The organism is Pseudarthrobacter enclensis, from assembly GCF_001457025.1.
Lineage (GTDB): Bacteria > Actinomycetota > Actinomycetes > Actinomycetales > Micrococcaceae > Arthrobacter > Arthrobacter enclensis.
The window spans coordinates 632330-688370 of record NZ_KQ758600.1; the positions used below are offsets into that span (position 1 = coordinate 632330).

55 protein-coding genes, 2 tRNA genes and 1 riboswitch (2 of these 58 cut by a window edge) are annotated in these 56041 nt (G+C 67.9%); of the genes, 19 read left to right on the plus strand and 38 right to left on the minus strand.

Annotation, left to right across the window (positions count from 1 at the left end):
• Positions 1-660 carry the 5' portion of a DUF5129 domain-containing protein gene (locus AS031_RS07495; RefSeq protein ID WP_058267488.1) on the minus strand. The gene continues 825 nt to the left of window position 1, outside the view, so 660 of the gene's 1485 nt are visible here — the first part of the coding sequence; the start codon lies at positions 658-660; its stop codon lies beyond the left edge, outside the window.
• A 228-nt stretch (positions 661-888) separates the two neighbouring features.
• Between AS031_RS07495 and AS031_RS07500 the strand changes: the two genes are divergently transcribed.
• From AS031_RS07500 to AS031_RS07510, 3 genes are read left to right on the plus strand one after another with little or no spacing between them, the layout of a single operon-like run.
• Positions 889-1818 carry a CPBP family intramembrane glutamic endopeptidase gene (locus AS031_RS07500; protein ID WP_158505823.1) on the plus strand — a complete coding sequence of 310 codons (930 nt, stop codon included), beginning with the start codon at positions 889-891 and terminating at the stop codon, positions 1816-1818.
• 11 nt (positions 1819-1829) lie between these two features.
• On the plus strand, positions 1830-2885 hold the full coding sequence (locus tag AS031_RS07505) for a zinc-dependent alcohol dehydrogenase family protein (RefSeq protein WP_058267490.1): 1056 nt from the start codon (positions 1830-1832) through the stop codon (positions 2883-2885).
• A gap of 60 nt (positions 2886-2945) precedes the next feature.
• Complete coding sequence (locus AS031_RS07510) at positions 2946-3461, plus strand: DUF2087 domain-containing protein (RefSeq protein WP_058267491.1); 516 nt, start codon at positions 2946-2948, stop codon at positions 3459-3461.
• 13 nt (positions 3462-3474) lie between these two features.
• Here the strand turns inward: AS031_RS07510 and AS031_RS07515 are convergent, their stop codons facing one another.
• Entirely contained in the window at positions 3475-4287 is an 813-nt protein-coding gene (locus AS031_RS07515) for an IclR family transcriptional regulator (protein ID WP_058267492.1), read from the minus strand.
• A gap of 40 nt (positions 4288-4327) precedes the next feature.
• A complete protein-coding gene (locus AS031_RS07520; protein WP_074446932.1) occupies positions 4328-5161 on the minus strand; it encodes an NAD-dependent epimerase/dehydratase family protein in 834 nt (277 codons plus the stop codon).
• 99 nt (positions 5162-5260) lie between these two features.
• Here AS031_RS07520 and AS031_RS07525 point away from each other — a divergent pair, with 99 nt between their 5' ends.
• From AS031_RS07525 to AS031_RS07555, 7 genes are all read left to right on the plus strand, one after another.
• Entirely contained in the window at positions 5261-6586 is a 1326-nt protein-coding gene (locus AS031_RS07525) for an extracellular solute-binding protein (RefSeq protein ID WP_058267493.1), read from the plus strand.
• Positions 6583-7542 (plus strand): carbohydrate ABC transporter permease, encoded by a 960-nt coding sequence (locus AS031_RS07530; protein ID WP_058267494.1) that lies wholly within the window; start codon positions 6583-6585, stop codon positions 7540-7542. Before AS031_RS07525 ends, AS031_RS07530 begins: the two co-directional genes overlap by 4 nt.
• A complete protein-coding gene (locus tag AS031_RS07535; RefSeq protein WP_058267495.1) occupies positions 7539-8444 on the plus strand; it encodes a carbohydrate ABC transporter permease in 906 nt (301 codons plus the stop codon). Before AS031_RS07530 ends, AS031_RS07535 begins: the two co-directional genes overlap by 4 nt.
• 39 nt (positions 8445-8483) lie before the next feature.
• Complete coding sequence (locus AS031_RS07540; RefSeq protein WP_058267496.1) at positions 8484-9773, plus strand: glucarate dehydratase family protein; 1290 nt, start codon at positions 8484-8486, stop codon at positions 9771-9773.
• Entirely contained in the window at positions 9767-10960 is a 1194-nt protein-coding gene (locus tag AS031_RS07545; protein WP_058267497.1) for a hypothetical protein, read from the plus strand. The genes AS031_RS07540 and AS031_RS07545 overlap by 7 nt, the downstream gene beginning before the upstream one ends.
• A 107-nt stretch (positions 10961-11067) precedes the next feature.
• Positions 11068-12099, plus strand: a complete 1032-nt coding sequence (locus AS031_RS07550; protein ID WP_058267631.1) for an NADPH:quinone reductase — start codon at positions 11068-11070, stop codon at positions 12097-12099.
• A 146-nt stretch (positions 12100-12245) separates the two neighbouring features.
• Positions 12246-13952, plus strand: coding sequence for a peptidoglycan D,D-transpeptidase FtsI family protein (locus tag AS031_RS07555; protein WP_082641970.1), 1707 nt, complete (start codon positions 12246-12248; stop codon positions 13950-13952).
• 7 nt (positions 13953-13959) lie between these two features.
• Here AS031_RS07555 and AS031_RS07560 read toward each other — a convergent pair whose 3' ends face one another.
• The gene (locus AS031_RS07560; RefSeq protein WP_058267499.1) at positions 13960-14820 is read right to left on the minus strand and encodes a hypothetical protein; all 861 of its coding nucleotides are present in this window, start codon (positions 14818-14820) and stop codon (positions 13960-13962) included.
• Entirely contained in the window at positions 14820-16562 is a 1743-nt protein-coding gene (locus AS031_RS07565; RefSeq protein WP_058267500.1) for an NAD(P)/FAD-dependent oxidoreductase, read from the minus strand. Before AS031_RS07565 ends, AS031_RS07560 begins: the two co-directional genes overlap by 1 nt.
• Before the next feature lie 109 nt (positions 16563-16671).
• Between AS031_RS07565 and AS031_RS07570 the strand changes: the two genes are divergently transcribed.
• From AS031_RS07570 to AS031_RS19460, 5 genes are all read left to right on the plus strand, one after another.
• Positions 16672-17364, plus strand: coding sequence for an MSMEG_4193 family putative phosphomutase (locus tag AS031_RS07570; protein WP_058267501.1), 693 nt, complete (start codon positions 16672-16674; stop codon positions 17362-17364).
• 23 nt (positions 17365-17387) lie between these two features.
• On the plus strand, positions 17388-17945 hold the full coding sequence (locus AS031_RS07575; protein ID WP_058267502.1) for a DUF3090 domain-containing protein: 558 nt from the start codon (positions 17388-17390) through the stop codon (positions 17943-17945).
• Positions 17945-18709, plus strand: a complete 765-nt coding sequence (locus tag AS031_RS07580) for an SCO1664 family protein (RefSeq protein WP_058267503.1) — start codon at positions 17945-17947, stop codon at positions 18707-18709. Before AS031_RS07575 ends, AS031_RS07580 begins: the two co-directional genes overlap by 1 nt.
• 123 nt (positions 18710-18832) lie before the next feature.
• Entirely contained in the window at positions 18833-19003 is a 171-nt protein-coding gene (locus AS031_RS20010; protein ID WP_169793868.1) for a hypothetical protein, read from the plus strand.
• Positions 18993-19559 carry a DUF1990 family protein gene (locus tag AS031_RS19460; RefSeq protein ID WP_074446933.1) on the plus strand — a complete coding sequence of 189 codons (567 nt, stop codon included), beginning with the start codon at positions 18993-18995 and terminating at the stop codon, positions 19557-19559. Before AS031_RS20010 ends, AS031_RS19460 begins: the two co-directional genes overlap by 11 nt.
• 79 nt (positions 19560-19638) lie before the next feature.
• Here AS031_RS19460 and nrdF read toward each other — a convergent pair whose 3' ends face one another.
• From nrdF to AS031_RS07620, 8 genes are all read right to left on the minus strand, one after another.
• Complete coding sequence (gene nrdF, locus AS031_RS07585) at positions 19639-20613, minus strand: class 1b ribonucleoside-diphosphate reductase subunit beta (protein ID WP_058267504.1); 975 nt, start codon at positions 20611-20613, stop codon at positions 19639-19641.
• Between the two features lie 96 nt (positions 20614-20709).
• Positions 20710-22830, minus strand: coding sequence for a class 1b ribonucleoside-diphosphate reductase subunit alpha (nrdE, locus tag AS031_RS07590; protein ID WP_058267632.1), 2121 nt, complete (start codon positions 22828-22830; stop codon positions 20710-20712).
• 20 nt (positions 22831-22850) lie between these two features.
• Positions 22851-23321, minus strand: coding sequence for a class Ib ribonucleoside-diphosphate reductase assembly flavoprotein NrdI (gene nrdI / locus AS031_RS07595; protein WP_058267633.1), 471 nt, complete (start codon positions 23319-23321; stop codon positions 22851-22853).
• A gap of 105 nt (positions 23322-23426) precedes the next feature.
• The gene (gene nrdH, locus AS031_RS07600) at positions 23427-23672 is read right to left on the minus strand and encodes a glutaredoxin-like protein NrdH (protein WP_058267505.1); all 246 of its coding nucleotides are present in this window, start codon (positions 23670-23672) and stop codon (positions 23427-23429) included.
• Positions 23673-24038: 366 nt separating this feature from the next.
• Positions 24039-24593 (minus strand): TspO/MBR family protein, encoded by a 555-nt coding sequence (locus AS031_RS07605; RefSeq protein ID WP_058267506.1) that lies wholly within the window; start codon positions 24591-24593, stop codon positions 24039-24041.
• A 62-nt stretch (positions 24594-24655) separates the two neighbouring features.
• The gene (locus AS031_RS07610; RefSeq protein WP_082641965.1) at positions 24656-26026 is read right to left on the minus strand and encodes a class I SAM-dependent methyltransferase; all 1371 of its coding nucleotides are present in this window, start codon (positions 26024-26026) and stop codon (positions 24656-24658) included.
• Positions 26023-26787: a DUF1365 domain-containing protein gene (locus tag AS031_RS07615; protein ID WP_058267635.1), complete on the minus strand. Its 765-nt coding sequence runs from the start codon at positions 26785-26787 to the stop codon at positions 26023-26025. Before AS031_RS07615 ends, AS031_RS07610 begins: the two co-directional genes overlap by 4 nt.
• Positions 26788-26801: 14 nt before the next feature.
• Positions 26802-28202, minus strand: a complete 1401-nt coding sequence (locus tag AS031_RS07620; protein WP_058267507.1) for an NAD(P)/FAD-dependent oxidoreductase — start codon at positions 28200-28202, stop codon at positions 26802-26804.
• A 135-nt stretch (positions 28203-28337) separates the two neighbouring features.
• On the opposite strand from AS031_RS07620, the gene AS031_RS07625 reads away from it, so the two are divergent.
• A complete protein-coding gene (locus AS031_RS07625) occupies positions 28338-29255 on the plus strand; it encodes a LysR family transcriptional regulator (RefSeq protein ID WP_058267508.1) in 918 nt (305 codons plus the stop codon).
• Positions 29256-29300: 45 nt separating this feature from the next.
• Complete coding sequence (locus AS031_RS07630) at positions 29301-29807, plus strand: DUF2004 domain-containing protein (protein WP_058267509.1); 507 nt, start codon at positions 29301-29303, stop codon at positions 29805-29807.
• 82 nt (positions 29808-29889) lie between these two features.
• On the opposite strand, the gene AS031_RS07635 is transcribed toward AS031_RS07630, so the two are convergent.
• From AS031_RS07635 to AS031_RS07665, 7 genes are all read right to left on the minus strand, one after another.
• Positions 29890-30849, minus strand: coding sequence for a methylenetetrahydrofolate reductase (locus AS031_RS07635; RefSeq protein WP_058267510.1), 960 nt, complete (start codon positions 30847-30849; stop codon positions 29890-29892).
• A gap of 222 nt (positions 30850-31071) precedes the next feature.
• Positions 31072-31941: a hypothetical protein gene (locus AS031_RS07640; RefSeq protein ID WP_228379584.1), complete on the minus strand. Its 870-nt coding sequence runs from the start codon at positions 31939-31941 to the stop codon at positions 31072-31074.
• Entirely contained in the window at positions 31938-32831 is an 894-nt protein-coding gene (locus AS031_RS07645) for a vWA domain-containing protein (protein ID WP_141688775.1), read from the minus strand. The genes AS031_RS07640 and AS031_RS07645 overlap by 4 nt, the downstream gene beginning before the upstream one ends.
• Before the next feature lie 62 nt (positions 32832-32893).
• Complete coding sequence (locus AS031_RS07650; protein ID WP_058267512.1) at positions 32894-33895, minus strand: vWA domain-containing protein; 1002 nt, start codon at positions 33893-33895, stop codon at positions 32894-32896.
• Positions 33886-34356 (minus strand): hypothetical protein, encoded by a 471-nt coding sequence (locus tag AS031_RS07655; protein WP_058267513.1) that lies wholly within the window; start codon positions 34354-34356, stop codon positions 33886-33888. The genes AS031_RS07650 and AS031_RS07655 overlap by 10 nt, the downstream gene beginning before the upstream one ends.
• On the minus strand, positions 34346-35236 hold the full coding sequence (locus AS031_RS07660) for a DUF58 domain-containing protein (RefSeq protein WP_058267514.1): 891 nt from the start codon (positions 35234-35236) through the stop codon (positions 34346-34348). The genes AS031_RS07655 and AS031_RS07660 overlap by 11 nt, the downstream gene beginning before the upstream one ends.
• A gap of 7 nt (positions 35237-35243) precedes the next feature.
• Entirely contained in the window at positions 35244-36251 is a 1008-nt protein-coding gene (locus AS031_RS07665; RefSeq protein WP_058267515.1) for an AAA family ATPase, read from the minus strand.
• A 151-nt stretch (positions 36252-36402) separates the two neighbouring features.
• Between AS031_RS07665 and AS031_RS07670 the strand changes: the two genes are divergently transcribed.
• Complete coding sequence (locus tag AS031_RS07670; protein WP_058267516.1) at positions 36403-36606, plus strand: hypothetical protein; 204 nt, start codon at positions 36403-36405, stop codon at positions 36604-36606.
• A 53-nt stretch (positions 36607-36659) separates the two neighbouring features.
• Here AS031_RS07670 and AS031_RS07675 read toward each other — a convergent pair whose 3' ends face one another.
• The 16 genes from AS031_RS07675 to AS031_RS07750 form a co-directional block, all read right to left on the minus strand.
• Positions 36660-37862: an ROK family transcriptional regulator gene (locus AS031_RS07675; protein ID WP_058267517.1), complete on the minus strand. Its 1203-nt coding sequence runs from the start codon at positions 37860-37862 to the stop codon at positions 36660-36662.
• 167 nt (positions 37863-38029) lie between these two features.
• Complete coding sequence (locus AS031_RS07680; RefSeq protein ID WP_058267518.1) at positions 38030-39199, minus strand: class I SAM-dependent methyltransferase; 1170 nt, start codon at positions 39197-39199, stop codon at positions 38030-38032.
• Between the two features lie 82 nt (positions 39200-39281).
• On the minus strand, positions 39282-40364 hold the full coding sequence (locus AS031_RS07685; protein ID WP_058267519.1) for an FAD-dependent oxidoreductase: 1083 nt from the start codon (positions 40362-40364) through the stop codon (positions 39282-39284).
• Between the two features lie 123 nt (positions 40365-40487).
• A tRNA-Ala gene (locus AS031_RS07690) sits at positions 40488-40560 on the minus strand.
• Positions 40561-40747: 187 nt separating this feature from the next.
• Positions 40748-40820: transfer RNA gene (locus AS031_RS07695), tRNA-Ala, on the minus strand.
• A 115-nt stretch (positions 40821-40935) separates the two neighbouring features.
• A complete protein-coding gene (rsfS, locus tag AS031_RS07700; RefSeq protein ID WP_058267520.1) occupies positions 40936-41337 on the minus strand; it encodes a ribosome silencing factor in 402 nt (133 codons plus the stop codon).
• Between the two features lie 37 nt (positions 41338-41374).
• On the minus strand, positions 41375-42835 hold the full coding sequence (locus AS031_RS07705) for a hypothetical protein (protein ID WP_058267521.1): 1461 nt from the start codon (positions 42833-42835) through the stop codon (positions 41375-41377).
• A 7-nt stretch (positions 42836-42842) separates the two neighbouring features.
• The gene (gene nadD, locus AS031_RS07710; RefSeq protein WP_228379585.1) at positions 42843-43499 is read right to left on the minus strand and encodes a nicotinate-nucleotide adenylyltransferase; all 657 of its coding nucleotides are present in this window, start codon (positions 43497-43499) and stop codon (positions 42843-42845) included.
• 13 nt (positions 43500-43512) lie between these two features.
• Entirely contained in the window at positions 43513-43752 is a 240-nt protein-coding gene (locus tag AS031_RS07715) for a hypothetical protein (RefSeq protein ID WP_058267523.1), read from the minus strand.
• 78 nt (positions 43753-43830) lie between these two features.
• Positions 43831-45180: a glutamate-5-semialdehyde dehydrogenase gene (locus AS031_RS07720; RefSeq protein ID WP_058267524.1), complete on the minus strand. Its 1350-nt coding sequence runs from the start codon at positions 45178-45180 to the stop codon at positions 43831-43833.
• Between the two features lie 27 nt (positions 45181-45207).
• Positions 45208-46359 carry a glutamate 5-kinase gene (gene proB / locus AS031_RS07725; RefSeq protein WP_058267525.1) on the minus strand — a complete coding sequence of 384 codons (1152 nt, stop codon included), beginning with the start codon at positions 46357-46359 and terminating at the stop codon, positions 45208-45210.
• A complete protein-coding gene (gene obgE / locus AS031_RS07730; RefSeq protein ID WP_058267526.1) occupies positions 46349-47938 on the minus strand; it encodes a GTPase ObgE in 1590 nt (529 codons plus the stop codon). Before obgE ends, proB begins: the two co-directional genes overlap by 11 nt.
• Positions 47939-48051: 113 nt before the next feature.
• On the minus strand, positions 48052-48315 hold the full coding sequence (gene rpmA, locus AS031_RS07735; RefSeq protein ID WP_009372867.1) for a 50S ribosomal protein L27: 264 nt from the start codon (positions 48313-48315) through the stop codon (positions 48052-48054).
• Positions 48316-48378: 63 nt separating this feature from the next.
• Entirely contained in the window at positions 48379-48687 is a 309-nt protein-coding gene (gene rplU / locus AS031_RS07740) for a 50S ribosomal protein L21 (RefSeq protein WP_058267527.1), read from the minus strand.
• Positions 48688-48950: 263 nt separating this feature from the next.
• On the minus strand, positions 48951-50507 hold the full coding sequence (thiD, locus tag AS031_RS07745) for a bifunctional hydroxymethylpyrimidine kinase/phosphomethylpyrimidine kinase (protein WP_148639925.1): 1557 nt from the start codon (positions 50505-50507) through the stop codon (positions 48951-48953).
• Positions 50490-50587: riboswitch (TPP riboswitch) on the minus strand. (Overlaps the previous gene by 18 nt.)
• A gap of 119 nt (positions 50588-50706) precedes the next feature.
• On the minus strand, positions 50707-54087 hold the full coding sequence (locus AS031_RS07750) for an Rne/Rng family ribonuclease (RefSeq protein ID WP_058267528.1): 3381 nt from the start codon (positions 54085-54087) through the stop codon (positions 50707-50709).
• Positions 54088-54526: 439 nt separating this feature from the next.
• Here AS031_RS07750 and AS031_RS07755 point away from each other — a divergent pair, with 439 nt between their 5' ends.
• Positions 54527-55198: a vitamin K epoxide reductase family protein gene (locus AS031_RS07755; RefSeq protein ID WP_058267529.1), complete on the plus strand. Its 672-nt coding sequence runs from the start codon at positions 54527-54529 to the stop codon at positions 55196-55198.
• 90 nt (positions 55199-55288) lie between these two features.
• Here AS031_RS07755 and ndk read toward each other — a convergent pair whose 3' ends face one another.
• Positions 55289-55708, minus strand: a complete 420-nt coding sequence (gene ndk / locus AS031_RS07760) for a nucleoside-diphosphate kinase (protein ID WP_058267530.1) — start codon at positions 55706-55708, stop codon at positions 55289-55291.
• 50 nt (positions 55709-55758) lie between these two features.
• A protein-coding gene (locus AS031_RS07765) for a DUF4233 domain-containing protein (RefSeq protein ID WP_058267531.1) crosses the window boundary here: on the minus strand, positions 55759-56041 show its 3' portion. The gene runs 173 nt beyond the window's last position; the window shows 283 of its 456 coding nt (coding positions 174-456); its start codon lies beyond the right edge, outside the window; its stop codon occupies positions 55759-55761.

Below are 56041 nucleotides of genomic sequence, written 5' to 3' on the forward strand. Positions count from 1 at the left end.
GTAGCTGCGGTCACCGCGGCCGATTTCCTTCCGGCTGGCGGACCTCGTCACACCCCGCACCACCAGCCAGGCGCCGGCACCCAGCACGGCGAGCCCGCCGGATACCCAGGCCGCCACCAGGAACCCGGCAGACTGGTACCAGGGCTGGTTCATCAGGGCCGCGGCCCGGCGGACACCAACGATGGTCCCGTCCGTCCACTGCGCGTCCCGCAGCAGATCCTTGGCGGCGTCCTGGATGTCCGTTCGCTGTTCCAGCGTCACTTTGCGGTCCTCGCCCATGTAGGTACCCACGTGGCGGCCCACCGGGTCGAGGGCGAAGATGAAGAGCCCGTCGGCCCATTTCTGCCCGTCGGCGCTGATCCAGTCGGGGTGCACCGACCGGGCGAATCGAAGCACTTCCTCGTTGAGGTTGTCCTCCGACCGCCCGTTGTAGGTGTAGATCGCCACCCTGGTGGGCTCATGGAAGTCGATTGCCTCAACCGCCGGGACCAGGGTGCTCCGGTCAAGCACGCCGGCGGTGTCCTCCACCACCACCGCGGACGGGGGGACTGCCAGGGCTGCGCCTGCGCCGCCGAGGACCACTGCAACGGGCACCAGAAGGAGGCTGCCCAGCAGGAGCAGCCTGCGTACCGCGGCGGCGGGCCGCCGGCCTACTGGCATGTTCCCTCCAGCACGGTTCCAGCCTCTCACGCTGCCGGTGCCCTGCGGGAAGGGCCTTTGGGCCTGCGGAGCCGCGCGCAGGGACCTAAGACCCTTATCCGTTCTTCGCAGCTGCGGGCATGCTTAAGGCCCATCAAACGTCCTGCGCCGCATGCGATGGAGGGTGCGGCGCAGGCCGGCACGGACCCGCCGGCCACCGGCACATGCCTGAGTTACAGGATCCGGCGTTTGGAGGACATTATGGGTGCCGTCAGTTCATCGGTGCGGAAGCACCCCTTGTGGTGGTACTTCCCCCTGACTTTCGTGCTGTCCTGGGGAGCCATTGTCCTGGCGGTGTGGATCTCCACGGGAGGCCTGTCCCCTACCCCGGACCAGTTCCGCCGCACCGTTCCGGTCACCGTGCCTGCCATGCTGCTGGGCCCGGCGGTGGCAGGCATGGCCCTGACGGGGATGGCGTGGGGAACAGCCGGTTACCGCAGCCTGTGGTCCCGGCTGCTGGCGTGGCGGGTCGGGCTGCGCTGGTACCTCTTTGCCCTGCTGGTCGCGCCCGTGACGATGGCCGTCGTCGTCCTCGTGTTGCGGCTGTCGTCGCCGGACTACAGCCCTGGCCTGTCAGCTGCCGCTGACAAAGCGGCCACCGTTGCCCTCGCTGCGGTCCTGGGAGCCGTGACCGGGCTCTTCGAGGAAATCGGCTGGACCGGGTTCGCCACGCCGGCGGCGCGGCGGCGCTTCAGCGTGCTGAGGACAGGAATCCTGGTGGGCGTGCTGTGGGGGGCCTGGCACTTCTTCGTCAGCCTGTGGGGCGGTGGCGGCACCAACGGAGGAATCTCCGCCGGGACATTAATGTCGCTGTGGGTCCTGGGCGTTTTCGCGGGGCAACTGACCGCTTTCCGGGTACTGATGGCCTGGCTGTATGAGCGGACCGGAAGCCTGCTGCTGGCGGCCCTGATGCACGCGAGCCTGACGGCCTTCCAATTCATCCTCAACCCGACGGCGCCGGGTGTCCCGCAGCAGGTCTATCCGTGGGGTTACGCCGCCGCGGCCTGGCTGGTGGTCGGGGCCGTGGCGCTCGCAGGCAGCGCCGGCCTGACCCGCCGGAGCGTCTGGCACCAGTCCCGCGGGGTCGGCAACCGCTATGCAACACCCACCCATCCCTGAACAGGAGAAGCATGAAAGCGCTCGTTTACGGCGGCCCCGGCAGGAAATCCTGGACGGACGTGCCGGACCCGGCCATCCGCAACCCCGGGGATGCAATCGTCCGGGTGGACACCACCACCATCTGCGGAACGGATCTGCACATCCTGAAGGGAGACGTCCCTGCCGTCCAGGAAGGAAGGGTGCTGGGCCATGAGGGAGTCGGCACCATCACGGACGTGGGTGCCTCCGTGACCACGCTTAAACCCGGAGACCGGGTCATCATTTCCTGCATCAAGTCCTGCGGGCACTGCGCCAACTGCAGGACCGGGCTGTACTCCCATTGCCTTGGCGATGAGGGGGCGTCCGGGATCGGCTGGGTGTTCGGCCATCTCATCGACGGCACGCAGGCGGAGTACGTCCGGGTTCCGTACGCGGAGAACTCGCTGCACCTGCTCCCGGACGGTGTCAGTGACGAGCAGGCCGTCATGCTGTCCGATATCTTTCCCACGGGGTTCGAAATCGGCGTCCAGTACGGCCGGGTCAAGCCCGGGGACACGGTGGCGGTGGTCGGCGCCGGCCCCGTGGGCCTGGCTGCCATGGCCACTGCCGGACTGTACGGCGCAGCCCGGATCATCGCCGTCGACCTCGACGGGAACCGGCTGGAGCAATCCCGTGGCTTCGGGGCCACCGGGACGGTGCTCTCCTCCGATCCTGGCTGGAAGGACCAGGTACTGGCGCAGACCGATGGCCAGGGAGTGGACGTAGCCATCGAGGCCGTAGGCATCCCGGCCACCTTCGCCATGTGCACGGATATCGTCCGGCCGGGCGGCAACGTGGCCAACGTTGGCGTACACGGCAAGCCCGTGGAGCTGCCACTGGAGCGGCTGTGGATCCGGAACATCAACATCAGCATGGGGCTGGTGAACGCCAACACCACGCCCATGCTGCTGAGGCTGGTGGCGCAGAAGAAGCTGCCCGCGGAAAAGTTCGCCACCCACCATTTCAGCTTCGGTGAGTTCCTGGACGCGTACGACACCTTCGGCCGGGCGGCGGAGACCCATGCGCTGAAGGTGGTCATCACGGGATAAGCGGCGGTCGCCGCCCACCGGCCCTCGCCGTCGGCGGATCCCGGGGGGCATAGTGATGCCATGGCTCCTTCGGATCCGGGCGGCCTCCACTGGCGGCGTGTCCTGGCCACGCTGGGCAACAGCCATGCCAGGACGGCATACGCGCAGATCCTCCTGGGTGCCGGCCTGCCGGAGCTGCTGCCCGGGGTCAAGGAGCAGCAACGCTCCAGGGCGCTCGCGGCCCTGCTGGCGTCAGGCCTGGTGGAGCAGCGGACCCCGGGCGGGCTGGTGGCGTCGGAAACCGTCTTCAGGGAATTGCTGGCCCAACAACCCAGGCAACCGCAGACCGGGCCGGACCGCTTCCTGCGCCTCGGACGGATTGTCAATTATCCGGCAAACAGGGCCGAACGGCGCCGGCTCCTGGAACGGATCGCCGGGGAGATTGCGGCGCCCGGCGAACAGCTCACAGAGCAGCAGGTCAACGAACGGCTCCTGGACTATGCCGACGACGTCGTGCTGCTGCGGCGCTACCTGGTGGACTTTGGACTGCTGCAGCGCACGCGGTCGGGATCGTCGTACTGCCTGCCGCCGGATTAGGGGGCCGCAGCCCCTACCGGATCCCGGCGGCCCGCAGGGTGCGTGCCAGTTCGGCGGCCGCCGACTGGAGGGCGGCCACCGTCTCCGCGAGGGTTTCTTCGGTGGCCAGTTCAACCGGCATGGAGCAGCTCATCGCATCGGTTCCCGGGATCCTGTACGGAACCACCACGCTGACGCAGCAGAGCCCCACCGTATTCTGCTCCCATTCCACGGCGTATCCGGTCCTGCGGAATTCAGCGAGTTCGGCCTGCAGCGCGTCGAAGTCCGCCACGGTATTGGGGGTCAGTTGGGCGTAGGGGCCCGGTCCCAGGCGCTGGCGCACCTCGTTGTCCGTGTACTCGGACAGGATGGCCTTGCCCAGTGCCGTCACCTGCGCCGGCAGCTTCCGCCCCACCCGGGATGAGAGGCGCCTGCGGTCCACGGCCTGGCGTGTGGCGAGGTAGATGACGTCGGACCGGTCCAGCCGGGCGAAATGCGTGGTGAAGGTGGTGGCGTTGCGGACTTTTTCCAGTATTCCGGATACATGCTCCATGACGGGGTCCCGGTCCAGGTAGGCGGTGCCGCACAGCAGGGCATGCGTGCCGATCCGGTAGGCACCCTCCGGGGTCTGTTCCACCCAGTTCAGTTCGAGCAGCGTCAGCAACAGCCAGTGCAGGCTTGAGCGCGGATACCCGGTGAGCTTGAAGATCTCCGCCGCAGTCAGGGGCTGCGGCGCACCGGCCACGAGCTCCAGGATGGCGATGGTCCGCTCGGCGGACTTGACCAGCTTCACCTCACCGCCGGCCGCTTCCGCGCGGGAATCGGCCTGCACCTCTGTCGATGCCATTACTGCTCCCCCTGTCGCCACTGCCCCACCCCGCTGCATGTCACTTCCCGGCCAGGCGCGGATAGTTGTCGATTCCCACCTTATGGCCTGGCGCTGTCCAGGCACCGCCCAGGAGGGCAGAGTGCCCGTCCCCCAGGCTACTGTCCACTCCCGCCGCATACTCTTCCGCATCGTCCTGCGGCTCGAACCCGATGGACCGCCCCGCCTCCAGGTTGGCCCACCCGCGCGTGTTTGCCGAGACAGCCCACACCACGTGGTGCCCGGGAGCCCCGGCGTCGCTGAGGGTTGCCTGGACCAGGCGGAACGAGTCGGCCGGGGACAACCATGAGCCCAGGGTCCTGGCGTTGCCCGGCCGTTCGCCGCCGGTTCCTATCCGGGCGCTGACGACTTTCATGCCGAATTTGTCCGCGTAGAGGCTTCCCAGCGCTTCCATTGCCGCCTTGCTCACTCCGTAATAGGTGTCCGGGCGGGGCGGCAGCACACCGGCGGACCCGGCGGCGGCGGTCGGGTGGAAGCCCACGGCATGCGTCGAACTGGCCAGCAGGACGCGTTCGACGCCGTTGCGCCGGGCTGCCTCCAGCGTCACCTGGGTGCCGGTGATGTTGGTGGACACCAGTTCCTCCCAAGGCTTTTCCCGGTGAAGTCCGCCCAGGTGGATCACCGCATCCACCCCGGCAAGCGCCCGGTCCATGAACGCGCTGTCCGTGACGGAGCCGAGGTGCACGGACTCCCGGCAGCCCGGATCGTCCGGGGCCACCAGGTCCAACAGCCGGACGGTATGGCCCGCCTCCGCCAGGAAGGGCCGCAGCAGCGAGGCCATCATGCCGGCGGCTCCGGTGAGGGCAACAGTGGCGGGTGGGGGCGCTGCGGACAAGTTTCCTCCTGTTGTTGACAGCCTGTGATGGCGATCATACTCTCATGAAGTACGTTTCACATAGTAACAGTGTTTTACATATGTAAAAGGAGAATCAGAGTGGATTCGAAGATCAAGCTGCGTTCCCGCACCGCCGCCGCCCTGACCCTGGCTGCCGGTGCCCTGTTGACCGGCTGTGCCGGAGGTTCGCAGGCTCCGGCAGCCAAGGATGACGGGCAGCCCATCGAAGTGTGGGCACGCGCCGGCACGGACGCCGCCACCACGTACGCGGCCATGTTCAAGGAGTTCACTGCGGCGACCGGTGTACAGGTCAACTTCCAGGGTGTCCCCGACCTGGACCAGCAGCTGCAGACCCGGGCGGCCTCCAAGAAGCTGCCGGACATTGTCATCAATGACTCGGCGGCCCTGGGCAACTACACCTCGCAGGGCTACCTCCAGACAATCGACAAGTCAGCCGTGGCAGGCGGCGGCACCATTGCGGAGTCGCTGTGGAAGGAAACCCAGGGGCTGGACGGCGCAACCTACGGCGTACCCTTCTCCCGCCAGACCATGGTGACCATGATCCGCAAGGACTGGCGCGAAAAGCTTGGCCTGCCCGTGCCCACCACGCAGGAGGAACTGGCAAAGCTCGCCACCGCGTTCGCCACCCAGGACCCGGACGGCAACGGCCAGGCAGACACCTACGGCATGGCCGTCCCCGGCTCCACGGAACGCGGCTACCTCGGTTGGTGGGCTTCTTCCTACCTGTGGCAGGACGGCGGCGCCTACCTCAAGGACGAGGGCGACGGAAAATACTCCGCGTCCGCATCCGGGGCGCAGCAGGGCGTCACCTGGATCAAGCAGCAGTTCTGCACTCCCGGCAACACCCAGCCGGGCGCACTGACGGCCGCCACCAGCGTCGCCTCACCCTTCTTCCAGACCGGAAAGACCGGCATCATCCTGACCGGCCCCTACAACTTCTCCTCGTTCGACGCCTCCCTGGGCAAGGACAAGTACGAAGTCATCAAAACCCCCAAGGGCACCGAGGACAACACCGTCCTGGCGGAGGGCGAGAACATCTACGTCACGGCCACCAACGGCAAGCAGGACCAGACCCGGCAGGTCATCGACTTTCTGGTCTCCGCCGAAGGGCAGAAAGCAGGCATGACCGCGGGCAAGCAGCCGGTGGTGCGGGTACCCGTCAACTCCGACGTGGACGCGGCCGCCGTCTACAACGATCCCCGCTGGGCCGTGGTCCAGGACGCGCTCAAGAACTCCTCCAGGTCGTTCCCCTCCGCCATCAACTTCGTCCCCATCAAACAGGCTGCCGCCGAAGCGCTGAACAAAATCGTCTCGGACTGCGGAGCTGACAACGTCGCCTCCGGACTCAAGGACCTCGACGCCGCCATCGACAACGAACTGGCCGGCCAGAACGCAAAGTCATGACCTCGACGCCAACAAAACCCACGCAACCGGTGAGCGCCCAGGCGCCGCCCCGCCCCCATGGCCCCGTCCCCCGGCGCAGGGTGCGCGGCAACCGCAGCCAACTCCTGGCCATCTGGCTGTTCCTGGTCCCGGCGGCCCTCCTGGGGCTGTACTTCAAGTCCATTCCCATGGCCGAGGGAATCCGGCTGAGCTTCTTCAAGGTGCAGCCGTTCCTGGGCGATGTCTTCGTAGGCGTGGACAACTACCTGGCCGTCCTCACCGACGCCCGGTTCATGGAAGCGCTGGGCCACACCGTGATCCTCGGCGCCACCCAGACGCTCGGCGCCCTGGTGGTGGGCTTCCTGCTGGCCCTGCTCCTCGAAGGACAGGCGCGGTCACTGTGGATCCTGCGGACCACCATCTTCCTTCCCGTCGTCACGGCCCTCGCCGTCGTCGGCGAGATCTGGCGGATCCTCTACTTCCCCACCGCGGACGGGCCGCTGAACAGCATCCTCGGGTGGCTTGGCCTGGGCCCGCTGCAGTTCCTTAACGGAACGGACACCGCGCTCTGGTCCATCGCGGTCGTAGGAATCTGGTCCGGAGCACCGTACAACATGGTGATCATCCTCGCCGGCCTCACCGGCGTGGACCGGTCCCTGTACGAATCGGCCGGTGTGGACGGTGCCACCATCTGGCAAAGGCTGCGCTACATCACGCTCCCGGCCCTGCGGCCGTCGCTGGTGATCGTCCTGACGCTCGCCGCCATCCGCAGCCTGCGCAGCTTCACCGAGGTCTACGTCCTGACCGGCGGCGGCCCCGCAGGATCAACCGAAGTCTGGATGACCCGCATGTACTCCCTGGGTTTCCAGCGCAACGACATAGGCGTAGCCTCCGCGGCCGCCGTCCTCCTCCTGGTGGTCACGTTGCTGCTGACAGTCGGCACCCAGGTCCTGGCCAAGAGGAAGGCAGCACGATGAGCCCCACCCGCACCCGCCCCTATCCTCCCAGCGGCTCTGCAGGCGCCCGCTTCGACACTGCCCTGGGCTGGTCACCCCGGCTCGGGCCCAACATGGTCCTTCGGGCCGTGCTCTGCGTGCTCGTGTTCTGCATCTTCGCGCTGCCGTTCGCGGCCATCATCTCCGGTGCATTCGACAGGAACTCCAGCCCCACGGACATCTCCCTGCTCCCCAAGACCTTCACGCTGCAGAACTTCGAGGCCGCCGCGCAGCAGGGCCTCTGGGGGTATCTGCTGAACTCCCTGGTGGTGGCCGGCGGCGGCCTGCTGCTGCAGATGACGGTCTCGGTGTTCGCCGCCTACAGCCTGAGCCGCCGGAAGTTCCGCGGCCAGGCACTGGTCCTCCTGCTGGTGCTGATGACCATGATGCTCCCGGAAGAGATCATCGGCATCCCGCTTTCACTGGTCCTCGGCGACCTTCCCCTGCTGGGCATCAGCCTGCGCGGCACCGTCCTCGCCGTGATCCTGCCGGTAGGCATCTGGGGCTTCTCCATCTTCATCATGAGTGAGTTCATGAAGGAGATCCCCGCCGAAATCGAAGAAGCGGCCCGGCTCGACGGGGTAGGCGAGTTCAGGATGCTGTTCACCATCATCCTTCCCCTCTGCAAACCGGCGCTCGGCGTGATCGGGATCTTTGGCTTCATGATGGTCTGGGACCAATACCTCCTCCCCCTCATCGCCGCCAACGACCCCGGCGACTACACCCTGACCGTGGCGCTCTCCGTCCTGCGGAACGACACCACCGTAGGACCGGGCGTGCTGCTCGCCGGCGCCCTCATGGCCATGGTTCCCAGCCTCCTGGTCTATCTGTTCCTGCAGCGGTCCATGATCCGCGGCATCACGTCGGGCGCCACCAAAGGCTAGGCGTCAGCCCCCACCTGCACACTCCACGAAAGAAGCACCATGAAGACCGGCACCACTCCCGCACCTGCCCCGCTGCACACCAGTGCGGACCTCACCATCACCGACATCACCATCACACCCATCGCCTTCTCCGATCCGCCCCTGCTCAACGCGGTGGGAGTCCACGAACCCCTGGTGCACAGGGTGGTCATCGAGGTGCGCACCGCCAACGGACTCCTTGGCCTGGGGGAATGCTCCGGGGGCCGCAGCCGGCTCGAAAACCTTGCCCTGGGGGCGAACGCCATCAAGGGCGTCAGCGTCTTCGACACCACCCGCATGGAGCAGCTCATCAACCATGCCCTGGACCCCGGCCTCTCGGCGTTCGAACGGGCGGCGGTGTTCTCCGCCTTCGAGGTGGCGTGCCTGGACATCCAGGGGCATGCCACCGGGCGGACGGTCAGCGAACTGCTGGGCGGCACCGTCCGGGACGCCGTACCGTTCAGCGCCTACCTTTTCTACAAGTGGGCCGAACACCCTGCGCTGGATGGCAGGCCGGCCATTGCCGACGAGTGGGGCGAAGCGTTGGATCCGGCGGGCATTGTGCGGCAGGCGCGGAAGATGATCTCCGACTACGGGTTCAAGTCGATCAAGCTCAAGGGCGGGGTGTTTCCGCCGGCGGAAGAGATTGAGGCCATCCGGGCGCTGCGGGAAGCGTTTCCCGCCCTGCCGCTGCGGCTGGACCCCAATACGGCCTGGACAGTGGAGACGTCGCAGTGGGTGGCCGGGAAAACGGACGGCCTGCTTGAGTACCTGGAGGACCCCACGCCCGGGCTGGAAGGGATGGGGGCCGTGGCTTCCACCGCCCCCATGCCGCTGGCCACGAACATGTGCGTGGTGGCGTTCGAACACATCCGGCAAAGCATCGAACTCGGCTCCGTCCAGGTCATCCTGGGCGACCACCATTACTGGGGCGGCCTGCGCCACACCCGCGAACTGGGAACCATCTGCGAAACCTTCGGCCTGGGATTGTCCATGCATTCAAACTCGCACCTGGGCATCAGCCTGGCCGCCATGGTCCATGTAGCGGCGGCCACCCCGGCCCTGACCTACGCCTGCGACACCCACTACCCATGGAACGGGCACAACGACGTGGTCAAACCCGGGGCCCTGCGCTTCGTTGACGGCAGCGTCCGGGTTCCCACCGGCACCGGACTCGGCGTGGAACTGGACCGGGAAAAACTTGCCGAACTGCACCAGCAGTACCTCGACGCCCGGATGACGGCACGGGATGACACCGGCTACATGCAACGCTTCGATCCGGACTACTCGGCGGACCTCCCCCGGTGGTAGACACCGCCACCTGCCAGGTCACCGGCTACCTCTACCCCTGGGACATCCTGGGCGATCCCGGGGCCGCCGGGCGGATCAGGGCCACGGGGGTGGACCGGGTGGCGCTGGCCGCCGCCTACCATTCCGTCAGGGCCGCAACGCCCCGGCATCCTGCCCGCAGGATTGTCGATGCGCACTCCGCGGCGCTCTACGTGCCGCCCGGCACGGCGTTCGACGGCCAGCCGCTGGCGCCGGCCGGCGCGGAACCCTGGACCGGCACGGACAATGCCTTTGCCGCAGCAGCATCGGAACTCCGGAATGCGGGAATCCCGGTGGACGCCTGGACCGTCCTGACCCACTCGAGCGCCGCAGGGGGGAGCAACCGGGACCTTTGCGTCCTTAACGCCTTCGGTGAGGTCTACAGCTACGCCCTGTGCCCGTCGCAGCCCGCTGTCAGGACCTATGCGGCCACGGTGGTGGCCAGGATTCTGCAGGTGGGCCGGCCGGACGGGCTGGTCCTGGAGGCCGCGGGTCCTTTGGGCTTCAGCCACCAGAACCGGCACGAGAAGACCGAGGGAGCGGAGTATTCGCCGTGGGTGCAGGCCCTGCTGTCCCTGTGCTTCTGTGCTGCCTGCACCGCCGGGTACCGGGAACGGGGATTGCCGGCGGAGGAGTACCGCCAGCGGGTCCGTGAGCTGGTCCTGGCCGCACAGGATCCGGATGCTGCTCCCGGAGACGCTGCCGGGGCCCACGGGCTGCTGCCCCTGCTGGAAGCCCGATGGGATGCCGCGGCCGCCCTGCTGGACCGGTGCGTGCAGGCCGCCGCGGACAGTGGAGCGGAGGTCCGGTTGTCACTTCATGCGACGCCGGACCCGTGGTCCACCGGCCCCTTCCTCCCCCTGGATGCGCTGCGCAGGAGCCTGCTGTGGCCCGCGCGCGGCGACGCTGCCGCCGTCGTGCCCTGCTGGGGCGGATCCGCGCAGAGCGGTGACCTGGTGCGGGACATGGCGGGTACGGGGACGCGTACCGGCGCATACGTGCTGGCCCTGCCGCCAAAGACGCACGACGCCGGCGGACTGGCTGCGGAGTGGCGGCACCTGGTGGACGCGGGAGCCTCGGAGCTGCACGTCTACCACCTTGGCCTCGCCTCGACCCGAAGGCTTGAGGCCGTGCGGGAGGCCGTGCGCATGGTCCGGGGCCGGGCCTGACCGGCGCGGACCGGGCGTGATCCGGCGGTCACGCCCAACCAGCGGCGGTTCGGTAGGTTGGTCTCGTGGAACCGGCCAGTCAGGAAATGGAAAGCATGGGAGTTGGCATGAAGGCAGTCGTGTACGAAGAGACCGGCGGGTCGGATGTACTGCAGGTCCGGGACAAGCAGCCGGCCGAACCCGGGCCCGGTGAGGTCCGCGTCAGGCTGGCCGTCTCAGGCGTGAACCCCACCGACTGGAAGTCCCGTGCGGGCAGCGGGCAGGGCAGCACCCGGCTGAAGGCACCGAAAGTACCCAACCAGGACGGCGCCGGCGTGGTCGACGCCGTGGGCCCCGGCGTCCTCGATCTCCACATCGGGGACCGCGTCTGGTTGTGGGACGTGGCCTGGGGCAGCGATGAGGGAACGGCGCAGGAATACGCCGTCCTCCCAGCGGCCAAGGCCGTCCCGCTGCCGGACAGCGAGACGTTCGAGACCGGCGCTTCGCTGGGCATTCCCGCCCTCACCGCGCACCGGGCCCTGACCGCGAACGAGAACGGACCCGCCAGGCTCTCCCCCGGGTCGTTGTCCGGTCACGCCGTGCTGGTCACCGGCGGCGCAGGGGCAGTCGGGCATGCGGCGATCCAGCTTGCCCGCTGGGCAGGAGCGACGGTCGTCACCACTGTCAGCGACGAGCGGAAAGCCGGGCTGGCCCGCCGGGCCGGGGCACACCACGTCATCAACTACCGCACCCAAGATGTTGTGGAGGCTGTGCGTGAGGCGGTCCCGGAGGGAGTGGATTCGGTCGTGGACGTCAACGCCCCTGCGAACCTGGGCTCCGATGTGGAGGTCCTGAAGCCGGGCGGAACCATCGCCATCTACGCCGCCAACCCGGGCGAATCTGTCACCGTTCCCATCCGGGAGAGCATGGCCGGGAACATCCGGTACCAGTTCATCCTCACCTACACCGTCACGGAAGGGCAGAAGCGGGACGCGGTGGCGGCCGTGTCCGAGGCCCTCGCCGCAGGCGCGCTGCGGGTCGGCGACGAGCACGGGCTGCCGTTGACGCGCTTCGGACTGGAGGAAACCGCGGCGGCGCATGACGCCGTCGAACATGGCACCGTTGGCAAGGTCCTCATCGACGTGGCAGCCCTGTCCTGACGCGCAGAGTGGACAATCTCACATTCACGGCCACGCCGGACGCACGGAAGTTCCGCCGGGGAGGTCGCGGCTAGCGTAGTCGGGTGCGAATCCATGACGTGTCCAGCCCCCGGTCCACGGCCCGCGTCCGCGTGGGATTCTGCTTCATGGTGGCGCTGCTCCTGGTGGTGGGCTGCCGCGTCGTCGTGATCCAGGGCTTCGACCCCGAAAGCTACGCGTCGAAGGCTGCCGACCGGAGGACCCAGGTGTCCGCCCTTGCCTCCGAGCGCGGTGCCATCGTGGACAGGAACGGGACCGTCCTGGCGCAAAGCACCGTCCGGTACGACATCGTGGGCACGCCGAAGGTGAACAGCACCACCGAAACCTTCCGGCGGGTGGACGGTTCCGGGTCAGTCAGGACCGTCACCCGGGACCAGGGACTGCAGGACCTGGCCGGCCTGCTGGACCTGCCCGAGTCGGACGTCCGCGGGCTCCTGACCGGCGACGGCCTCTTCACCTACCTGGCCAAGGCTGTGGACCCGGGCCTGGAACGGGCCGTCATGGAGCTCGGCATCCCCGGCGTCGAGTCGAGGCCCGTGAAGAAGCGCGCCTACCCCCAGGGGCCGGTGGCGGGCAGCATCGTCGGTTTCACCAATGACGAGGGCGGCGCGGCCGGGCTCGAGCTGACCCTGGATGACCGGCTGAAGGGCCGTGACGGGGAGCGGACGTACCAGACCGGTGCCGACGGAATTATCATCCCCACGGCGCCGCTGGAGGTGGTCCCGGCCACCAATGGCCAGTCGGTCAAGCTCACTATCGACACGGACCTGCAGTACGCGGCGCAGCAGGCGCTCGAAACTCAGGCCGGCAAGCTCAGCGCAGACTGGGCCAACGTGATCGTGGTCGAGGCCAAAACCGGAAAAATCCGGGCAATGGCGGAGACCAACTCCGTGGACCCGAACGACCCCGGGGCCACCGCACCGGAGGACCGAGGGGCGCGGTCCGTGCAGGCCGCCATCGAGCCCGGGTCAACGGAGAAGGCGATCACCGCCGCGGCCGCCATCGAGGAAGGGATCGTCAGCCCGGACTCACAACTGGTGATCCCGCCCGGCTACACGGTGAACGGCCAGTACTTCAAGGACTCCTTCGACCACGGGACTGAGAAGCGCACCTTTGCCGGCGTCATCGGGTCCTCCATGAACACCGGCACCGTGATGGTGGGCCAGGACCTGAGCCGGCAGCAGCGCTACGACTACCTCCGCAGGTTCGGAATCGGCAGCCGGACCGGGGTTCCCCTGCCCGGTGAGTCCTCGGGGCTGCTGGCGGCCCCGGACCAGTGGGACGGCCGGCAGGAGTTCGCCGTGCTCTTCGGCCAGGGCGTGGCGCAGACCCCGCTGCAGACCACCATGGCGTTCCAGGCAATCGCCAATGGCGGCGTGCTCCTCAAGCCCCGCCTCATCGAAGCGTACGTTGACCCGGACGGCACGGAGCATCCGGTGGAGCAGGAACCGGGGACCCGGGCCGTCAGCGAGGACACCGCACGGCAGACACGCGACATCCTTGAAAGCGTTGTCACCGCCGGCGGGGCCAAGGACATCAAGGTCCCCGGGTACCGGGTGGGCGGCAAGACCGGCACCGCGGAGGCGATCGCCGAGTCGGGCCGGGGCCTGGACGGCTACACGGCGTCCTTCGTGGGAATGGCCCCGATGGATGATCCGCAATACGTGGTGATGGTCAATGTCCAGCGCCCGGCGGGCAACATCTACGGCATCTCCACCGCACCGGTGTTCAACAACATCATGGCCAGGGTGCTCAGCACGTTCGGCGTGGCCCCTTCCAGGACGGCGTCCGTCAGCCTGGCGCAGAAGTTCTGACGCGGCCTCAGGCGCCGGACGCCGGGCGCTGCGCCCGGGACACGGCAAACGCCCATCCACCCGCCACGCCAATGGCAGCGAGGACAACGGTGAACCCGATGGCCGGCGCATCCTGCCACCGCAGGGCCTCGCCGTAGCGCAGGAGCGCGATGGCCTGCAGGACCACGAAGGCCAGGGATGTCAGCGCCACGGGACGCACTGACCGCAGGTCCCGGCTGGACTGGCCCTGCGCCGCCGCCCACCCCAGTCCCACCAGCCAGGCACCTACGGCCCTGCCCGTGAGCTCGGTCAACGGCCAGGGCCACCAGGCGGCGGCAGGGACGGGTGCTGCCAGCAGCGCAGCCCCATAGAGCAGCAGGATCCCGGCGATCCCGCCCAGCAGCATCCTCAGGGCGGGCGGCAGCACGGGCGGCCCGGACGCTGCCCGCCCCGCCACCTGCACCCCCCGGAGCTGCCTCCGGGTGATGATGAGCATGGCCACGGGCACCGCGGCGTAGATGGCCAGCCACGCCCAGGTGGCTGCCTGGGCAAGGAACCCTGCAGCCGGTGACAGGTGGAAGCGGTCCAGGTGGACCAGCGTCACGGCCAGGGTCAGCGTGGTGAAGACGAAGACCGGCCACACCGCCAGCCGCGCTGACTCCCAGCCGGCCGAGCGGGCGCCGATGATCTCCAGGCCCGCACTGGACCAGTAGGCGGCGCCGAGGAAGACCGCGGTCATGGGTGGATTGACGGTCCAGGCGAACCATTCCGCCGTCCGGAGCGGGAATACAAACAGGACCAGGCCGGCCAGGAACACCAGGAAGGCAGCGATGTAGAGCAGCCAGCGCATGGGCCTGATCAGGGGGACCGGTCCGGGACGCGCAGGCATTAGGAGCCGGTTCCCGGGGAGGCACCTTCCTGAGAAATGGAGGGTGCAGCGGTCTTCCCGGCCAGGTAGCTGTGCAGCATGGAAACCACGGTGGCCCCGTCCCCCACCGCGGTTGCCACCCGCTTGATGGACCCTGACCTCACGTCGCCAATGGCAAAGACACCGGGCAGGCTGGTCTCCAGCGCCAGCGGCGGCCCGTCGCTGCGGGCGGCTTCATCCCCACCCGGGTCCCAGGCCGCGCCGGTGCGCAGGAACCCCGCCTTGTCCCGCTGCACCGTGTCAGGAAGCCACGACGTCCGGGGCGAGGACCCAATCAGCACAAACAGTCCGGCGGCTTCGATTTCTTCGCCTGCGGAGCCGCTGGGTTCCCCGGAGCCTGCCACCTTGAGGGCGGCAAGGAACCCGTCCTGGTCACGGGCCCCGACGATGGTGGTGCCGGGGCGGACCGACACGTTGCGGGAGGCTGCCAGCTGCGCGATGAGGTATTCGGACATGCTGGCGGACAGGCTGGGACCGCGCACCAGCAAAGTCACCTTCTTCGCGTACCTTGCCAAGTGGAGCACCGCCTGTCCCGCCGAGTTGCCTCCACCCACCACGCAGACCTGCTTGCCCGCCATGGAGGGCGCCTCGGAGACGGTGGATCCGTAGAAGACTCCCCTGCCCACCAGGTCCTCCAGCTGGGGCAGGCCGATCCGGCGGTAGTCAGCACCGGTGGCCACCACCACGGACCGGCACCGCACGACGCTGCCGCCGGACACGGAGACTGCGTAATGGGTTCCGTCCTCCCGCAGGCTTTCCACTGTCCGAAGGAACAGGAAGTCCGCGCCCAGGGTCCAGGCCTGGTGGAAGGTGCGGTATGCCAGGTGGGCGCCGCTCACGCCCCGGGAAAAGCCTGGATAATTCCGGATCAGGGAGCTGGTGCCCGCCTGGCCGCCCACGGCTTCAGCTTCCACCACCATGGTGGACAGGCCCTCGGAGGCGGCGTACACCGCAGCCGCAAGGCCCGACGGCCCGGCTCCCACCACCACGACGTCGAAGACCTTGTCCGGTGACGGGGGCCTGGTCACGCCCATCGCCTCCGCGATCTCCAGGTCGGTAGGGTTCTCAAGGACCACCGGTGGTGCCGTGAACTCCAGGACCAGCACCGGCAGCGCGGGGTTCTGGAGGCCCAGTCCCTCCAGCGTCCGCTGCGCCGACGCGGAACCGGCAGGGTGGAACCCCACGGGGATGTGGTTGCGGCTCATCGAGTCCCGCAGCATGTGGGTCCTGCTGACGCCGACCTCCCCGATCAGGCGCACGGCTTCGAACCCCACCCCCTGCGCCAGGTGCCAGTCGTCGAGGGCATCCGTCACGGCGCCATGGAACTCTTCGTCCCGCGGACGCTCAGGGCGGATCACCAGGAACTCCGCGTAGCCCTGCGAGAGAGCGCGGAAGACCGTCGGGGCGCTGGCAAAGTCACCCCAGGTGACCACGACGCCCCTTTTGGCGGCCGGGTGGTAACCGTAGGCCCGGCGCAGGAAGTCGAGCCCGCCGTGGTCACCCGGCCCGTAGCAGCCAAGGATGAGGGCCACGGCACGCTTCCACCGCCGGAGGCCTTCCAGCACGGCCCGGCCGTGGGCGTAGTCGACACAGACCACCACTTCGTAGTCGGCGCCGTAGCGGCGGCGCAACTCGTCTTCGAGAGTCCGCCGCGACGCCGTATCCGTGGAGGCAATCAGCAGGATGGGAACCGGGTCATCCATGGCCGCCGTCTTCCGCTTCAGGGGGTTCGGTGCCGCCTAGGATACGCGCGACGGGACGGCGGGAACAAGGGCTTCCCGGACGTCCCGGGAAGCCGGTTAGGCTGGGTTGATGGGAACAGTCATCCTCGTCCGGCACGGCCGAACCACAGCCAACGCGGCAGGGCTGCTGGCCGGCCGCGCAGCCGGTGTCAGCCTGGACGAGACGGGGCAGGAGCAGGCGGCGCAGGCCGGAGAGCGCCTTGCGGCGGTGCCGCTGGCGGGTGTGGTCTCAAGCCCGCTGGAGCGGTGCCGGGAAACTGCCAGGTTCATCCTGGAACGCCAGGGAGGAACTCCCGCGGCTCCTGTCGAAGCGGACCTCACGGAATGCGACTACGGCAGGTGGCAGGGGCGGAACCTCAGCGACCTGGCCCGGGAAGAACTGTGGGCCGCCGTGCAGTCCCAGCCGTCCGCCGTCGTTTTCCCGGACGGTGAATCCATGGCCGCGATGCAGGCGCGGGCGGTGGCAGCAGTCCGGCGCCACGATGCGGCTTTCGAGGCCCAGTACGGACCGGGCGCCGTGTGGGCGGCCGTCAGCCACGGGGACATCATCAAATCAATCCTCGCCGACGCTCTGGGCATGCACCTGGACCTGTTCCAGCGGATCACCGTGGGGCCGGCGTCCCTGTCGATTGTCCATTACGGGGCGGGGCGGCCGGCCGTCCACGCGACAAACACCGACGCCGGAGACCTGGCGTGGCTCGCCAAGGGCATCACTTCCGGTGATGCCCCCGTGGGCGGCGGCGCGGGGCACTCCGCCCGGTAGCCCGGTGTGCCTAGAATACGGACATGCCCACACGTGTTTACGAGTTCGCCTGGCCCGATCGGGTTGTCATCGGCACCATCGGCGCTCCGGGGGCGCGCACGTTCTACCTGCAGGTCCGGACAGGCAAAGACATAGTCAGCATCGCACTGGAGAAGCAGCAGTCGGCGCAGCTGGCCGAGAAGATCGATGAGATCCTCGATCAGCTGGGCACCATCGACGGCAACCCCTTCAGCGTTCCGGCGGGAACGCCCATCGAGCTGGTGGACAATGACCAGCTGGAGGCGGTTGAGGAGCAGTTCAGGACAGGCACCATGAGCCTGGGCTGGGACCCGAGCACCGCGCAGATCGTCATCGAGGCGTACCCGCTCACCGAAATGGACGACGAGGACGCTGACGGGGACCTTCCCGGCGAGGACGAAGCCGACGCTGCCGAAATGCTGCTGGTGCGCATGCCGGTGGGCACCGCACGCGCTTTTGCCAAGCGCACGCGCGAGGTCGTGGGCGCCGGGCGGCCGGCGTGCCCGCGGTGCGGCTATCCCATTGACCCAGAGGGGCACGTCTGCACCCTGCCCGGGACCTGATGCCCGCGGACCTTTCCACGTCCGGACTGACCCTCACCGGACGGATCACGACGGCGTCGAATGCCACCTTCACCGGGACCATCGCCGGGACCGCCGTTGTCTACAAGCCGATGGCCGGGGAAAAACCACTGTGGGATTTCCCCGATGGCTCCCTGGCACATCGGGAGGTGGCCGCCTACCTGGTGTCCGAAGCGCTCGGCTGGAACATCGTGCCGCGGACCTGGCTGCGCGACGGTCCGCTCGGCGAAGGGATGGTGCAACTCTGGCAGGAGACCGACCCCGGCCAGACGGCGGTGGATATCTTCGCCACCGATGACCTGCCGGAGAAGGGGTGGCGGTACGTCCTTGAAGGCCAGGATGAGACGGGGCAGACGGTCGCGCTCCTGCACGAGGACTCCGGGCCGCTGAGGCGCATGGCCGTGTTCGACGTCGTCGTGAACAACGCCGACCGCAAGGGCGGCCATATCCTTCCCATGGCCGGCGGGCACCGGCACGGCGTGGACCACGGGCTCACCTTTCACCAGGACCACAAGCTGCGCACTGTGCTGTGGGGGTGGCTCGGCGATGCCTTGACTGACCAGGAGCTGGACGGCATCGACCGGGTCAGCGACGGGTTGGCCGGCCAGCTGGGGCGGGACCTCGCGGACCTGCTCAGCGCCGACGAAATCGACGCCCTGGCCGCCCGCTGCGCCCGGCTGCGCTCAACGGGCCGCTTCCCGGGACCGACCGGCGGCATGCCGGCGGTGCCCTGGCCGCTGTTCTGAGGGCGTTGGTGTCCGGCACGGCCCTCTCCTCCGGCTAGACTGGCGGGGTCAGGACGGATTGGGGGATCCGCGGCGCAGCCGCTTCCGCTGGTCAGTCACAGCCAGGAATCCCCACGGAAGCACATGAACCCACTCGACAACCTGGTCCTGCCTGCGGTCCTGGCGGCAGTCTTTTTCTATGTCCTCTACGGCGTCATCCGCGCCGCGGTCCGTGACGGCATCCTCCAGGCGGACAAGCACCGCAGAACCAGGCGGGATCAAGCCGGGGTGGTGCGTGACGAGCATGCTTCGTGAGCATTGGACCGCCGTCGGTGGCAGGTACAGGCGTTCTGAAGTGTCGTCGTTCGTCGGGACGGGTCCTGCGGTGTGGGCGCGCGCCGCTGAAGAAGTCCTCACCTGGAAGGTGAAGACGGAGAGCGGGTTTGCCGTTGAACCTCGTGGCAGGGTCTCCCCCGGCCAGCGGGTCACCGTCACAGCCCGGCCCTGCGGCGTTCCCGTCGTTGAACCCGTGGAGGTAACGGATGTGGTGCGGGAAGCTGACAGGGTTGGCTTCTCCTACCGGACATTGCCGGGACACCCCGTGGATGGTGAAGAAGCGTTCATCCTGTGCCGCCACGGAGAGGATGTGCACCTGTACGTCCGGTCGCTGACCCGCCCTGCTTCGCAGCAGCCCTGGAGGCTGCTCTTTCCGGCTCTGCTGGTCGCCCAGAGGATCGTCCGGCGCCGGTATCTCCGCTCGCTGCCGGCATCGACACCGAGGACTTCGAAGCCGCCGCACCAAAACCGGAAAGCACAGCAACGTCGAGCGGACGTCTCCGCCGTAGACACACTGAAGCCGTACACACACTGAAGCAGCCTCCGAATACGCGTCAGCGTATTCGGAGGCTGCTTCGTGACAGTGGGAACCTGCTGTCCGGGGAAAACGACGGCTAGAAGTCCCAGTCCTCGTCCTCGGTGTTCACGGCCTTGCCGATCACGTAGGAGGAACCGGAGCCCGAGAAGAAGTCGTGGTTCTCGTCCGCGTTCGGGGACAGCGCCGACAGGATGGCCGGGTTCACGTCCGTGACGGAGGACGGGAACATCGCCTCGTAGCCCAGGTTCATCAGTGCCTTGTTGGCGTTGTAGTGCAGGAACTTCTTGACGTCCTCGGCCAGGCCCACACCGTCGTACAGGTCGTGGGTGTACTGGACCTCGTTCTCGTACAGCTCGAAGAGCAGCTCGAACGTGTAGTCCTTGATTTCCTGGCGGCGCTCCTCGGACACGGTTTCCAGTCCGCGCTGGAACTTGTAGCCGATGTAGTAGCCGTGCACGGCCTCATCGCGGATGATCAGGCGGATCAGGTCGGCCGTGTTCGTGAGCTTGGCGCGCGAGGACCAGTACATGGGCAGGTAGAAGCCCGAGTAGAACAGGAAGCTCTCCAGCAGGGTGGAGGCAACCTTCCGCTTCAGGGGGTCGTCGCCCTGGTAGTAGTCCATAACGATCTGCGCCTTCTTCTGAAGGTTCTCGTTCTCGGTGGACCAGCGGAACGCCTCGTCGATCTCCTTGGTGGAGGCCAGCGTGGAGAAGATCGAGGAGTAGCTCTTGGCGTGCACGGACTCCATGAACGCAATGTTGGTGTACACGGCTTCCTCGTGCGGGGTCACCGCGTCGGGAATCAGTGACACGGCACCCACGGTGCCCTGAATGGTATCCAGCAGGGTCAGGCCGGTGAAGACGCGCATGGTGAGCTGCTGCTCTGCCGGCGTCAGCGTGTTCCAGGACTGGACGTCGTTGGACAGCGGCACCTTCTCCGGCAGCCAGAAGTTGTTCACCAGGCGGTTCCAGACCTCCACGTCCTTGTCGTCCTGGATCCGGTTCCAGTTGATGGCCTCGACGTGGCTCAGCAGCTTGACCTTCTCGGTCATGTCATCCCCTCAATGTTGGGTAATTCTCTACGTTAAAGCGTACGACGGCGGGCGGGCACCCGCCGTCGTACACTCAAGATTTAGTTGAAGCTACAATCACAGGGCGCAGCTGACGCAGCCCTCCACCTCAGTCCCTTCCAGCGCGAGCTGGCGGAGGCGGATGTAGTAGAGCGTCTTGATGCCCTTGCGCCAGGCGTAGATCTGGGCCTTGTTGATGTCGCGGGTGGTGGCGGTGTCCTTGAAGAACAGCGTCAGGGACAGGCCCTGGTCCACGTGCTGCGTGGCAGCGGCGTAGGTGTCGATGATCTTCTCGTAGCCGATCTCGTACGCGTCCTGGTAGTAATCCAGGTTGTCGTTGGTGAGGTACGGCGCCGGGTAGTAGACGCGGCCGATCTTGCCTTCCTTGCGGATCTCGATCTTGGCCGCCACCGGGTGGATGGAGGAAGTCGAGTTGTTGATGTAGGAAATCGAGCCGGTGGGCGGAACGGCCTGCAGGTTCTGGTTGTAAATGCCGTGCTCCATGACAGAAGCCTTCAGCTCGCGCCAGTCATCCTGGGTGGGAATGCTGTGGCCGGCGAAGAGCTCACGGACGCGCTCAGTCTCCGGGGCCCACTCCTGCTCGGTGTACTTGTCGAAGAACTCACCCGACGCGTACTTCGAGTTCTCGAACCCGCCAAAGGTCTGGCCGGTTTCGATGGCCAGCCGGTTGGAGGCACGGAGCGCGTGGAACAGCACCGTGTAGAAGTAGATGTTGGTGAAGTCCAGGCCCTCTTCGGAGCCGTAGTGCACCCGTTCGCGCGCCAGGTAGCCGTGCAGGTTCATCTGGCCCAGGCCGATGGCGTGCGACTGCAGGTTGCCCTCGGCCACGGACGGCACCGAGTTGATGTAGGACATGTCCGAGACCGCGCTCAGTGCACGGATGGCCGTCTCGATGGACGTTCCGAAGTCCGGCGAGTCCATGGTCTTGGCAATGTTCATGGACCCCAGGTTGCAGGAGATGTCCTTGCCGATGGTCTGGTACGTGAGGTCCTCGTTGTACAGGGACGGCGTGGACACCTGGAGGATCTCCGAGCAAAGGTTGCTCATGGTGATCTTGCCGGCCACCGGGTTGGCCCGGTTCACCGTGTCCTCGAACATGATGTACGGGTAGCCGGATTCGAACTGGATCTCCGCGAGGGTCTGGAAGAACTCGCGGGCGCTGATCTTGGTCTTCTTGATCCGGGAGTCGTCCACCATCTCGTAGTACTTCTCGGTGACCGAGACGTCGGAGAACGGGATGCCGTAGACGCGTTCGACGTCGTACGGGGAGAAGAGGTACATGTCCTCGTTCTTCTTGGCCAGCTCGAACGTGATGTCCGGGATGACCACGCCCAGGGAGAGGGTCTTGATCCGGATCTTCTCGTCCGCGTTCTCCCGCTTGGTGTCCAGGAACCGGTAGATGTCCGGGTGGTGGGCGTGCAGGTACACCGCGCCGGCACCCTGGCGGGCACCGAGCTGGTTGGCGTAGGAGAAGCTGTCTTCGAGCAGCTTCATCACGGGAATCACGCCGGAGGACTGGTTCTCGATCTGCTTAATCGGTGCGCCGTGCTCGCGGATGTTGGTCAGCGACAGGGCCACGCCGCCGCCGCGCTTGGACAGCTGCAGGGCGGAGTTGATGCCGCGGGCGATCGACTCCATGTTGTCTTCGATGCGGAGCAGGAAGCAGGAGACGAGCTCGCCGCGCTGGGCCTTGCCGGCGTTAAGGAACGTGGGCGTGGCGGGCTGGAAGCGGCCGTCGATGATCTCGTCCACCAGGCGGGTGGCGAGTTCCTCGTTGCCGCGGGCCAGGTGCATGGCCACCATGCAGACGCGGTCCTCGTAGCGCTCCAGGTAACGCTTCCCGTCGAAGGTCTTCAGCGTGTAGGAGGTGTAGAACTTGAACGCACCCAGGAAGGTTTCGAAGCGGAACTTCTTCTTGTAGGCGCGGTTGAACAGCTCACGGATGAAGTTCATCGTGTACTGGTCCAGCGTTTCGCGCTCGTAGTACTGGTTCTTCACCAGGTAGTCGAGCTTCTCCTCCAGGTCGTGGAAGAACACGGTGTTGTTGTTAACGTGCTGCAGGAAGTACTGGTGGGCGGCCTCGCGGTCCGCCTCGAACTGGATCTCGCCGCTGGGGCCGTACAGGTTCAGCATGGCGTTCAGCTCGTGATAGCCCAGGCCCTTGTAGGCGGCCGGCAGTTCCGGCTTCTTGGCCCTGGTTACTTCTGTGTCTGCGACAGTCGTGTCCAAAACGTGTCCAATCCTTGGTTGACCCGGGCGACGTCTTCCGGCGTTCCCATGAGTTCGAATCGATAGAGATGGGGTACCTGGCATTTGGCGGCGATGATGTCCGCCGCCAGGCAGTAGTTGTCCCCGAAATTCGTGTTTCCGGCACCGATCACACCGCGGAGCAGCTGCCTGTTCTGCGGGTTGTTCAGGAACCGGATGACCTGTTTGGGAACGGAGCCCTCTCCCCCGGTGCCGCCGTAGGTGGGCACCACCAGCACAAACGGCCGGGTGGCGAGAAGGGGTGCGTCCCTTGCGTAGAGCGGGATCCGGGCCACCTCGCGGCCAAGCTTCGTGACGAAGCGGCTGGTGTTCTCGGATGCCGAGGAAAAGTAGATCAGCTGGCTGCCGGTCCGCACCGGCTCTGTTTCATTCACGGGCCGGACCTGCGGGGACACCTCCACGCGCTGAGCCGCGTGGTTTTGCGGGACCCTGCGGTCCTGCTGTGCTGCTGGTGCTGCGATGGAAGTCACCTCAGCTGGTTGGTTGCTGGAAGGAAAAGCGTGTTCCTAGGCCACGGAGGATACAGTGGCCAGTGCCAGTTCCTCGATCTTGTCGGGGCGGAAACCAGACCAGTGGTCCTGGTCGGTGACCACGACGGGAGCCTGCATGTAGCCAAGGGCCTTCAGCCGCTCGAGGGCTTCGGCGTCCTGGGAGATGTCAACGCTCTGGTAGGTGATGCCCTTCTTGTCGAGCGCTCGGTAGGTGGCGTTGCACTGAACACAAGCAGGCTTCGTGTAAACCGTTACGGTCATTGTCGCTGTCCCCTTAGTCGAAATCTTCGCTGGCACGGTGTCCCCGTCCAAGCTGTATGTAGATACTACATGTAGTGCAGACGCCTCTTTGGAACCCCAAGATGATGTATTACAAGTATGTCATTTAATGAACCTTTAATCCACAGGCGGGGCCCTTCAAAATGTCCGGAATCCCGGCGGTTTCGAGGACGGAATCCACATCCTGTGGAGTACTTAGCCACATTTAAACCCCAGCGTGTCGCGGCAGAGACGGCGTGTCGCGGGCACGTTCCGGACATGGAAAAAGCGTGCAGGGTCACACCGTGGAGTGACCAAGCACGCTTCGGACCGGCCGGCTCATCCGGCGCCCTCCGGGACCGGGACGGGCTACCCCTTCCGGGGCGGATTCAGGCGGGCGATGGCGGCCGACAGGACAGTGGCGAACCCGCACCAGGCGGCATAGGGAGCCAGGGACACGCCGGCGGCACGGTCCAGCCGGTGGGTCCGGCGGACCAGGTCCGCGCTGCTGGCTGCCAGTAGTCCTGCCTCCGCCGCCGCCAGCCACGGCTTCCGCGACCGCCAGAAGAACCAGCTCCATGCCGCATTCAGCACCAGGTTCAGTGCCAGGGCGCGCTGGTAGGAGAGCAGCTCCCGACGCCGGCCCGCGGCACCGGGGCCGGCCCCGCCGTCGTCACCGCTTCCGCTGCCGTCCAGCGCGGCGGCGGAACCAATCACCGCGGCGCGGTCCAGGGCGACGGCCGACGTCACCGCGATGTCCGCGTACAAAGCGGTCCAGACCACCGGGAAGACGGCGGCCGGCGGCTGCCAGTCCGGTTTGCGCAGGCGCAGGTACCAGGCGCTCCGCGGCTCGGTTGCTGCACCGCCGAGGGCCGCTGTTGCCGCGGTGGCGGCGGCCGTCCATGCCAGTGTCCTGGGCTCCATCGTGAATCCTTTCCTCCGCCTGCGCGACGGCGGCCGCCACCTGCCGGCCGCCCGGCCGCCGTTTAGAGCTGCGCCTCGCGGCGGTCCAGCACGATCTGCTGCACGTCCAGGTATCCGGACTGGAAGCCTGCCCGGGAGTAGCAGAGGTAGAACAGCCACATCCGCTGGAAGACGGCATCGAAGCCCAGTTCGCCCACGTCCCGCGATTTCGCCAGGAAGCGTTCCTCCCACAGCCGCAACGTGGCGGCGTAGTGGTCGCCCATGCCCATCCGTTCGCGGACGCGCAGCGTGGTGTTCTGCTGGGTGACGCTTTCGATGGCCCGCACCGACGGCAGGAAACCGCCCGGGAAAATGTACTTGTGCACCCAGGTGTAGGCATTGCGGGTAGCCAGCATCCGGCCGTGCGGCATGGTGATCGCCTGGATGGCCACCTTTCCGCCCGGGGCCAGCACGCGGTCAATGGTCTGGAAGTAAATGGGCCAGTACTCGTACCCCACGGCCTCGATCATCTCCACCGACACGACGGCGTCGTACTCGCCTTCCACGGCCCGGTAGTCCTGCAGGGCGACCGTCACCTGGTGTGAGTATCCGGCGTCGGCGATGCGCTGCTGCGCCAGGGCCTGCTGTTCGCTGGAGAGCGTGACGCTGTACACGGTGGCGCCGCGGGCGGCGGCGCGGAGGGCCAGTTCGCCCCAGCCGGTGCCGATTTCCAGCAGCCGGGTGCCCTGGCCCACTCCGGCCTTGTCCAGCAGCCTGTCGATCTTGTCCTGCTGCGCCTGCGCCAGGACGTCCCATTCCACCGCGTCCAACGGTCCGGCAGCGACCGGGAAGAGCGCGGAGGAGTAGCTCATGGTGGCGTCGAGGAAGGTGGCGAAAAGGTCATTGGAGAGGTCGTAGTGCCGGGAGATGTTGCTGCGCGTGTTCTGTTCGGCGTTGCGTTCCTGCTTGGGGGTGCGCGGCAGGTACAGCGACCGCAGCTTCTGCAGCGGCATGGGGATCAGCGTGTCCACGGCGGCGGCAAACACTTCAAGTACGCCGGCAAGATCGCTGGCCTCCCAGTCGCCTGCCATGAACGATTCGCCCAGTCCGATCAGCCCGTTGTCGCCGATCCGCGCTTCAAACGCTTCGGGCCGGACCATGGTCATCACGGGGGCTTCGGGGCCGCCCTGGCCCAGGACGGTCCCGTCGGGGTAAACCACCCGCAGCGGCAGGCGCCGGGCCGCCCCCTTGAACAGCAGCCCGGCGGCCTTTCCGGCCACCGCGGCTTTCGCGCCCGACGGCGGCTGGGCAACTCCCGGCCACACGTCAGGGTCGATCGTGGCGGGCGACGCCGGGACTCCGGTGGGCGTCCACGCTGCGGGTCCGCGGTCGGCTGCAGGGCCGGCGGGGTGCACGTGTGCTGACGTGGTGCCGTTATCGTCCGTCATTGTCATTGAACTGCCTCCTGTGAGGTGTGGTGTGGCCTGGCGACGACGGGCAGGCGTCGTGCCCAGAGTTTAATGCCCTGCATCCTGATCAGCGCGGATACCAGCAGCGGCGCGGCCGGCACCTGGATGGCGGCGGCAAGGATGTTCCTGGCGGTGGCCGGCTGCCGCCGGCCGTCCATCGTGGCGACGAAGGGCCGCTGCCCCGCCCGTTCCAGCACGATGGACACGGCGAGCCGCTCCCCCGGCGCGGGCAGCTTCATCCGGTACTGTCCGTCGACGTCGTTGAAGGGTGAAACGTAGAATGCCTTGGGTACCGACGCCCGGCCTGCCGGGTCGGTCCGGAGCAGGTAGCAGTGCCGCTCGCCATAGGTGTTGTGGACCTCGGCGACGACGCACTGGAGTTCGCCGCCGGCGGTGTAGCACCAGAACAGGGTCAGCGGGTTGAAGACGTAGCCCAGGACCCGGGCGCTGGTCAGCATGTGGATGGGCCCGCCGCCGGGCTGGATGCCCTGGGCCTGCAGGAACCGTTCCACGTTGGCCCGGATGCTTGAGCCCGGATCGCCGAGGTGGTCGCCTGCCCGAAATTCGGCGAGGGGCCGGAGCAGCCGCGGCAGCCGGGGCAGGTGGTCGACGTCGACGAACCAGCTGTAGCTGCGGTAGGTGAAGGCATTCTTCAGGGGGCTTTGCCGCACGTGGGAGATGGCGGTGCGGTAGATGGCCGCACCCGCGGCTGCCGCGTCCGCGGCGGGGGCTGCACCCGGACTCATGGCTACACCGTAGCTCATGCAGGTTCCGCTGCAGGGGCCAGTTCCCGCTCGCCGTCGTCCGTGGCGGCGGCCGTCCCTGCGGGAAGGACCCGGGCCCACCGCCGGCCCAGCTTTTCGGCGGCGCGGACGCCGGACAGTGCGCCGTCCTCGTGGAAGCCCCAGCCCAGGTAGGCGCCGGCGTAGGCGATGCGGTTGTCAGCCAGGGCAGCGATTGCCTGCTGTGCCTTGAGGGATTCGGGAGTGTACTGCGGGTGTTCGTACACCATGCGTTCCAGCACGGAACCGTCGGCGATCAGGTCGGACTCCCCCAGGCTGACCAGGTAGGGCCGTCCGTCCTGCGGGGTGAGCCGTTGGAGCCGGGTGAGGTCGTAGCTGACCAGGACCCGGTCCGGCCGGGAATCGCAGGAGGGCAACCGGTAGTTCCATGATGCCTTGGCGTTGTCCGCGGCCGGCAGGACTGCAGGGTCGCGGTGGAAGACGGTGTGGTTGACGGAGTACGGCATGCCGCCCAGTGCTTCCTTTTCCTCCGGAGTGGCGTCGGCCAGGAACCCGAGGGCCTGCGCGGGGTGGGTGGCCACCACCACGGCGTCGTAGTCTTCCAGCCTGTCCGCGGCCGCAATCTCAACGCCCGTGCCGGTGCGGCGGATGGCGGTGACGGGGGTGTTGAGCCGGATATCCGGCAAGGTGGCGGCCAGCTTTTCGACGTAGCGTGCAGAGCCGCCGGTGACGGTGCGCCACTGCGGCGAGCCTTTGATGCCCAGCATGCCGTGGTGCCCCAGGAAGGTGAAAAGGTACCTCGCGGGGTAGTTCAGCGCTGTGGTCGGATCGCAGGACCAGACGGCGCTGACCACCGGGGTCATGAAGTGCGAGATGAAGTAGGCGCTGAAGTTCTCGCGGGCCAGGAATTCCCCGAGGGTGGGTTCGGGACGTTCGGCACCGCCGTCCACGGAGGACACGGGAGCGGTGTCCAGCAGGGCGCGCGCCCTCCGGTAGAACCTGGTCACTTCCAGCAGCATCAGCAGGTAGCGTCCGCGCAGCAGGCTGGACGGCCGGGCGATGATCCCGCGGGCGCCGTCCCGGGCTCCGGCGTACTCGAGTCCGCAGCCGTCGCAGCGGATGGACATGCTCATCTCCGAGTCCTGCGTTTCGATGCCCAGTTCGGCGAACAGCCGCAGCAGAGTGGGGTAGGTCCGTTCGTTGTGCACGATGAAGCCGGTGTCCACCCCGAGGGTCGTGCCGTCAGGCTGGGGCATGTCGTGGGTGTGGGCGTGCCCGCCCAGCCGGGAGTCAGCTTCGAAGAGGGTGACATCGTCTTCCCGGTTCAGGACGTAGGCTGCCGTCAGGCCTGCCACTCCGCTTCCGATGACGGCGACCCGCCGCCGTCCCCCTCCACCTGCTGCTGCGCTCGGTGACATTGATGCTCCTCTGCTGAACACGTGTCGCTGGTCGGTATACAAACGGCAATTCGGTGCAGTCTACGGGCCGGATGGGAAGCGTCCTTGCCTTTTTGCCCCGGCCCGTCCCCGCGCCCTCCGGAGTATTGTTGGCTGGTGGTCAATCCGGTGCATTTGAAGACGTTGTTGGAGGTCACCCGGCTGGGCTCGTTCGCGGCGGCGGCGGCGACGCTGGGCTACACCGCGTCGGCGGTGTCCCAGCAGATGTCCGCGCTCGAGCGGGATACGGGGACCATCCTGTTCAAGCGTGCGGCGCGGAGCGTGGTCCCCACGGAAGCCGCCGTCGTCATGACCCGGCACGCCGCCAAGGTCCTGACCGACATCGAGGCACTGATGGCCGCCGCGTCCAAGACCCGGGTTTCTGCCACCCAGGAACTTCGGCTGGGAATCTTCCCCAGCCTGGCCACCTATGTGCTGCCGCGGATCCTGAAGAATCCCGCGTGGAAGAACCTCGGCATCGACCTCCGGGTGTCGGTGGCCGAACCCGGCCAGACCATCCAGGGGCTCCGGGCCGGCGGCGACCTGGACCTCGCCGTGGTGTTCCAGGTGGGCCAGACCGGCGTGGCCTGGCCGGCCACGATCAACCGGCAGTGGGTTGGCGACGACGATTTCCGGGTGGTGCTGCCCAGGGACTGGGGCTTCCGCCAGGATGCGGGGCTGGCCGCGGAACACCTGTCCGAGCTTCCCTGGATCATGCACCACCCCGGGACCAGTGACGCCATTGTGATCGAGCGGCTCTTCGCCGGCTGCAACCTCCATCCGCGCGTTGTGGCCCACAGTGACGATTTCCACGCCAGCCTCGAAATGGCTGCCGCGGGGCTGGGCGCGGCGCTGGTCCCCGAGCTCGCGCTGCGGAACAAGCCGGCCGGCGTCGTGGTGCTGGATGTGCCGGAAATCCGGCTCGCCCGGAACGTGTTCGCGCTCCTGATCAATGACCGCAAAACGGCCCGTGTCCAGCTTTTCGTGGACCTGATGGCGGAAACACTGGCGGGCATGCGCACCGCGGTGAATTAGGACGCAACGCTGGAATGCGCTGCACTTCGGGTCTATGTTGAATCTATGACCAAGGTAGCCAGCCAGCATTTTGGCGAGATTGAGCTCAATCACGGCAGGGACCACCTCTTTGCCGCCAAGCACGAGCTGCATGGCCACCCGTTGGAAATCGACCTGAACGTCACGGCCCATGACCACTTCGATGAGGCGGCCCTGCGCAAGGTCGATTACCGGCTCCGGTTCCTCCCGGAACTCGTCGATGAGGTCCGCGAGATGATCGCCGAGGAACTCGAACAGGACGGCACCAGCCCGCAGGAGTACCTGCATTTCCACTGCAACGCCCTCAAGGAAGAGCACCTGCACAAGGTCTTTGGTGTAGAGGACCGCAGCCAGCTCACCAATGACGTCTTCCTCAAGGCCCTGAAACTGGGGCGCCTGGCCATCTACCCGGGGCAGCCCGAACGGTATTTCGTCCTGGACTTCACCCTGGGCGAGCACTTCACCGACGAGGTGCTGGTGGCATCCGCCGACGAGGACGGCGTGGTGGACGACGAGATCGTCTGGGAATCCTGACCCGATTCAAACACGACGCCGGCTGGTCACCCCAGGTGACCGGCCGGCGTCGTACTTAATTAGGAGCTGGCGCGGACTCAAGTCAGCCGGCGAGTTGTGCCCGGGCGGCGTTCCGGCTGCCAGCGCGGCTGTGCCGCGGCAGGGACAGCTTGTCCAGGACCTCCAGGGCGCTCTGGTGCTCATTGAAGGTGAAGAGGTGGATGCCCGGAGCGCCGGCGTCGAGCGCGGCATTGGCCAGATCCACGGTGGCGTCGACTCCGATGCGCAGCCGTTCCAGGTCGGTGTCCGCCGCCGCGAGGCGGTCGGTGAGCTTCGTGTCGGGTTGAAGTCCGGCGAGTTCGCCGAGCCGCTTGACGCGGCGGAGGCTTGTCAGGGGCATGACGCCGGGGATGATGGGAATGGCCACCCCGGCACGGCGGGCACGGGCGAGCAGGTCCTCGTACTGGGACGGGTGGAAGAACACCTGCGTGATAGCGAAGTCCGCGCCGGAACGCTGCTTGGCCAGCAGCACCTCGACGTCGTGCTCCTCGCTGGGTGATTCCGGGTGGCGTGCGGGGTAGGCCGCAACGCCCACGGCGATCTTGCCGGCGCACAGCAGGGCCGAGCGCCGCTGCTCCACGCGGCGGATGAGCTCGATCAGGTCCTGGGCGTAACGCAGGGAACCGTCAACGGGACGGTCTCCGTCCTTCGGCAGGTCGCCGCGGAGCGCGAGGATCCCGCGGACGCCCGTGTCCAGCAGCTGGCCGATGATGCCTGCCAGTTCCTGCGGCGTGTTGCCGATGCAGGTCAGGTGCGCCAGCGGCCGCAGGGTGGTCTCGACCAGCAGCCGGTCGATGAGTTCGACGGCGGTGTCCCGGTTGGAGCCACTGGCACCGTAAGTGACGGACACGTAGTCCGGTTCGGTGGTCTCCAGCTCACGGATGGTGGTCCAGAGCGTTTCGGCCGCAGCCGGGGAACGGGGCGGAAACAGTTCGTAGGACAGCGCCACGGGAGCTGCGTCCGAAAGGTTGGGAGATGCGTCACTACGCCTTGGTGATGACATTTGCGTCCTTGGTGACCGTGTGCAAATGTCAGGCCCACATGGGGGCACCCACACGCTCCGGTTGGAGGGTCGCTGACACGTTACAGGGGTAACTTGGGGACGACTCTATGGGCGGCGGGGCGCCCGTTCAAGCTGGCGGCCGAATTAAGACTCACTTTGACGACTGGTTCCGGGCCGCCACTGCAGATTGTTCGCCTGAAAGGGTTGTCGCCGGCCGCTGCGCTACCAGGGACGCTCCGGTTGTTCCGCGTAGCCACTGTCGTTGAGGTACTCCTCCCGCTCCCTGCCGGTGTTGCGTTCGCGCTGGGACTGCCGGCCGCTTTCCTCCAGCTGGTCGAGCCGGTCCTGCTGCGCTGCGTCCTCCGGGTCGGCTTCCGTGGTGTCCTGCGGATCCGCGGTGGCCGCATCCTGTTTTCCGGACCCCAGCTTGCCGGCAAGGCGCCGGCCTGCCTCGCCGAGCCGCTCCCCCGCTTGCGCTAACTGGCTGTCCCGTTCCGGGGACTCCCCCGGTGCGCATCCCGCCGGCGCCGCCTTCACCGCGTCCATCGCCTGGGCATAGAGGTCCGCGGCCGACGCCGGGTCCCCGGCGTCGGCGGTTTCGTCGCCCAGGCGTTCGGTGGCCAGGACCAGGTTCACCCGGACTATGCAGGCGTCCGGCACCGCGTCCGGGGCAACGAGGGTGAGGGCTTCCGCGAAGTGCCCACGGGCCGACAGGAAGTCGCCGTCGAGGACGTCGGCGTCCCCTGCGGCGAACGGTGCCTTATGGGGTTCGACGATGTTCAGTGGCAGCAGCCAGCCTGCCGCCGAGCGGGCAGCGTCCCCGTCAGCGGCGGCAAAGGCCGCGGATGCCTGGCCGGAAAGGAGGCCAAGGCTGAGCAGCTTGGCAGCGGCGGCCACGACCAGGCAGGCAGGTGCAGCGGACCAGACCAGGAGGCGGCGCCGCCGGGTCCGCATGGCTGCGGCGGGTCCGCCGGCGCCGGGGTCCAGTGCGCCGGGACCGCGGGATTCGGCATGACGCTGTTCCCCCTGCCGCTGTTCCCCCTGCCCGGCACGGAGCGCCGGGCGCGGCGGTTCCTGGAACATGGTGTTCATCTGCCCCTCTCCGCCCGCATGCTGTTCGCCCTGGATGTGGCGGCCCGGGGAAGGTCCCGGAAACGGCGGAGGATCAGGACCGCGTCCGGAAGGGCGAGCGTGAAGGCCGCCGCGGCGAACAGCCAGTACAGTTCAGTCCGGCCGTTGACGCTGTCGTCGTTGCGTTGCAGGGTCCCGGTGCCGGCCGCACGCGTCATCGGACCGGCGGGGTCTCCGGCCTGCCGGTGGAGGTAAGGAACGCCCAGCTGGGAGGCCACTTCCTGCAGCCGCGGCTCGTCCAGCCGGGACACGGCGTCCCCGCCGCTGCCGTCTGCCACATAGGGCGCAGTCCCGGCTTCCTCCGGGTTGCCGGTGTTTTCCTTCATCCGTCCCCCGGCGGCCGTTCCGTAGCCCAGCACAGCTCCCCCGGCCACCAGGCCGCTGCCAAGGCTGAGGGGCTCGGGCTCCTTTCCGCTGGTCTGTTCGCCGTCGCCCAGGTAATAGACCAGCCGGGGACGTTCGGGGTTGTTCTTCCTGGCTGCTTCCAGCCGGTCCGCGAGAACCTGCCGCGCCGCCGTGATGCTGCTGCCCTTGGCGTAGGCCGTCACCTCGGGTTCAAGGACCGACGTCATCGTTTCGAGCGCCGTGGTGTCAGTGGTCAGTGGCATGCGCACAAACGCCTTGGTGTCGAAGGTGATCAGCGAGTAGCGCGCCCCGGGGAGTTCGGCGGCGATGGCCATGATGTCGCGGCGGACACCGTCAAGGCGTGGTGCGGAGTTGCCGTAGTCCTCGGCCACCATGCTGGTGGTGGTGTCCACCACGAAGAACACGTTCAGGTCCGCGGCGGCGGCCTGTGCCGTGCCGCCGGGCAGTGCCGGACGGAGCAGGGCCGTGACCAAGAACAGTGCCATCACTCCCCGGCGTACCCAGGCCCGGGTGATGCGGACTCTGCCAAGTGGCAGGCGGGCCCGGGTCACAGCCGCAACCTCCACAGCGCCGCGCAGAGGACCAGGCCCGCAACAGCGGCTACGCCCAGTGGCAGGGCCGGCTGGTCCGCGGCGACCGCCTGCGGGGCACCCTTGAGGGCGGCCGTCTCTGTCTTCTCCACCGCCGCGACGATTCCCGGGACCGCTTCGGCGCTGTCAAGCGGATAATAGGCTCCGCCGGTTGTTTCGGCGGCCGCGCGCAGCTGGGCGCCCGGCTGGTCCTCGCCGGAACCGTAATCGAGGTCGCCGGGGTTCAAGGCGTACACGCGTACCGTCCGGTCCTTGGCCAGGGCGGCGGCCTGGCCGAGGGTCATGACCGGACGGCCAGAGACATAGTTGTCCGTGGCCAGCACCACGGACCGTGACCGCGGGGTGCCGTTCTCCGCCGTTCCGGCACCGGTGCGGGGGAAGCCGCTGAGGCAGGTTGCCAGCCCGTCGCCGATCAGGGAGGAGCCGCGTCCGCTCCACGTGCCGTCCAGGAATCCGGAGGTGCCGGGCTTGCCCTCGAAGGCGTCGCGGGCCAGTGCCAGCTGTTCCTGTGCGTACTCGTAGTCGTCGGTCAGCGGAAACACCTGGATGCCGGTGCTGTCAAAGATGGTCAACCCGATCCGTTCACCGTCGAACTCCCGGGCCAACCCGGCAAAGACGTCCACCACGGCGGCGTCCGCGCTGCTCATGGACCCGGACACGTCCAGGCAGAGCATGATGTCCCGGTTCCGCTGCTCCGGCACGGTGGTGGTGATGTCCACGGGCCGGGCTGCCGCCACGGCCGCGGACACCAGCAGCGACGCGGCAGCGGTGGCGGCCACTGCCAGCCAGCGGCGGTGGCGGCGCAGCGCCGCCTGGTATTCGGGCAGCATGGTGAGGCGCTCCGTGTGGGCGGCAGGCCGCCGTCGGGCGTCCGGGGTACGGCGGCGCCGGGCGGTCCATGCGGCCGCGCCGGCAGCCAACGCTGCTGCCGGGAGCAGCCACCAGAACATCAGTTCCATGTGCCCACCATGTCCCGTGCCCTGGCGGCTGCCTGCGCTACCGGCGGCAGCGGCTCGGGGGCGAACTCCCCGGGGTAGATGGCGCCCACCGCTGCGGCGGCCGACGGCAAGGGGTGCCGCTCCAGGTCGGCAAGCGTCATGCGCGGGGCGTCCACGCCGGTGGCGTCGCGGACAAAGCAGCGCAGGAGGTGGCTGATGTCCTGGTGTGCGGCGCGGGCGCTCAGGGTCCCGGCGGCCGCGGCCCGCTCGGCCTCCTCGATCCGCTGCAGGTAGGCGGCCTTCAAGACCGCCAGGTCCGTCAACGGAGCCGGGCGCGTGCCGCCGTCGTCCGCGCCGGGCCGGCGGGAGGAGGCAAAGACGAAGACGAACCACGCGGCGGTCAGGGCAAGGAGGAGCACAGCCACCCACATCCACGCAGGGCTGTACTGCATTGGGCCGAAGAAGTCCTGCTCAGCCGGCACGGCGGTGCCTTTCCAGGAGGGTGAAGAGGGCCGTGATGACGTCCTGGCTGCTGTCCACCGTGCCCTCGGTGACGCCCGCCTGCCGCAGCATGGCCCGGCGCGCGTGGTCCCGGCTGGCGGCCGCATCGGCATAGGCGGCGGCGACCGAGGCGTCGGACGCCAGGCCGGGGGGAAGGACCGTGGAATCGGCAACACTGAAATATCCGGCACCGGGCTGCCCTCCCCCGGCCGTAGCCAGCTCCGCGTCGCGGATGGTCAGCCAGAGGATTTCGTGCTGCGCGCGCAGGCGGCGCAGGACCTGGCCCATGGCGGGGGACGCGGGGACCTCGTCCGCCACGACGAACAGCAGGTTGCGTCCCTTGACAGTGCGCGCCACGTGGTCCAACTGGTCCTCGAGCCGGCTGGCGGCAGAGTCGAGGCTGGTGTGCCCATCAACGTGCCGGAGCAGCCGTTCCAGGTGGGCTTCGCCGGACTTCGCCGGAATGGTGTGTGTGGCTGCCGCGTCACCGCTGACCAGGCCCACGACGTCGCCGTGCCGGTGGGCCAGGTATCCGGTGACCCCCAGCGCCATGATGGCAATGTCCTTCTTGGTTTCCCCGGACCGGGACACCGCGGCCATGTTCCGTCCGGTGTCCGTGACGAGGATGACGGTCTGCCGCCGCACTGCAACGTAGCGGCGGATCAAGGGTGAGCCGTGCCGGGCCGTGGCTTTCCAGTCGATGTCACGCACTTCGTCTCCGGCGACGTACGCGCGCAGATCGTCGAAGTCGAGGCTGCGGCCGCGGAAAACGGACCCGTACTCGCCGTCGAGCATGCCGCGGGCTTTGCGGTGGGCAAAGATGGCCATTTTCGACTTGACCCGGTGCAGGAGGCTGGTCATCCGGGTCTCAGGGGGTCTGGACCGCGGCGACGACGGCGTCGATCACCGTCTCCACCGGCACCTGCTCAGCCACGGCGTCGAAATTGAGGATGATGCGGTGCCGCAGCACGCGGTGCGCCAGGGAGCGGACGTCCTCGGGGATGACGTGGTCCCGCCCGTTCAACAGGGCCATGGCCCGGGCGGCCTGGCTGAAGGCGATGCTGGCCCGGGGGCTGGCGCCAAACTCGATGAAATCGGCCAGCCGCGGTTCGATGTACTGGCCGGCGTTCCGGGTGACGAAGACCAGCCCCACGATGTAGTTGATGATGGCCGGGTCGATGTAGATGCGGCGGACCAGTTCCTGGGCTGCGGTGACCGAGTCCAGGGACACAGCGGCCGGCGGCGCCTGTTCCGGGGTGAAGACGCCGGCGTCGATCCTGCGGATGATCTCGGCTTCCTCAGCCGGTGACGGGTAGTCCAGCACGTCCTTGAGCATGAAGCGGTCCATCTGCGCTTCGGGGAGCTGGTACGTTCCCTCCTGCTCAATGGGGTTCTGCGTGGCGAGGACCAGGAACGGCTGGGGCAGGCGGTAGTCCTGCCCGCCGATGGACGTCTGGCGTTCCTGCATGGCCTCGAGCATGGCGCTCTGCGTCTTGGCGCTGGAGCGGTTGATTTCGTCGAGGAGGACGATGTTGGCGTGCACTGGCCCCAGCTGGGTGACGAAGGTACCTTTGGCGGCGTCGTAGATCTGCGTGCCGACGATGTCGCTGGGCAGCAGGTCCGGGGTGCACTGGATCCGGCGGAACCCGGCACTGACGGCCTCGGCGACGGTTTGCGCCGCCGTGGTCTTGGCCAGGCCGGGGACGCTCTCAAGCAGGATATGGCCGCCGGTCAGCAGGCCAACCAGGAGCGATTCCCGCAGCCTCGCCTGTCCCACGACCTTGGCCTCGAAACTGCGGCTGATGCCGGCCACCACCTGTTGCGCCCGGGCCAGCCCGGCCGGATCGATGCGTGCGGACGCGCTGGTTTGGAGCACTGGATTCCCCCTGGTGGACGGTTGCGGCAGGGCAGGCCCGGTTCCCGGCCTTCCGCCAGCCATCCTATCCATATCCGGGCCGGTGAACCGCGGAAAAACAGGCCGATGGGGACCCCTCCCCATCGGCCGCGCGCAGGTCTATCCTTTTGCCATGAGTGAGCTTCCAGCGAGTTACAAGGACTTTCTCTCTGATAAAAGCGAGATGTTCATCAGCACTGTCAAGCCTGTCCTGCAGCAGTCGGCGGCGGACAAGCTCCACGGCGTCCGGGTGACCTACAACCCCGGATCCACCGGCCACCAAGCCCACATCGATGACACCCTTCCCTTCGGCGTGGTGTTCGAGGACATCGACTGACGGGGTTCCGTGCGCCGGGTCCTGCCAGCCTGGCGGGTCCGGCGCACGGGGTGTCAGCTGTCGAGCAGCAGGCGCTGTGCGCGCGGGGCGAGGGTGTGCTCCAGGACCAGTGACGCAGCGCCGATGGCCCCCACGTCCTCGCCCACGCCCGTGCCCACCACCTCGATGGGGTGGATGAGCCTCGCTGCGCTGTTGGCCTCCAGCAGGGGCGGCACCTTCTCGAGAAACCGTTCCGCCATGCCGCTCCAGAACGGACCGCCGAACACCACCCGTTCGACGTCGAGCGTGTTGGTGACCACGGAGATGGCCCGGGCAACGAGGGTGGCGGATTTGTCGATGATGGCAACGGCCCGTTCGTCGCCGGCGTCGGCCAGTTCGCACAGCCTGGTGAAGCTCTGCTGGACCTCCGCTCCGCTGTTGCCGGGCCGGGCACCGTCCAGGATGCCGGCTGCTTCGGCCTCCGCCACCAGGACCTGCGGGATGCAGGACGACTTGACGCAGCCACGCAGCCCGCAGTCGCACGGCGGGCCGTCGGGGTCCACCATGATGTGCCCGATTTCGCCGGCGTTCCCGGAGGTCCCGCGGACCACCTCGTCGTTAAGGACGATGCCGCAGCCGATGCCGGTTCCCATGTACATGAAGACGAAGCTGCCGGAGCCGCTGGGTCCGCCGGCCCAGGTTTCGGCCACCGCGGCGCTGGTGACGTCCTTATCCACGAGGACGGAGTATCCGGTGGCCGTGGACAGGGCGTTGCGCAGTTCGACGCGGTCCCACCCCGGAAGCAGCGGCGGATCCACCACGGTGCCGTTGTCGAGGTCGATGGGCCCCGGGGCGGCGACGCCGAGCCCGGCGATCCGGTCGCGGTCGACGCCGGAGTCATCCACCAGCCGGCCGATCTGGTCGGCGATCGTGGTGATGACCGCGGAGGGGTCGTTGCCGCCCGGGGTGTCGATCCGTGCGTGCCGGACCACCGAACCCACCAGGTCCAGCACCACGAAGGTGGTGACGGCCGGATCCAGGTGGACGCCCAGCGCGTACATGCCCTTGGGGTTGAGCCGCAGGATGGTGCGGGGCTTGCCCGGGCCGGTGCCTTCCTTCCCGGCCTCGACGATCAGGTTCTGGTCCAGGAGGCGGCGGGAGATGTTGGAGATGGTTTGCGGGGACAGGCCCACGATCTGCGCCAGCTCAACCCGGCTGAGGCCGCCCGAGGAGCGGCGGATGGCGTCAAGGATGACGGTGAGGTTGAAATCCCCCATCCTTGGCAGGTTGGTTCCGCGCCTCGGTGAGGATGGGCGGATCTCGGACACGGCTTCCCCTAAACGTCATGGGCCACGTGGTTGTGGTGCTGCTTGAATCGTACGTTACGCACCGGTGCAGACACATAGCCGGGCAGGCGCTCCGGCGTGGCGGCGGACGCCGGCCCTCAGGCGGCCCGGCGCACGCTGCGGGTGACCGTGAATTTGGGGTTGTTGCCGGCGACGCCGGTGGGTCCCACGGCGCGTTCCAGGGACGGAAGATACTGCAGGTGCCGGTTGTAGACGGTCCAGAGTTCCCCGCCGGGCGCCAGCACCCGTCCGGCAGCCTCTATGAGTTTCAGGCCGGCGCCGGCGTGGACGCCGGCGCCCACATGGAAGGGCGGATTGAGGAGGACCAGGTCGGCGCCGGCGTCGGCCATGGTGCTGAGCGCGTCGTCCTGGAGCACGCTGATCCGGCCTTCCAGCCCGTTTGCCCGGGCAGTGGCGAGGGCCGAGGCTGCTGCCGCGGCTGACTGGTCCGTCGCGGTGACCCGGGACTGCGGGAACTGACGGGCGTACATGGCGGCGAGGATGCCGGTGCCGCAGCCCAGGTCCACGGCGTGGCGGGCCGGCTTCATCCGGGGCAGGAAGGTCAGCAGGTACCGGGTGCCGATGTCCAGCTTCGGGCCCGCGAACACGGCACCGTGGGCCGCCACGTCGAGGTTGATGTCGGACAGGTGGACGACGGCGGGGAAGGTGGAGGTTTCCGCGGCTGCCTGCGGGCCGGTGGCTTCGATGACGCGGGACTTCTGCCGCGCCAGCTGCGGCCGCACCGACGCGAAATGACGTTCCAGGATGCTGTTCATGCCCAATGACATGTGCTTGACCCGTCCGCCTGCCAGCAGGAGGGCGTCCGGTGCGGCGTGCCGGGCGATCGCGGCCGCGGTCTCATCCAGCTCTGCGAGGGTTTTGGGAAGCTGCAGCAGGACGGCGTCCGCGTCCGTGAGGAGCTCAGGGCCGAGCGGCAGCTGCCGGAACGCTGGCTCCCGCCGGCTTCCGCCGTCGTCCGTGTTCCTGGCCGCCTGCCACCGCCGTGCGTTGCGCTGCAGCGCCCGTTCACCCGTGATGAGGTCCTGGTGGACGCGGACCGCCGAGGGCTCCAGCACGGCAAGGGCGCCCAGTGTCAACGCCCCGTAGCGGTCGCCGATGACGGTGACGGAACTTCCGGGCCGGATCCGGGCTGCCGCGGTGTCCAGCAGGAGCCGGTCGGTGGCGTCCCAGGCCTGCAGGTTGGGTGCCTCCACATCCGGCTCCCGCCGGAGGACTTCGAAAAGGCTGTCAAGGCTGTCTGCTGCCACGTACTTCCTGCCGTTGTTGGTTGGGCGCGCGCCGGCGCCGTTTGGGTATTTGCCGTTGATGGCGTGGAGACAATTGTCTGGTTCAGCCCCACGGTACCGGTTCCGCCGCCGGCATGATGCCGGGCAGTTTCAGAATGTCCGCCACGGCCGCCCGGCCCGCCCTGTTGGCGCCGATGGTGGACGACGACGGGCCGTAGCCAACCAGGTGGACGCGCGGCTCGGCGGCTACGCGCGTCCCGTCCATCGCGATTCCACCTCCGGGCCCACGCAGGTGCAGGGGCGCCAAATGTTCCAGCTCGGCCCGGAAGCCCGTGGCCCACAAAATCACATCGGCCCCAAGGAACCCGCCGCCGGCGAGCCGGACGCCGTCGGGTTCGATGGCGGTGAACATCGGCTGCCGGTCGAGGGCACCGCGGGCGGCGGCGGCCCGTAGGGCAGGAGTCCAGATGAGGCCGGTGACGGAGACGACACTCTGCGGCGGCAGGCCCTTCCTGACGCGTTCTTCAACGAGGGCTACGGCGTCGTGTCCGGCACGGGCGTCGAAGGCGGCGTCGCGCCAGACCGGCTCGCGCCGCGTGAACCAGCTGGTGCTGGTCACCTGCGAGATTTCGGCCAGGAGCCCGACGGCGGAGATTCCGCCACCGACGACGATGACGTGGCGGCCGGCGAAATCCTGCGCGGAGACGTAGTCGGCTACATGCAGCTGCGTTCCCCGGAAGCTTTCGCGGCCCGGATAGATGGGCCAGAACGGCCGGGTCCAGGTTCCCGTGGCATTGATGACCGCCTTGGCGCTCCAATCACCCCGGGAAGTGGTAATCCGGAGCCCGCCTGCCGGTTCTGCGTCTTCGCGGCTGACGGAGGTCACCTTCACTGGCCGCAGGATGGACAGTCCGAGCTCCTGCTCATAGCCTCCGAAGTAGCGGGTGAGGAAGTCTGAACTGGGCTCACGGGGATCCACTTCGGGTTTGGCGGCGCCGGGAAGGTCGCTGATGCCGTTAACGGTGTCCATCCGCAGGCTCTTCCAGCGATGGCGCCAGGCGCCGCCCGGCCCGTCTTCGGCGTCGAACATGGTGTACGCCACTCCCCTGCGCTGCAGGTGGTAGGCCGCGGACAGCCCCGCCTGGCCGGCACCGATCACGGCGACATCGGTGGGGATGGCATTCACTCCCCCATGATATCCGCGGTGGTGCTGGTGGCCGCGTGCCGGAGCCCGCAGAGGAAGGGCGTAATGCCAGCCGCCGGGCACGAAAAAGGGAACCATCACACGTGATGGTTCCCTTTTATCCGGTGGAGCTGAGGGGACTCGAACCCCTGACCCCCTGCATGCCATGCAGGTGCGCTACCAGCTGCGCCACAGCCCCGGGTGCTTGCTGTTCCGGCCGAATTCCCCGGAGCAACCTCACCAGAGTAATGCACTTTTTCCCAAGTACCAAATCGGCCGTCCGGGCCCTGCGCCGGGGCCCTTCCTGGCCTGGACCGACGCGGTTTCCAGCCACTCCGGGAAACAAAAAATCCGCCGGGATCTATGGATCCCGGCGGATTGTCCGGTGGAGCTGAGGGGACTCGAACCCCTGACCCCCTGCATGCCATGCAGGTGCGCTACCAGCTGCGCCACAGCCCCGGATTGCTGCTGCTCCGGAGAGCTTCTGTCCGGGTTTCCCCGAAGCAACTCAAATATCTTAGAACAGCAGTTCCGAAAATTCCAAATCGGGAATATTCGGACGAGCGGTCAGGCCCTACTCGCCGTCGGCGGAGGCCGCGGCCGTTGCTGCGGCGGCATCTTCCAGCTGGAGATCGACCACGGGGCAGTCCTTCCACAGCCGTTCCAGCGCGTAAAAGACGCGGTCTTCTTCGTGCTGGACGTGGATGACGACGTCCGAGTAGTCAAGCAGGACCCAGCGTCCGCCGGAGCGGCCTTCCCGGCGGACGGGGCGCAGATCGCGCTGGGCGAGTTCTTCCTCGATGCCGTCGACGATGGCGTTTACCTGCCGCTCGCTGGGCGCGGATGCGATCAGGAAAACGTCTGCCAGGGCCAGCCGTTCGCTGACGTCAAGGCCCACGATGTCCTGGGCGAGTTTGTCCGCTGCAGCCTTAGCGGCGGCGCGGGCAACGGTGATGGATGTTTCTGAGGCGGTCACGGGACTCCTTGTTGATGAAAAAACGTGGTGCGGCAGGTCAGGGGTTCATGCCGCTGATGATGAGGACGACGCCGGACACCAGGGCCACGACGCCGAAAGCCAGGATGCAGACCTGCAGGATGCGGTTGCGCCGGGCGCGGCCCAGGCCTGCGGTGGCGGCGTCGAGGGGTTCGAGGCCGTAGGCGGAACTTGCCGGCACGCGGGGCAGGTCTTCGATCGCTTCCCCGGCCTGGTTGTCGGGGAACACCACGGGCTTGGGCCTGGTGGCGGCGCGGGCAGCCGCTTCGGCCCTGGCGATGACCTGGGACCGGCCGGAAACGGGATCCGGCGCAGGTCCTTGCTTCCGTGGCGCCGGAGGCTTGGAACCGGGCCGGCGTTTACTGCCGCCGCCGGGCGGTACCTTGGCTCCGGGCCGGGTGGTCACCGGCACATGCGAGGTGGCAGGAGGCTTCATGACCGGGCGGTCCACGCCGGGAACCTGGACGAATTCCAGGGGCGTCACCATGGCCAGGTTGTTGGCCGTGGACGGGCCGGGCCTGTCCTTGGGCCGGTCCTCCTTCGCGGTCGCCTGTGAGCCGGCGTCACCGGGCTGCGCCTTGACCGCCGCGGAGCCGCCCGCCTGCTCGGCAAGCTTCTGCCGCGCCATGGCCCTCCGGTTCATGACGGCTGCGCGTTCGGCCAGCGCTATCTGCTCGGCGAGGATGTCCGGGTCCACTGCCTCCGGGTCCAGGGAGGCGATGTGTTCCATCTTGGCGATCTGGTTCTTTGCCTGCTCGGCGATGAGCGCCCGGGCGGCCAGTGCCTGTTCGACCGTCATGCCCTCCGGCCCGGAGGGTGACGGCGCCGGCGAGGAGGGAGCCGGCGTGGAGGGTGCCGGGCGTTCGCCGGAGGCCTTCGTGCCCTTGCCCTTCGCGGGTGCCAGCGTTGCCGGGGTCTTCCCGGCAGCACCGGGCTTGGCCGCCGGAGCGGGCGTCTCGGGGGCGGCCGGAACAATCGGGGTGGCCGCGGTCAGGGCCTGTTCCTTCAGTTGCTGCAGCCGGAGCTGGCGGCGGGTGGGCGGCCCGCCCGCGGCCAGCTGCCCTTCCTTTTCCTCGAGCTCCTTGATGGTGCGCAATGTTGCCCGGTCACGGGCACGGATCTGTGATGAACGCTGGGCAGGGGCAGGCACCGGGCCAGGCTGGTTTGTCGGGCCGGGTTCCTGCGGTCCGGAAGCCTGTGCAGGTCCGACTGCCGGTGCTGTTCCTTTTTCACGTGCAGCGCCCGGTGCGGCACCCGGGCGCTGGGCAGGTGCCTTGCCGGGCTCATCGGCCGGCGCCGGGGTTACAGGAGTCTTGCCCGCCGGCACATTCGCCGCGGGCTGGGCCGCCGGCGCGGCCGGAGGGGTTTTCGTGGCAGGCGAAAGCTGGTCCGCGTCCGGGGCAGCGGCAGCCTTTTGGGCAGCGTCGCGCGCCTTCCGGAGTTCCCGCCGGCTGCGGATGGGGGGCTGTTCCTGGCTCATGGAAAACTCATTCAGTACTGGCTGGTTCGCGTGCTTCGGAAGGTGATTCGTCCCCGGTTGCCGGCGCCTGCGCATAGAGGCCGTACTTGGCGATGTACTGGACCACCCCGTCCGGAACCAGGTACCAGACCGGATTGTTCGCCGCCACACGGGTGCGGCAGTCGGTGGAAGAGATGGCCATGGCCGGCACTTCGAGGAGGCTGACGTCGTCGCGCCCCATGCCGTCGAGGACGTGCCCGGGACGGGTCACGCCGACGAAGTGTGCCAGCGACCACAGCTCGTCGATGTCCTTCCAGGACAGGATCTGTGCCAGGGCGTCTGCGCCGGTGATGAAGAACAGGTCGGCGTCGGGACGCTGGGCCCTCAGGTCCCGCAGCGTGTCAATGGTGTAGGTGGGGCCGGGACGGTCCACGTCCACCCTGCTGACCGTAAACCGCGGGTTGGAGGCCGTGGCGATGACAGTCATGAGGTACCGGTGCTCCGGTTCGCTGACCTGCTTGTGGGACTTCTGCCATGGCTGCCCGGTGGGGACGAAGACAACCTCGTCCAGGTCGAATTCGGCAGCCACTTCACTGGCGGCGACAAGGTGGCCGTGATGGATGGGATCAAACGTCCCGCCCATCACGCCCAGCCGTATCCGGCCCTTGTCACTGCTCTGGCGCAACTTGCGGGAAATGTTAGTGGCCCTGCCCGTGATCGTGCTTGTTCGGGTGCTGGCGGTGCGGGTCCGCGTGCTCCTCGGTGGCGGTGTGGCGGTTGCCGAGGTTGGTGTAGGACACCGTGATGAACATCAGGACCAGGAGGATGACGAACATCACAATGCCGAAGACGAAAGGATCGGCCCACAGCGGCGCGAGTTCCTCGTGTTCTGCTTCGCCTGCGGCGGCGACGGTCGTGGCGATCTGCTGGAACAGCATGTTCTCCCCTAGTTCAAGTGTTTTCGGGCAGCGGACCGTTCCGCTGCCTTCTGGCGTCTGGTTTAGTTTACCGCGTTGCTAGCCGCGGGTTTGGCCCTCGCCCTGGACGATCCACTTGGTGGTGGTGAGCTCGGTGAGCCCCATGGGTCCGCGGGCATGCAGCTTCTGTGTGGAAATGCCCACCTCGGCGCCCAGGCCAAGCTCGCCGCCGTCGGTGAACCGGGTGGATGCGTTCACGATGACTGCTGCGGAGTCCACCTCGGCGATGAAGCGTTCGGCGTTGGAGAGGTTGTTGGTGAGGATGGCCTCGGTGTGTCCGGTGGTCCACCGGCGGATGTGGCTGATGGCTTCCTCCATGGAGTCCACCATGCCGACGGCCAGGTCCAGGTCCATGTACTCCGTGGCCCAGTCCTCGTCCATGGCGGGGACGGAATCCACGGCAGCCGGCAGCGCTGCGCGGATGCGTTCGTCAACGTGCAGCCGGACACCGGCCTTGTCCAGTGCGGCGGCCACGGCGGGCAGCACAGTGGACCCGGAGTGGACCAGGAGGGTCTCCACGGTGTTGCAGACGCTGGGCCGCTGGGTCTTGGCGTTGAGGAGGATCTCCACGGCCATCTCTTCGTCGGCGGATTCGTCGATGAAGATGTGTACGTTGCCCTCCCCCGTTTCAATCACGGGGACCGCAGAGTTGGTGACGACCGTCTGGATCAGGTCGCGGCCGCCGCGGGGAATGAGGACGTCCACCCGGCCCCTGGCGCGCATCAGTACGTTGGCGCCGGCCCGGCCGTACTGGTCCACCGTCTGGACGGCGTCGGCGGGCAGGCCCACGGACTCAAGGGCTTCGCGCAGCACCCTGACCAGGACGCTGTTGGTGGCTTCGGCGGCGCTGCCGCCGCGAAGGATCACGGCGTTGCCGCTCTTCAACGCCAGGCCGGCGATGTCCACGGTTACATTGGGGCGTGCTTCGTAGATGGCGGCCACCACGCCCATGGGGACGTTGACCTGGCGCAGGCGCAGCCCGTTGGGCAGGGTCTGGCCGCGGACAACGTTGCCCACCGGGTCAGGAAGGTTGGCGAGGTTTTCCAGGGCCGCCACCAGGCCGTCGATGCGTGCGCCGGTGAGGGTGAGCCGGTCCAGCAGCGCAGCGGACGTACCGTTGGCCTTGCCGGCCGCAACGTCCCGGGCGTTGGCCTCGAGGATCGCCTGCGTGTTGGCTTTCAGGGCGGCGCCCACGGCACGCAGGGCGCGGTCCTTCCAGGCCCGGTTTGCCATGGCCATGCGGCGCGCTGCACGGCGTGAGCGGTCGGCGATGGAGTGGACCGCGGCTTCGACGTCGGACGGCTGCAGGTCAACCGGCTGCTGCGCCCCGGGCGCGGCTGCAGTGTCTCCGGTGTTGTCAGCTGTCGTGTGGATCAGGGCCTCAGTCATGGTTTCAAGTTTAGGCGAGGGCGCGGCTCAGACCAGCACCAGGTCGTCAACATGAACAACTTCGCGGTCGTAGCCGGTTCCCAGCTCCTCGCCGAGATCACGCGTGGACCGTCCGAGCATGCGGGGCAGCTCCTCCGAGGAGTAGTTGACCAGCCCGCGTGCCACCACCGTGCCGTCCGCGCCGGCTATTTCGACGGCGTCCCCCGCTTCGAAGGCGCCGTGCACTGCGGAGATTCCGGCGGGCAGCAGGGAGGTGCGGTGGTGCCGCACCGCACGGACCGCGCCGTCGTCCAGCACCAGCCGGCCCTGGACGGAGGCAACGTGGGCCAGCCACAGCAGGCGGACGGGTTTGCGTGACCCGTTGATGGTGAACCAGGTTCCCACGTCTTCGCCGTTCAGGGCGGCAGCGGCGTTGGGTGTCGAGGTCACCAGTGCGTGGATTCCGGATCCCGCTGCCATGCTGGCTGCCTCGACCTTGGTGACCATGCCGCCGGTCCCGACGCCGGCCTTGCCCGTCCTGCCGATCGAGACTCCCTCGAGGTCGTGGGGTCCGCCGACCACCGGGATGCGCCGGGCGCCCTGGGCCGGCGGTCCGTCATAGAGGCAGTCGACGTCGGACAGCAGCACGAGCGCGTCGGCCCGGACCAGGTGGGCCACCAGCGCCGCGAGCCGGTCGTTGTCGCCGAACCGGATTTCGTGGGTGGCTACGGTGTCGTTCTCGTTGACCACGGGAACCACCCCGAGGTTCAGCAGCCGGTCCAGCGCGCGGAAGGCGTTGGTGTGCTGGCTGCGCCGCATCAGGTCCTCGGCGGTCAGCAGCACCTGGCTGACGGTGACGCCATGCGCGCCGAACGCCTGGGTGTAGCGGGCCATGAGCAGGCCCTGCCCGACGCTGGCCGCCGCCTGCTGGGTGGCCAGGTCACGGGGACGCTTGGCCAGGCCGAGCGGCGCGAGGCCGGCCGCGATGGCACCGGAGGAGACCAGGATGATCTCGGTTCCACTGTTGCGCTTGGCTGCCAGGGCGTCCGCCAGGCCGGTGAGCGACTCCTCGGAAATTCCGCCCTTGATGCTGGTCAGCGAGGATGAACCCACCTTGACCACCACCCGGCGTGCGGTGGCAAGCGCGCCCCGGTCCGCCGCCGCAGGCACCGTATCCGCGGCAGATGCGCTAGAACTCATCGTCGGCGTCCAGTCCACTTTCCTTGACGGGCTGGGCGGCACGGCGGCTGCTGACCGATTCGGTCCAGATGCCGGCCTTCCGCTCGGCCTCGAGCTCCGCCCGCGCGGCTGCCTTGGCCTCGCGGCGTTCCTGCTGCTCTTCGCGCTTCTGGCTTCGGGTGGGCCGGTCGCCGGTGTCGGCGAAGCGGACATCGGTACCGCGCGGCGAGGCGAGGAGTTCGGCGCCGGCCATCATGGTGGGTTCCCAGTCGAAGACAACGCCGTCGTCCTCGCCGATCACCACGGTGTCGCCGGGCTTGGCGCCCATCTTGAACAATTCGGTTTCCACACCCAGCTTGGCGAGCCGGTCGGCGAGGTAGCCAATGGCTTCCTCATTGGTGAAGTCGGTCTGCTTGACCCACCGGACGGGCTTTTCACCCAGGACCCGGAAGAGCGGTTCGTGGGCCTTCTCTTCCCGCCGGATCCGGAAGCCCGTCTCGTTGACGGCCCGGGGACGAAGGACCGTGGGGGTGACCTTGGGCGGCGCTGCTTCGACGGCGTCGCGCGCGGCCTTGACGATCTCCGCCATGGCGAAGCCCAGCTGGCGCAGGCCCTCGTGGCTGGTGGCGGAAACCTCGAACACCCGGTACCCGCGCGACTCAAGCTCCGGGCGGACGAAGTCAGCCATGTCCTTGCCGTCAGGCAGGTCCACCTTGTTCAACGCCACCAGGCGGGGCCGGTGGTTCAGGGGGATGACTTCGCCGTCACGGCCGGCGTAACTCATGTCCACCGCGTACTTTTCAAGTTCGGCTTCGATGATGGCCAGGTCGGAGAGGGGGTCGCGGTCCGATTCCAGCGTGCCGCAATCCAGGACGTGGACCAGGGCCGCGCAGCGTTCGACGTGGCGCAGGAAGTTGTGTCCCAGTCCCCTGCCTTCGCTGGCGCCTTCGATCAGGCCGGGCACGTCGGCGATGGTGAACCGGACATCCCCGGCCTGGACCACTCCGAGGTTCGGGACCAGGGTGGTGAAGGGGTAGTCGGCGATCTTGGGCCGGGCAGCGGACATGGCGGCGATGAGGCTCGACTTGCCGGCCGACGGGAAGCCGACCAGGGCGATGTCCGCAATGGACTTCAACTCCAGGACGATGTCGCTGGATTCCCCTTCGATGCCCAGCAGCGCGAAGCCGGGCGCGCGGCGCTTCTGCGAGGAGAGCGCGGCGTTGCCGAGGCCGCCCAGGCCGCCGGCAGCTGCCACGTACTCGGCACCTTCGCCGACCAGGTCGGCGAGGACCGTGCCGTCCTTGGACTTGACCACGGTCCCGTCGGGGACGGGAAGGACGAGGGTTTCGCCGTTCTTGCCGCCGCGCCAGTCACCCATGCCGGGGCCGCCGTTGGTGGCGTGCCGGTGCGGCGCGTGGTGGTAGTCCAGGAGCGTGGTGGTCTGGTGGTCCACGCGGAGGATGACGTCGCCGCCGTTGCCGCCGTTGCCGCCGTCGGGCCCGCCCAGGGGCTTGAACTTCTCGCGGTGGACGGAGACGCAACCGTGGCCGCCGGTACCGCCGGATACGTGCAGTACTACCCGGTCTACAAAGCTGGCCACGTAAATCTCCTCAGTCTCGTGTGGGCGCCACTGGACGCCCTATCGATTGTAATGCGCTTAAAAGAACAGTGGAGCGGGCCACCAGGCCCGCTCCACCGCTTCAGGATGTGTTGTTACTCTGCAGCTGCAGCAGCAACGATGTTGACGACGCGACGACCGCGGCGGGTGCCGAATTCAACGGCGCCCGGGGTCAGGGCGAACAGGGTGTCGTCGCCGCCACGGCCGACGCCGGCGCCGGGGTGGAAGTGGGTGCCGCGCTGGCGGACGATGATCTCGCCGGCCGAAACGACCTGGCCGCCGAAGCGCTTGACGCCGAGGTACTGTGCGTTGGAGTCACGACCGTTGCGAGTGGAGCTCGCGCCCTTTTTATGTGCCATCTGAAATGCCTGCCTTTAAGGTTCTGGTGATTCTGTGTGAAAAAAACCTGCGGTAACCGTTGGTTACTTGATGCCGGTGATCTTGACCTTGGTCAGTTCCTGACGGTGACCCTGGCGCTTCTTGTAGCCGGTCTTGTTCTTGAACTTCTGGATGACGATCTTGGGACCGCGGAGGTCTTCCAGGATCTCAGCCGTGACAGATACCTTGGCCAGGTCGGCAGCGGCGGAGGTGACCTTGTCACCGTCCACCAGGAGCAGTGCGGGCAGCTCGATGGTGCTACCGGCCCCACCGGCGACGCGGTTAAGGGTAACGAAGTCTCCTACAGAAACCTTCTCTTGGCGGCCGCCTGCGCGGACAATCGCGTACACCACTTGGGAACTCACTTCTCTCGACGTTTATAACTAAATTTGCGTGCGGAACCGACTTATTGAAGCCTGGTTTCTCGCTGTGCCTCAACGCCGTGGGGTCATAACCCAAGTGTTGGCGTAAGCACCGAAGATACAGACTACGCTAATTCCGTCTCCGGCCGCAAATGAGGCTGGCTCCGGCGGGCGGTCTGTGATAGGAACCACATAAAACCTTGTTCCTGCGCCGGGGCCTTGTCCATATTACCGGCAACCGGGTGCGGAACAGGTCAGGCGTGGAGCCGCGGCGCGTCGAAGAATTCGACTTCCAGCCGGCAGGACTGCCGGAAAGCCTCTGCCATGGCTGCGCGCTCGGTTTCTCCTGCGGCCTGTGCCGCGGCGTCCACGAGGCCAATGGCCCTGCGTGTAGCCGCAGCAAAGTCCTCGTCCGCGTAGGTGCGGAGCCACTCGGCATACGGGTGGTCCGCGGGTTCCCCTGCGGCCACGAACCGGGCATGGAGGGTCCGGCCGGCCTCCGCGTACAGCCAGAAGCACGGCAGGACGGCCGCGGCCAGTACACCGTAGCTTCCCGACGCCGAAGCGGCCGTCAGGTGGTCCACGTAGGCCTTGGTGACGGGTCCCAGGCCCGGCCGCACGGTGCGGGTGCTGAGCCAGGAGCGGTGCAGTTCCGATTCAACCTCAAGGCACTGCTGGGCCGATGCCGCCCAGAATAGCTGCCCTTCCTCGGTGGGGGCCAGGGCGCTGGCGCGGGCAAGAACGCGGGAATAGCCGTTGAGGTAGAGCGCATCCTGCGCCAGGTAGTATGCGAACTGGTCCTCAGGCAGGGAGCCGGAGACCAGCCCGCCGATGAACTCCAGGCCGTAGATTTCCTCAAGCTCAGCCTCGGCGTCTTCCCGCAGTTGTGCGGTGAAAGCCCCCGGCATGGGCGGCACCGCCACGTGGTGGAAGTGGTGGACGGGCCCGTTGCCGGAGCCCACCTCCAGCGTGTCCGAGGCTGCGAGGGCACCGGCCAGCCACGGTTTTGCCTCCCGCAGGGACTCTTCCCAGTTGCCGGCGCGGGCCTGGATGGTGGCCATGGCCGAGGAAAGGGAGCAGCCGGTGCCGTGGCTGTTCCGGGTGTCCACCCGCTCCCCCGGAACCTCCACTACCTCCGCGGAGAGCGCCCCGGGCAGCCCCACCAGGGCGTCCGGGCAGCCGGCGCCGCGCAGGTGGCCGCCCTTGACCAGGACGACGGTGCCCGTGGCTGCGGCAAGCCGGCGGCCCTGTTCCAGCGCCTGCGGCCAGGTCTCCTGGACATCCTCGTTGAGCAGCATGGCCAGCTCGGCCAGGTTGGGGGTGACCAGGTGGGCCAGGGGCAGCAGGTCACGGAGTGCCGCCTCGGCGGATTCCTGGAGCAGCCGGTCACCGCTCGTGGCGACCATCACCGGGTCAAGGACCACGACGGCGGGCCGAACCTTGGCGAGCCAGTCGCGGACGGCGGCGATGACACCGGAGTCGCCCAGCATGCCGATCTTCACGGCGTCAACAGTGATGTCGTCGCTGATGGCGTCCAACTGCCGGGCCAGGAAGTCGGCGGGCGGGACATGGACCGCCGTGACGCCCCGGGTATTCTGCGCCGTCAGGGCAGTGATGGCGGCCATGCCGTAGCCGCCGTGCGCTGCGATGCTTTTCAGGTCGGCCTGGATACCGGCGCCGCCGGAGGGGTCCGAGCCGGCGATGGCGAGGACCCGCGGAATCCTGGTTCCGGCACCGGTCCCCCGGGACGGCAAGGTGGCGGAAAAGTGAGCGGGCGCAGGCGCAGCAAGAATGGAGGACAACAGAGACATCCCTTCGCCGGTACTAGCCGGACAGGTTCAACGGGTCTGGATCTCAGCCGGCCTTCTGCGCGGCACCCCGTGTCGGTTCCCCAGCCTAGCCGGTGCACCGGGAAGGTTCGAAAGGTGACTTTCCTGTCCGGCCGCGGCGGCCTTAAAAGCCGGATGCCCGGCCCTCCCCCCGCGGGGAAGGACCGGGCATCGCCTGGCGTCACAGTTCCGAAGCGGGAACCCCGACACCTAGGATGATGGGCTCGTCAGCCTTCGCGGCGGCCTGTGTTGGTGCGGCTGGTTCCGGCGCCTTGGCTGCGTGGGAGTGGCCCTCGCTGGCCACCGGCGCATTGTGGTGCTGCTCCACAGTGGTTTCGTTGGCTGCACCCTGGGCGCGGCTGGCGCTGCGGTGGCGGCGGGGACGCCGCTGCCTGGAGGGGTCCGGGGCCTGTTCCTGCGCCGCAGGTGAAGGCTCCGGGGCAGGTTCGGCGGCCGGTGCGGGCTCCTTTTCGGGTGCCGCAGCAGTCTCCTTAGGCACGTCCACCGGCGCCGCAGGCTGGCCCAGATGTGCGAAGGCTTCTGCCAGCCGGTCCAGCGACAACGCCGGCTTGGGCTGCTGGTCCTCCGCATGCTCCACGAAGGGCAGCGCGACTTTCTCGCCGCCGAAGGTCAGGACAGCCGCCGGACGTGCAGGGGCGGCGTCGTCGTGCCGGTCCGCGTGGACAGGCGCCGGAAGGACGGCAGCCTGTTCGGCGGGTGCCTGCGGGGACGCTGTCTGCCGGGCAGCTGCGACCTCGTCATCGTGCAGGTGTGCTGCGTGGGCAGCGGCAGCGATGTTGGCCAGGGCCAGCCGGGTGGCTTCCGCCTTGGCGTGCCGTTCCGCCTCGTGGGGGTCGGGCTGGTCCGCCGGGACCTGCGGCGCTGCGGGCGCGGGCTCGGTTTGCTGGCCGCCGCGTCCGCGCCGGCGCTTGCGCTCCCCACGGGTGGCCTGCTGGATCCCTTCGGCACGCTGGCCCTCGGGCCGGTGCCCTTCGCTGCGGGACTCGGAACGGTCGGTCCGCTGGACGTGCTGTTCGGCGGCAACGATGTTGGCGCGGCGGTGTTCCACGGGGTCGTCATGGGTGACGACGCCGCGGCCGGCGCATGCTTCGCACTGCTCACCGAAGACTTCAAGGAGCCCGGTGCCCATCCGCTTGCGGGTCATCTGGACCAGGCCCAGGGAGGTGACTTCGGCAACCTGGTGCTTGGTGCGGTCACGGCCCAGGCACTCCACCAGGCGGCGGAGGACCAGGTCGCGGTTGGATTCGAGGACCATGTCGATGAAGTCGATGACGATGATGCCGCCAATGTCGCGCAGGCGCAGCTGGCGGACCACTTCCTCAGCGGCCTCAAGGTTGTTCTTGGTCACGGTCTCTTCGAGGTTGCCGCCGCTGCCGGTGAACTTGCCGGTGTTGACGTCCACCACGGTCATGGCTTCGGTACGGTCGATCACCAGGGAACCGCCGGAGGGCAGGAAGACCTTGCGTTCCAGAGCTTTGTGGATCTGCTCGTCGATCCGCCAGGCCGCGAAGATGTCCTGGTCCTTAGTCCACTTTTCCAGGCGTCCCACGAGGTCCGGCGCCACGTAGGTGACGTAGGCCTCGATGGTGTCCCAGGCTTCTTCCCCGGAGACGATCAGCTTGGAGAAGTCTTCGTTGAAGACGTCGCGGACCACCTTGATGGTGAGGTCGGGTTCACCGTAGAGCAGCTCGGGGGCCAGGACCTTGGTGGAGGTGGACTGGCTTTCGATGCCTTCCCACTGTGCGCGAAGCCGGTTGATGTCGTGCGTGAGCTCTTCCTCGGACGCTCCTTCGGCGGCGGTGCGGACAATGACGCCCGCGTGTTCCGGCAGGCGGTCCTTCAGGATGCGCTTGAGGCGGTTGCGCTCGACGTCGGGCAGCTTGCGGGAGATGCCCGTCATCGAGCCGCCGGGCACGTAGACCAGGTAGCGGCCCGGCAGGGAGATCTGGCTGGTGAGCCGGGCGCCCTTGTGCCCCACGGGGTCCTTGGTGACCTGGACCAGGACGGTGTCCCCGGACTTCAGCGCGTTCTCGATACGGCGCTGCTTGCCCTCAAGGTTGACCGCTTCCCAGTTGACCTCGCCGGCGTACAGGACGGCGTTCCGGCCGCGGCCGATGTCCACGAAGGCCGCTTCCATCGACGGCAGCACGTTCTGGACCTTGCCCAGGTACACGTTGCCGATCAGCGAGTCCTGCTGGGTCTTGGACACGAAATGTTCGGCCAGCACGCCGTCCTCCAGGACGGCGATCTGGATCCTGTCGTCGCGCTGGCGCACGATCATCTGCCGGTCAACGGATTCACGGCGGGCCAGGAACTCAGCCTCGGTGATGACGGTGCGGCGGCGGCCCGTGTCCCGGGATTCGCGGCGGCGCTGCTTCTTGGCCTCGAGGCGGGTGGAGCCCTTGACGCTGGTGACGCGGTTGCTGGCAGGCGCCTCGCTCACGGTCCGCGGGGCGCGGACCCGGGTCACCGTGTTGGGCGGATCATCCTCGCTGCCGCCGGTCAGTTCAAGGTCCTGGTCACCCCGGCGGCGGCGGCGCCGGCGGCGGGAGGTAACGCCGTCCTCGGCCTGCCCGGCACCGTCCTCGGCGTCGTCGGACGCATCGCCGTCAGCATCGGAGTCGTCCGCGCCGGCTTCGCGGTCTTCGAGGCGGTTGCGGCCGCGCCGGCCACGGCTGCGGCGACGGCGGCGGCCGGAGGAATCGTCCGATTCGGTGTCTTCGGCGTCGTCCGTTTCCTGTTCCTCGGCCACGGGGGCGGGCTGGCGGACCACGGTGCTCAGGTCCGGAGCCTGGAACAGCACGGACGTGGGGGACGCCGGCTCGAGGAACAGGGAGGCGAAGGGGCTGGCGTCCCCGGCGGCTGCGGCGTCGGCCTGGGCAGGCGTCTCCGCTGCGGGAGCGTCCGCGGCCGGGGCTTCCTGTCCGGCGGCGGCCGGCTCTGCCACCGTGGCGGCAGGTTCCCCGGGGGCCGCGGCGACGGCGTCATCCCCGGCGTCGGGTGCCCCGGCCGCGGGGTTCTCCTGTGCGGCGGCTTCCTGCTCCAGCGGCAGGGCCTGCTCGACGGCGGGCTCCTCCGCAGCGGCCTCGGCAGCGGCTTCCGGACCGGCGGGGGCTGCTTCCGGGGCGGCGGCTTTGCGGGTGGCTACACGACGACGGCGCACCGGCTTGGCCTCCTCAGCTGCCTCGGGACCGGGCGCACCGTCCACGGCCGGGCTTGGCACAGCAGCAGCGTCGGGCGCATCGGCGGATGCGGGATCGGCGGCGAAGGCCGGCAGGGGTTCCGCGGTGTCCGGCTTCTTGCGTGCCCGGGTGCGGCGGGCGGGCGCCTTGGCGGGCGCCTCCGCATCCCCGGTGGCGGCATCGGGAACGGCCCCTGCTGTGGCAACGTCAACGTCCGCGGCAGCTTCGGACGCCGGGGCTGCGGCGTCTTCTGCCTTGGCCGCGGCCTTGCGGCGGGTCCGGGGAGCCTTTTTCGGTTCGGCCGGGGTTTCTACAGCCGGTGCATCGTCATTAACGGAAAGCTCTGGTTCATTGTTCATCTGTGGCAACACTCCTGCCCCTGACGTACCGCCACATCCGGCACCCATTGGGGCACATATTGTCAAAACCCGCAGGCGTTGACAGAAGTCACGTGGATACTCCCAGGTTCGCACCGGCGTTGGGGTGCGGCAGTCCACAGGAGCCGGAGGATGTTCTGAAACCCGTTGTTCTACGTGCCACAACCAGGTGCCGCCCAATGGAGATTGCGGGAGTGATCGGAAAACCCGAGGCCTGCCCTGCTCGTCATTGGCGGTCTTGGGAACAAGCCACCGGACTGGAGACCGAATGTGGTTCGGCTTCCAGCCACGCTTATTCTCTCATACGCGGACTAAAACGCGGCGGAGGTGCTCCCCCGGCTTTCAGTTTCCTGAACGTTTCCTCCAGCCGCCGGCGTTACAATCGGGCACAGGAGCACCGGACGAAAAGGACGCCAAACCAATGCCCAGCATCTCCCCCGTCAGCGGCCCGGAGGCCCACGAGGCCACCACCGGCCCGGACACAGCACCCTCAGGGAACCTGCCGTTCATGGCCCGCACACGGCCGTTCGGCTGGCTCCTGGTGATCACCGGGGCCATCGGGTGGCTCGCCTCGGGAACCCTCGTCCTGGAAAAGCTTGCCACGCTGCAGGATCCCAACCACACCACCGTCTGCGACGTGAACCCGTGGATCTCCTGTGGCGAGGTGATGAAGACCTGGCAGAGCTCGCTCTTCGGCTTCCCCAACATGTTCATTGGAATTGTGGCCTTTGCCGTCATCATCACGGTGGGCATGGCCCTGTTGTCCGGGGCTACCTTCGCCAAGTGGTTCTGGGCAGGGCTGCAGGCCGGCGTCACCCTCGGCTTCGCGTTCGTGGTCTGGCTGTGGTCCCAGGCCCTGTACGACATCCACGTTCTCTGCCCGTTCTGCATGATCGTCTGGGCCGCGATGATCCCGCTCTTCGTGTGGACCACCATCCGGAACATCACCGCAGGCATCATCCCCGTTCCGTCCGGGGCTGCCCGCATCGCGGGCGACTCCGGCTGGATCATCGTTGCCCTGCTTTACGTGGGCGTCATCGCCAGCATCTTCTTCGCCTTCATCCAGGTGTTCGTGGGAACGTCCGGCTTCTGACCGACGCCGCCCGGATACAGCCAAGGCCAATGTTCCCCCGGGAACATTGGCCTTGGCTCGTTAAACGCGCCGCCGGGCGCTGGCAGGATCCTAGTCCTGGAACCAGATCTTGATTTCGCGTTCCGCGGAGTCGGCGGAGTCCGAACCGTGCACCAGGTTCTGCTGCACCTTCAGGCCCCAGTCGCGGCCAAAGTCGCCGCGGATGGTCCCGGGTGCTGCGGTGGTGGGATCGGTGGTGCCGGCCAGGGAACGGAAGCCTTCGATGACGCGGTGGCCTTCGAAGATCGCAGCGACCACGGGGCCGCTGAGCATGAACTCCACGAGGGGCTCGTAGAAGGGCTTGCCCACGTGCTCCTCGTAGTGCTGCTCGAGGAGTTCCCGGGTGGCGTTGACCTTCTTCAGTTCAACCAGGGTGTAGCCCTTGGCTTCGACCCGGGCCAGGACGGCGCCGGTCAGGTTGCGGGCGACGCCGTCGGGCTTGATCAGGACGAGGGTGCGCTCTGTAGTCACAACTGCTCCAATGCGTTGGTGGGGTTTGGGGTCAAGTCTACGTGGACTGCCTACGGGGCCTGGCCGCCGGCGGCCTGGTCCGGATGGGCAGCTTCCCAGGCGGCCTGCTCACGTTCGCGTTCGCCGGCCTCGCGGTCGATCCTGATGCCGGTGCGGATCCCGTACCACCAGCAGATGCCGAACAGGACGCCTACCAGGAACATGGCAGGTTCGATGATTCCCGTCAGGATCAGGACCACCTGCAGCACCCAGCCCAGCCCGATTCCCCAGGGCTTCCTGAGGACCGCGCAGGCCAGCACCATCACGGCGCTCAAAGCGATTCCGACGCCGAGA

Bases quoted from the DNA above. Each gene is read 5' to 3' on its own strand.
- AS031_RS07505 (WP_058267490.1), top strand. From the start codon at position 1,830: ATGAAAGCGCTCGTTTACGGCGGCCCCGGCAGGAAATCCTGGACGGAC.
- AS031_RS07510 (WP_058267491.1), top strand. From the start codon at position 2,946: ATGGCTCCTTCGGATCCGGGCGGCCTCCACTGGCGGCGTGTCCTGGCC.
- AS031_RS07515 (WP_058267492.1), bottom strand. From the start codon at position 4,287: ATGGCATCGACAGAGGTGCAGGCCGATTCCCGCGCGGAAGCGGCCGGC.
- AS031_RS07530 (WP_058267494.1), top strand. From the start codon at position 6,583: ATGACCTCGACGCCAACAAAACCCACGCAACCGGTGAGCGCCCAGGCG.
- AS031_RS07535 (WP_058267495.1), top strand. From the start codon at position 7,539: ATGAGCCCCACCCGCACCCGCCCCTATCCTCCCAGCGGCTCTGCAGGC.
- AS031_RS07540 (WP_058267496.1), top strand. From the start codon at position 8,484: ATGAAGACCGGCACCACTCCCGCACCTGCCCCGCTGCACACCAGTGCG.
- AS031_RS07550 (WP_058267631.1), top strand. From the start codon at position 11,068: ATGAAGGCAGTCGTGTACGAAGAGACCGGCGGGTCGGATGTACTGCAG.
- AS031_RS07555 (WP_082641970.1), top strand. From the start codon at position 12,246: ATGGTGGCGCTGCTCCTGGTGGTGGGCTGCCGCGTCGTCGTGATCCAG.
- AS031_RS07560 (WP_058267499.1), bottom strand. From the start codon at position 14,820: ATGCCTGCGCGTCCCGGACCGGTCCCCCTGATCAGGCCCATGCGCTGG.
- AS031_RS07565 (WP_058267500.1), bottom strand. From the start codon at position 16,562: ATGGATGACCCGGTTCCCATCCTGCTGATTGCCTCCACGGATACGGCG.
- AS031_RS07570 (WP_058267501.1), top strand. From the start codon at position 16,672: ATGGGAACAGTCATCCTCGTCCGGCACGGCCGAACCACAGCCAACGCG.
- AS031_RS07575 (WP_058267502.1), top strand. From the start codon at position 17,388: ATGCCCACACGTGTTTACGAGTTCGCCTGGCCCGATCGGGTTGTCATC.
- AS031_RS07580 (WP_058267503.1), top strand. From the start codon at position 17,945: ATGCCCGCGGACCTTTCCACGTCCGGACTGACCCTCACCGGACGGATC.
- AS031_RS20010 (WP_169793868.1), top strand. From the start codon at position 18,833: ATGAACCCACTCGACAACCTGGTCCTGCCTGCGGTCCTGGCGGCAGTC.
- AS031_RS19460 (WP_074446933.1), top strand. From the start codon at position 18,993: ATGCTTCGTGAGCATTGGACCGCCGTCGGTGGCAGGTACAGGCGTTCT.
- nrdF (WP_058267504.1), bottom strand. From the start codon at position 20,613: ATGACCGAGAAGGTCAAGCTGCTGAGCCACGTCGAGGCCATCAACTGG.
- nrdH (WP_058267505.1), bottom strand. From the start codon at position 23,672: ATGACCGTAACGGTTTACACGAAGCCTGCTTGTGTTCAGTGCAACGCC.
- AS031_RS07605 (WP_058267506.1), bottom strand. From the start codon at position 24,593: ATGGAGCCCAGGACACTGGCATGGACGGCCGCCGCCACCGCGGCAACA.
- AS031_RS07610 (WP_082641965.1), bottom strand. From the start codon at position 26,026: ATGACAATGACGGACGATAACGGCACCACGTCAGCACACGTGCACCCC.
- AS031_RS07615 (WP_058267635.1), bottom strand. From the start codon at position 26,787: ATGAGTCCGGGTGCAGCCCCCGCCGCGGACGCGGCAGCCGCGGGTGCG.
- AS031_RS07620 (WP_058267507.1), bottom strand. From the start codon at position 28,202: ATGTCACCGAGCGCAGCAGCAGGTGGAGGGGGACGGCGGCGGGTCGCC.
- AS031_RS07630 (WP_058267509.1), top strand. From the start codon at position 29,301: ATGACCAAGGTAGCCAGCCAGCATTTTGGCGAGATTGAGCTCAATCAC.
- AS031_RS07635 (WP_058267510.1), bottom strand. From the start codon at position 30,849: ATGTCATCACCAAGGCGTAGTGACGCATCTCCCAACCTTTCGGACGCA.
- AS031_RS07640 (WP_228379584.1), bottom strand. From the start codon at position 31,941: ATGAACACCATGTTCCAGGAACCGCCGCGCCCGGCGCTCCGTGCCGGG.
- AS031_RS07645 (WP_141688775.1), bottom strand. From the start codon at position 32,831: ATGGCACTGTTCTTGGTCACGGCCCTGCTCCGTCCGGCACTGCCCGGC.
- AS031_RS07650 (WP_058267512.1), bottom strand. From the start codon at position 33,895: ATGGAACTGATGTTCTGGTGGCTGCTCCCGGCAGCAGCGTTGGCTGCC.
- AS031_RS07660 (WP_058267514.1), bottom strand. From the start codon at position 35,236: ATGACCAGCCTCCTGCACCGGGTCAAGTCGAAAATGGCCATCTTTGCC.
- AS031_RS07670 (WP_058267516.1), top strand. From the start codon at position 36,403: ATGAGTGAGCTTCCAGCGAGTTACAAGGACTTTCTCTCTGATAAAAGC.
- AS031_RS07675 (WP_058267517.1), bottom strand. From the start codon at position 37,862: ATGGGGGATTTCAACCTCACCGTCATCCTTGACGCCATCCGCCGCTCC.
- AS031_RS07705 (WP_058267521.1), bottom strand. From the start codon at position 42,835: ATGAGCCAGGAACAGCCCCCCATCCGCAGCCGGCGGGAACTCCGGAAG.
- AS031_RS07715 (WP_058267523.1), bottom strand. From the start codon at position 43,752: ATGCTGTTCCAGCAGATCGCCACGACCGTCGCCGCCGCAGGCGAAGCA.
- AS031_RS07720 (WP_058267524.1), bottom strand. From the start codon at position 45,180: ATGACTGAGGCCCTGATCCACACGACAGCTGACAACACCGGAGACACT.
- proB (WP_058267525.1), bottom strand. From the start codon at position 46,359: ATGAGTTCTAGCGCATCTGCCGCGGATACGGTGCCTGCGGCGGCGGAC.
- rpmA (WP_009372867.1), bottom strand. From the start codon at position 48,315: ATGGCACATAAAAAGGGCGCGAGCTCCACTCGCAACGGTCGTGACTCC.
- thiD (WP_148639925.1), bottom strand. From the start codon at position 50,507: ATGTCTCTGTTGTCCTCCATTCTTGCTGCGCCTGCGCCCGCTCACTTT.
- AS031_RS07750 (WP_058267528.1), bottom strand. From the start codon at position 54,087: ATGAACAATGAACCAGAGCTTTCCGTTAATGACGATGCACCGGCTGTA.
- AS031_RS07755 (WP_058267529.1), top strand. From the start codon at position 54,527: ATGCCCAGCATCTCCCCCGTCAGCGGCCCGGAGGCCCACGAGGCCACC.